Raw genomic sequence first — 57,671 nt, 5'->3', positions numbered from 1 at the left:
GCCGGAACGACGCCGCGCGGAGATAGGCGGCATCCGTTTCAGCCAGAAGCTGCGGGTTCGACATGTCGATGCCCCTGATCTGAGCCAGGCCGGTTATGCCTGGAAGTGCCGCCAAGACCCCCAGCCGCCTGCGACACTCGATCAACTCCGTTTGGGTCGGCAGGCAGGGACGCGGCCCGACCAGGCTCATTTCACCTTTCAGGACGTTCCAAAATTGCGGCAACTCATCGAGCTTGAACTTCCGCAAGACTTTTCCAACCGATGTCACGGAATCCGCCGGCGCCTCATGCGAGGGTAGTGACGGCGTCCCGACATACATCGTGCGCAACTTGTGGCAGCGGAAAAGCCGACCGTCACGGCCAACCCGCACCTGTGAAAAAATAGCCGGGCCCGGCGACGATGCCCGAACGGCAAGGACGGTGAGCGCCAAGACAGGAGATGTCGCCACCAACAGCAGAGCCGCACCGGCAAGATCGAAGATTTGCTTGGCTGCCTTCATGAACGGCCGATAGTGCTCCCTGCCGAAGTCCCGAGGCAATGCCGCAGGCCAATGCCGTCAATCCGATCGACGTAGCATGAGCCGATCTCCTGACCAAGCGCGCCACGCAGCCGTCGCAACGTTCAGATGCGCCCCAGAATGAAGGCGAGATAGAGCCCCAGGTTTCCGGAAACGGTCTGGCGATAGACGCCGCTTTGGCGCAAGCCCGCCAAGCGGCGGAAAAGACCGCCGTCGCGCCCGCGGGTGAAAAGGTCGAGGCACGTCATCGCGTCCTCGGTCAGGAGATCGCGATTGACGGCGAGACCGTCCAGGTTGAGGTCCGTCCAGCCGGCGAATTCCCCCTTGAACAGGCGGCCAAGCCGGGACACCCTTGCCTTCCAGGACACATTGGCGCCGACCAGGTTTGCCGCGTGCTGCCGGTAGCGCACCAGCGGCCGCGGATCGTAGCGGACGATGCCGCCGGCGGCGGTCACGATGAGATAGGCCCACCAGTCGTGGCTGACGAACCCGCTCCGCGTGGAGGCCCTGGCCAGCAGGTCGCGTGCCGCCGCGTTGAGCAGGATGGTGTTGCCGCCGGCGATGCTTTGCACAAGCGCGTTGCGAAAGGTTGGCGGCCGCGCAAACAGCGGCGAATGGCCGACAAGGCTTCCTGTTTCCGTCATGGTCGCGGTTCGCGAACAAAACATCAGCGGGGTTTTCGCATCCTGGGTCCGCATCCAGCTGATAGCGCTCTCCAGCCTGTCGGGCTCCCAGACATCGTCCTGGTCGCAGAAGGCATAGCAGTCCGCCTCGATGCGTCGATCGACGATCATGGAGCGGAAATTGGCGGCGAAGCCTTGCCGCGGCCCCTCTACGAGCGTCATTCGACCCTTGGGCCGCCAGCGGGATTTCCATGTCTCGACGATGGCGGTCGTGCCGTCGACGGAGCCATCGTCGGATATCCACAGGTCGACCAGAGGGTGCGACTGCGCGAGCAGGGACTGCAGCTGTTCATCGATGAAGGCCGCACCATCCTTCGTGCCCATCAGGACCGCGACGCGCAGATCTGCTTTGCTCACGACCAAGATCGCTTTCTGAATTCTGAACCGGGCCTAGCTCGCCTGCCCCGCCGTTTTCGGGATCGCGGCCTGATGAGGGCTTGTCCTGGCCTTCTTGGCGCGGTCGAGACCTGCCAATGCGGCGAGCGCGGCAGCCTTGTCCTGGTCTTTCGCCGACTGCTGCAACGCCGTGAGCGCCACCTGGACATCCGACCATTCCACGACGTCCGTGCTGAGGCCGAAAATCTTCGAGATGCCGAGTTCGACGAGTTCCTCGTCTTGGCCATGCAGCGTTTCGTGGAGTTTTTCGCCCGGCCTTATGCCGGTGAACCGGATCGCGACATCCTTGTATGGGCTCTTTCCGGACAAGCGGATCATCGTTTCGGCCACTTCAAGGATCGGCACCGGCTTGCCCATGTCGAGCATATAGACGGCATAATCGTCTCCGCTGTGCCGCGACGCGGCATCGGCCGCCGACATGATGACGAGATCGACGGCTTCGGCCACGGTCATGAAATAGCGCGTCATGCGCCGGTCGGTGATGGTGACAGGACCGCCGGCCTCGATCTGCGCCTGGAATATGGTCGCCACCGAACCATTGCTGCCGAAGACGTTGCCGAACCGCACTGCAATGAACTTGGTGGCCGGGCGACGCCCGCCCGTCTCGCCTGCCGGCGTGCCATGCAAGGCGCTGATGATCTGTTCGGCGGCCCGCTTCGTCATGCCAAGCACTGACGAGGGATCCACCGCCTTGTCGCTCGATATCAGGACAAATTGCGCAACCCCGCACTTGGCGGCAACCTCGGCACAGACGAGCGTTCCGAAGATATTGGTCTGGATGGCCGAATCCCAGTTTTCCTCGAGAAGCGGAACGTGCTTGAGCGCCGCGGCATGAAAGATTATGTCCGGCCGGAATTCCGTAACGACAAGCATTATCTGGCGCCGGTCCGCGACATCGACGATGCGGACCTTGAGGCGGTCGTGGTCCTTCTCGTCAACATACTGGCTCAACTGGAAAATGCCGAACTCGGAGTTGTCGGCGACCAGCACCGCCTCGGCTCCCAGTTCCAGCGACCGCTTGACCAGCGTCTGGCCGATCGAACCGGCACCGCCGGTCACCAGAACGCGTTTGCCCCCGACAAAGGCGCCGATGCGCTGGATGTCGGCCGCGACCGTCGGACGGCGCAGGATCGTTTCCATCTCGACGGTGTCGAGAACCAGCTTTCCGTGCTGTTCCAACTCCGAAAGGCCTGAGAACTGCACCACATTTATGTCGCCGTGCCGGGCAATGCGCACGAGTTCCGAATAGTCCTCGATCTCGTGCTCGGCGCCGCTGCCGAAAATCAGCAAGTCCAGGCTTTTGGTGCCGGTCGCATAGTCCTCCAGGACATCGATCAGGCGCGGCATGGTCGCCACCACGGGAACACCTTGAATCCGCGTGCCCAACGGTGCGCCGCGCTCGGTCGCCATGATGCCTGCGATGGAATAGTCCGCCGGTTGCGCCGTGCGCGTGAAGCGAATGATCAGGTCGGCTTCGTCGAGCCGGCCGACGAACAGAGCTCGCTTAGCCTGCCTGTTGTCGGTCTTGCGGCTCAGAATCCCCCAACTCGCGCCGTCACGCAGGAAGCGGTAGAACAGCCGGGGTGCCGATATGATGGTGAAGGAGACGAGGAAGAAGACGATGAACTGACGCTCGTTGAGCCCCGCCACCGGCCGGTAAAAACGCAGCAGCAGCGACGCCATGTAAAGAGTGAACGTCAAAATCGCGCAGCTCTTCAGGATGTTGAAAAAGTCCGGCGTCGAGGCGAAGCGCCAGACGGTGGTGTAGAGGCCACTGTAGCGGAACAGCAAATGGCTGATGACGACGATGCCCGCCCATGTCGCCAACCCCTCCTTGGAGAGCGCTTCGAACGAAAGATTCGACCGCGAAAGGATAAGGCTGAGTGCCACGGCGACCAGGACCATGACCACGTCCTGGATCATGATGAAGGCGCGCCGCATCTGTGGCCTGAGGCCGAACACAGCTTCTAGGTGGGGATTCATTGGACGGCACTAGACTCCAAGCTAAGGGCATCGACACCAGCGAGGTGCGAACACGAAGATACTTCGCGACCAATCACCTTACTCAAGTGCCATCCCCGGCCCCCGCCGTCCTGTATCGCATACTGCTAGGGCGAGGGCATAGCCAGAGGTTTTTTCGGACAAGAGGCGTCCAGTGGAGAACATAGATCTTGCTCAGGCGATTGCCGCAAAGTCAACATTACCAAATGCTAAAATAAGCCACACAGCATCAGCATGCGTTCAGTTTTGCCGCAGTTGACTCTGCTCCCCACAGCGTTAGGACGCAATGCGTTGCCATATGCCCATCGAAATGGCTATTAGAGACGGGCTTGGTGGTTCGCTATGGCCAGCGAAGAATAATGCGCCAGAACAACGGATTGCGATACTCCCAGCTATGATTGCGGCACTAAACGGCGCTTTTGACGACATCTCAAAGGCCATGAGATTACACCGGGTCTGGATCGCGCTTGCCCATGAGGACATTGGCGACCAGCATAGACGCACGACGCTCGGCCCGCTTTGGATGCTGGTCAATTATCTGGCATTCATCGGCACTTTCATCTTCGTTTTCAAGACCAAAGACACGGATTCGGCCGGATACACGGCCTATGCCTCGATCGGCCTGGTTGTCTGGTTCTACCTCATGGAGATGATCAGCCTGAGCGTGCCCCTGTTCTCCCGCGAAGCCAGTTTCATTCAAGGCACGAGGCTGCCACTCTTCGTGTATGTGATGCGACTGACGGTGCAATGTATCATCCGAGCGAGCTATTCGGTGGCGGGTTGCATCGTCATCCTGCTGCTGAGCGGCTTGGGAGTCAGCGCTGAGTGGCTTTTGTCTATCCCGGGGTTATTGCTGATTGTGCTCGCGACCCCTGCAATCGTAACGGTTTTCGCATTCCTGGGCGCATTCTTTCCCGATGCTCAGTTCATCGTCGGCAACATCATGCGCGTCGGCACGTTTCTTACGCCAGTCTTCTGGGCCTATCATGGGCAAGGCGGTATACAGAACTATGCCTATCATTGGAATCCGTTCACATATTTTCTGGAAGTGGTGCGCGCGCCAATCGCGAGCGGCGAATTCCCAATGCATGCCTTTGCTGTGACCGCCTACATCTCGTTGGCTTTCTGGGCGGTTGCGTTGCTGCTGCTGGGCGGATATCGCAAGCGCGTCGTTTTCCTGATCTGAGCTCAAAATGATTTCCATCAAGCTGGACAATGTCAGCCTCGCCTACCGCCTCTACGAAAAGTTGACGCTTACGGCGCCTGACCGGCGCCTGGGTGGTCTTGGAGGCAAAATCGGACGCTCCGGCGGCAAGCAGGTCGTGCAGGCGCTGGAAGATGTCAGCTTTGAACTCAAAGCAGGCGACCGGTTAGGCTTGATCGGCCCAAACGGGGCCGGCAAGACGACACTGCTCAAGGTGTTGTACGGCATCTATCAGCCATCGGCCGGCACAGTAGCCATTGACGGCAAAGTCGACGCTTTGTTCAACATCAACATAGGATTTCGCCCCGAAGCGACGGGGCGGCGAAACATTGTTCTGAGGGGTTTGATCAGCGGGTGGACCGAGGCCGAGATCCAAGAAAAAATGCCGGAGATCATTGCCTTCAGCGAACTTGGCGACTTTATCGATGTCCCCTTCAAAACCTATAGCCAGGGTATGGCCGCTCGTCTTGCTTTTTCAGCGGCTACAGCGCTTGACCCCGAAATTCTGCTGATGGACGAGTGGATCGGCGCCGGCGACGCCGCGTTTCAGGAAAAAGCCAAACGACGCATGGATGAACTGGCCGAGAAGGCGGGCATCATCGTCTTGGCGACCCACAACGAAAGCCTGCTCGAAAGCGTCTGCACCAAGAGGATGACGCTTAAGAACGGAAGGGTGGAAGCCTTCACGACGAAACCTGCAAAGAGGGCTGGAACGCGAGCTAAGTCTTAAAGGTACTGTTCCTGGATACTATATGCTCGCAGTTCAGATTCCCAATTCGTCGTACCTGCTGTAGTTGAGCATGCCAACGTTGCGCCCTGCGAACGTTCCTAAAATGAATTGCGCTCGAGCCGTTGAGTAACCGATGACGAGACAAGAATCTGTTCCGATGAATGATCTGAAGCGCCTGTATCAGCGCTACCACGTCGAAATCGAGCGTGAGGTAGTGAACACGCTACGTTCGGGATGGTGGCTCAATGGCGCGGTCGGCAAACGATTTGCGGCTAATTTTTCCGGATTCATAGGTGTTTCGGAATGCGTTCTCGTGGCCAATGGGACGGACGCGCTCGAACTTGCATTGGCCGCGGTGACCAAGCGCTACGGCGGGCGCGAGGTGATCGTCGCCGCCAATGCGGGGGGCTATGCCAGCTGTGCCTGCTGGCAGAATGATCTCGTTCCGCACTATGTCGATATCGAACCGGCCAGCCAACTCATAGCCCTTCAATCGGTGCTGAAAGCAGCCAGCGCAGACACCGCTGCGATCGTTGCCACCCACCTCTATGGTGGCGTCGTTGACGTCCGCGCCATCCGGGACGGACTTGAACAGGCTGGCCTCTCGCACATTCCAATCGTGGAAGATTGTGCGCAGGCGCACGGGGCGAGAATCGGAAGCGCCGTTGCAGGCTCGCTGGGGGATATCTCCACGTTCAGCTTTTACCCGACCAAAAATCTCGGAGCCATGGGGGACGGCGGCGCCGTTCTCACCTCCGACACGGCAATCGCCGGGCATGTGCGGCAACTGCAGCAATATGGCTGGAGTTCAAAATATCATGTCGGCGTGCCCAACGGCCGCAACTCTCGCATGGATGAAGTTCAAGCCGCGATATTGGACGTTTTGCTGGGCGATGTGGATAGACGCAACCAGCAGCGGCGTGGCATCCTGGACCAGTACAAGTCAGTTGCCGGGCGTCGATCGCAGTTCCTGGAAGGTGGCGACGGAGCTGTCGCGCACCTCGCGGTTTCGCTTTGCGACGACCGGGACGCCTTCAGGGCGTTCATGAAAGAGCGTGGCATCGACACCGACATTCACTACCCTGTGCTGGATTGCGACCAGGTCGGCTGGGCGGACTTACCAATGATGGGAAGCGAAAATCTCGCCGTTTCGAGGGCCAGCGTCAGCCGCCTCTGCTCGGTCCCCTGCTATCCCGACATGAGGGAAGACGAGGTAGAGCAGGTGTGTCTGGCTCTCCGCGATTGGGAGGCAATGTGACCACGCGTTCGATCGTTTTCCCGATCTACCGAAATCAGGCGAACATCCCTTCCCTTCTGCGGGCAGTCGCCGATTTCCACTCCAGATATCAAGGCGACATCGAGTTCGTCTTCGTCATCGACGGGTCGCCTGACGAATCCGGCCCGCTGCTGGTCAAGGAATTGAAAGGCTCGGGCTATGATTACAAGATCATCTTCCATAGCCGAAACTTTGGTTCGTTCACTGCTATTCGAACCGGGCTCGAACATGCTTCGGGTGACCAGGTCGCGGCAATGGCCGCCGACCTGCAGGAGCCGCCTGAACTGATCGTCGAATTTTTTTCCAAGTTGGAAAAGGACGAGGCCGACGTCGTGTTTGGGCAGCGAACCGGGCGTAGCGATCCGCCCTTGACCAAATTTCTGTCGAGGGCCTTCTGGTCGGCCTACCGCAGGGTCGTCCTGCCCAGCATGCCGAGTGGCGGAGTGGATATCTTCGCCTGCAACCGTCAGGTTCTGGAAGCGATCCTCTCGATCGAGGAGCCGAACAGCTCGCTTGTCATACAACTGTTCTGGGTCGGCTTCCGGCGGGAATTCGTGCCCTATCGGCGGCGCGAACGAGAGCACGGAACAAGCGCCTGGGGCATGGCACGGCGGTTCCGATACATGATGGACAGCATTTTCTCGTTCTCTGATTTTCCGATAATGCTCACCCTCTGGGTAGGATTTGCCGGTTGTGTGCTAAGTCTCCTATTTGCAGTCGTTACCGTGATTGCACGGCTGCTTGGCAATATAGACCCCGCTGGCTATACGACACTGGTCCTGCTGATAACGGGCTTCGGTTCGGCCAGCCTTCTGGTTCAGGGGATTCTTGGTTGCTATCTCTGGCGGGCAGTTGAAAACACCAAATCGCGCCCACTTCGGATCATCAGCCGCGTCGTTGACGGAACAGCCAAATGAACGCCAAGCCATTTTTCGTGCACGAACTGGGTATCTGCGAAAGCTCCCATGTCGGCGACGGAACGCGTATCTGGGCCTTCGCCCACGTGCTGCCTGGTGCCGTGCTCGGCTCGAACTGCAACATCTGCGATCACGTCTTCATCGAGAACGATGTGATCGTCGGCGATGACGTGACCATCAAGAGCGGCGTCCAGCTGTGGGACGGGGTGCGCCTGGGCAATCGTGTGTTTGTCGGCCCGAATGCGACCTTCACCAACGATCGCTTCCCACGCTCCAAGGAATATCCCGAGACGTTTCTGCTGACGACGGTCGAGGACGGCGCTTCCATCGGCGCAAATGCCACAATCCTGCCGGGCATTGTCGTCGGCCACCAGGCGATGGTCGGCGCCGGCGCCGTGGTGACCAAGAGCGTCCCTGCCAATGCCGTCGTGGTCGGAAATCCCGCCGTCATTATCGGCTACCAGACCGGCCCGAAGATCGTGCCAGCCTTGACGCAAACCTTCCCCGGCGCAGTGGGCGAGAAAATGTCGCTTGGGGTCGGTGGCAGCGAGCTATGGCGGCTGCCGCATTTTAGCGATCTGCGGGGCGAACTCGCCCCGCTCGAATTCGGTGCAAACCTACCGTTCAAGCCGGCCCGGTCCTTTCTGGTTTATGGCGTTCCCTCCGACAAGGTCAGGGGTGAGCATGCGCATCGCGAGTGTCATCAATTCCTGATCGCGGCCCATGGCAGCCTGTCCGTTGTCGTTGACGACGGCCATGAGAGAAAAGAGGTTTCGTTGACCGAACCCTCGATCGGTCTCTACATTCCGCCCGGCATTTGGGGAATTCAGTATAAATTCCAGCCCGATACAGCATTGCTGGTCATGGCTTCGCACAACTATGATGCTGGCGATTACATCAGGGACTATGCGGATTTCCTGGATACGGTCAGGCAGGATGACCGCTGATCGCATTGGCGGAGACGCCGTCCGGTTCCTTGTCGCCGGCGGCCTGAACACCGCTCTGACCAGCCTTGTCTATTTTGCCGGCCTTGTTGTCCTGCCCTCAAGTTTGTCTTACGCGCTCGCCTGGCTGGCAGGACTTGTGTTCGTGATGGTGTTCTACCCCGATCGCGTCTTTCCCGGAGGGCACACGGGCATCGCCGATCGACTGGCGATCGGCGCCTCAATTGCCGTCGTGTTCGTGCTCGGGCTGGCAACTCTTAAAATGCTCGAGAGCGTGTTGCAAAACACCGTAGTTGCCTTCTTCATCACCCTTGCCGTCACGACGGTCCTCAATTTCGTGATTTCTCGATGGATACTCCGCAGATCATGCTGACGCGACCGAGCACAATACGACCCGCCATCAATCTCTTTGCGATTTTCGTCGCGATGTATTTTTCTGAATTGGCTTCCTTTCCGCTGTCAGTGGATGAGGAAGTAACAGCCTTCAGAACGGACGCGTCAATCTGGATCATTCAAGGACGCTGGGGCGCATATTTGATCGAGAGATTCCTTATTCCTCATCCGGTCATGCCTTTCTTGGCTCCAGCTATCTTTGGCGCCGGTTGCGTGGCCGCCTACCTCCTCGTCATGGATGTCATCAACAAGCAAGAGCTCTCCATCGCCGAGTACGCATGTTTTGCGATTTTCTGTGCTTTCCCAACTTGGTTTTTTATCGTCGAATTTTATTCTAACATTGCCGCTATCGGCGTCGGCCTGTTCGCAACCGCTCTAGCGCTTTGGCTGATCCGCAAGGAGGAGGTTTCCCCACTCAGCCCTCGCTTTCTCGGAGCTGTAGCAGTCGGCGCTTTCGCCATCTCGATCTACCAGAGTTTCGCACCGGCAATTCTGGTCTTGGGCATCGCAATCTCAATTCTGCAAGCACGGGCTGGCAGGAGCGAATCGCTGCCAAAAGACCTGCTTGGGGCCGGTATTCTGCTGGCTGGTGCCATATTGTTCTATGTCATCGGCGATGCCATTTTCAGATCGTTCGCCCCCGCTAGAAACGAGTATTTCGACTCGCTTTCCCAGCCTGGCTTTTTGCTTCAACATCCGGCCACAGTTATTGAGCGAGTGCTTGGAGCGATAGGCGGGATCTATGGTCTAGACCGGCGCACATATGACGTCGCGTTGTGGGCAATTCCGCTCTTGTTGATCCTTGGCGGTTGGGCGCTATTGAAGGAATTGCCCCGCTTGAAATTGCTGCTGACGGCAATTGCCTTCGTTTCATTGCTTATTCCCTTCGGCTTTCACCTCCTCGCTGGGGGCAGCATGCCTGTCAGGAGCCTCGTCGGGGTTCCGATTGCAGTTTGGATGTTCGCCTATGTCGCGGTGACGAGCAGAGAATCGAGAACCCGTGTGGCCTCAACCATCTTGCTGGCCGTGGCGATTTTCCAGATTCTGGTGGCCCAGAACTATCGTCAGGCGTCTAACTATCTGGTCGACAAGCATGATACACTCATGGCGGGAGCCATCTTCAACAGACTGTCGGCCGCGCGCGGTTTTGATGTAAAGCGCAGCTATGCTCTAAGCGTGTTTGGCGCCCAGCCATTTGTGACCAACTATCCCAAGCAGCCCGGCTCGACGGTCGGCTACTCGTTTTTCGAATGGGACGGTGGCAACGCCTGGCGTATCGCTTATTACATGAAATTGCTCGGCTACTTCAACTTGAACGGTGCTAACCCAGATCAGGTCGATCAGACAATTGTTCGTCTTTCGACGATGCCGGTATGGCCAGCCCCCGGTAGTGTGGAAATCCAGGGCGACATTGTGCTGATAAGGCTCGGTGAGATGCCCAGCTACGCAAATCAGCAAGCCCTTGCAAAAGTCACCAATCGATAAGGGATTTAGCTAGTCGAAATCTTGGATTGGGTTCGTGGGAAGCAGGCGGCCAACGAAACTGTTTGGCCAGGGTGTAATCCCATGGCGGACCCGCTTCTGTAGAGGCAGCGTGCTTGGCAGATTCGCTCAGTCGGAAACGGATACCTTTTGATCCACCAGTTTGACGACCAGAATAACCGACTTCTTCGACCGCCATGTTCGAATACACGGTGGTTCAGCGTTTCGTCCAAGCGCCAACATCGTGGACGTTCGCCCATCCGGATTCGCTGTAGCCGACCAAGCGAGCATTGGCGTGCCGTTTGCCTAGCGCCACAACTCGCTCGATCGATGCAAGCGAAAGTCCCCAATCGCTCATGCCCACTTGGCCTGCGGCATTTGGGTATGGCCAATAGCCAATCCCTGTCTGCTCGTAGTCCTTGAGCATTTGTGCTTGGGTAGCAGCTTGGATCGGGTCGTTCTTTGTGATCTCGTACGTGTTGTGCCCCCGGAAGGTTGCGATCAGTATCCCCCCGCGCCCCAGTGCCGCAAAAAGCTTATCGAACAGGATTTGCATTCTCTCGTAATCGACATGGGTGAAGACAGAGCCTACCCAGATTAGATCCATGCCGCCTGGGATTTTGATGTCAGAGGGATGCTCAGACGAAAGCACCGCATCTCCCCCGAACTCGTGGGCGCAAAATTCGACGCAGCTCGGATCGATATCGCAGAAGGTTATCTTGGCGCCAGGGAACAGTGACCGGATGTAGCGAGCGCCACGCCCATGGCCGCATCCAAAATCCATAATATTGTAAATGGCTTCTTTCCGGGCAATTGCCAAGATCGATACAATCACCTTCAACACGCTTTCGCCAACAATGTCGTAGTCATCAAGAAAGGGATTGCCTTTGAACATCCCATCGTCAGGGTGGATCGTTGGGATGACGCCCCGCTGCCTGTAACCCTGCCACATCGCTGCCAATTTATCGATCTGCATACTGGGTTCGCTCCTGACAAAAGCCTTGGCCTGGTTAGCGGGCGTGCTTCAGTGCCAAATATACTTCTGTAAATTCGCCTATTATGCCGTGCCAGTGATCGTGAAAACGGCTCACCTCGACGTCCATTCCTGACCACCGGTGGATCAGTTCCGGAAGGTCATAGCCATAGTGGAATGTTACCAGCGAACCAGCGTCGCTCACCGGATTTCCATGATATTCCGGCTCGCCAGTGTGCTGGATCGTTCCGTCCGGTCTATAGAGCGCACGGCGTTCGCTGTCAGTCTTGCCCTTGTAGGTGGGAACGGTGAAAAGGTAAGCGCCGCCTGGTTTCAGAGTCCGGACAATCTCCTTTGTCACCCGCTCCGGCATATTCACATGCTCCATGACATCAAGTGTAACGACGACATCGAAAGTCGCATCGCCAAATGTCTGCGCCTCCAGGTTCTCGTTTCGGAAGCCCCTGACGGACGAGCCCAAACGCTCTCCGGGAAAGTACTGCGACTCAACATACCCGGCACATTCCCGCTTCAACTTCGGAGAAATTCCCCGAGGGGTGGGTGATGATTCGTGAATAGCAAGGTTGCGCCAACGAGGGATATGTCGCGTGAGCGTAAGAGCCAAGGCGCGCTCGCGCGGGATCGATCCACATCTGGAGCAGAGTAGATGATCACGATACCAATCATAGTTGGCGGAAAACTCGACATTGGCTTCACAGATTGGGCAGTACCCTGCCCGGCGGTAGACTGGATGAGAATCAGAATTCATGGAGCACCATCAGGATTTTCAAAAATGAAGCCGTAAACAGAATGCCGCTTCGGTACGAGCTCAGCTCCACGGTGCTACTATAGCCGGTGGGCAATCCCATTCTCCGAAAGGAATTGGGCAAAACGATCATATAGAACAGTGTACTTGCGCTGAAACTCATCATAGTTACCAGCCTGCACAAGCTCGTGGACGTCCAATTGTCCCACTTTATCGACCGGGATGTGCGGGATGCTCATAAGTTCCGCCATTTCCGTCGTCCTCGAATCGTGAGAAATTATGGTTGCAGGAACACCGTTGGTTAATGCGATCAGGTTTCCATGGAAGCGCGTTCCTATCGAATAGTCAAACTTTGAGATGTACGCATCCCACTCCGCCAAATCAAAGAACATTTTTGCGTTCTCTTTGATGTGCTTTACATAGAGCGACGGATCCATGTCCATGTTCATCTGTGCGAGCACTGCCTCGGCGACCTCAAAATCATCTTCTCTCCCATCCCTGGAAAGGAGTATTTTCATTTCCGGCTCTTCGTTCTGAAGAACATAGGGATATTGTTTGTGAGCGGACAATTTCAAAAGTTCAGCTTCAACGCGCCGAGCGGCCTCGGGATTGGCCGAATGTAGAAATACGTTGCGTGATCCGTTCACTGCAACTCTCAGCTCAGCGTCTCTTCCTGGTCTCTTTATCTTCAAGTCCGGGCGCAATTTGCGAAACAGACTTGGGCATCCTACCTCTGTGACGTTTTTTATCCCAAAATCATTCATGACCTCAGCCGTAAAATGGCCACGCACGCCCACAGTCTTGCTGCGTTCGGATATAATGCGAAGGAAGCGTTTACTGCCCTCGGGAATCTCTGTGACTTTGGCACCAATGATGGACGCTTGCGCGCCGAGGCCGGCGACCAGGCATGGCAGCTTGGTCGGCTCGATAAAGTCAGCCAGGTAGGACAAATCAAAATTTTTGAAAATGAAATTTGCTGCGGCGATAGCTATGACGTCGAAACGTTCGTTTACCTCGTGTGGGGAATAGCCCAATCCCTGCCCGAACTCTTCAAAGCGAAGTTCCTCGAACAGAGACTGCCCTATCAGAAGATTTCCGGTGTTATATCCAATGACCTCGAATTTCTTTTCAAAGGCAATTTGCGGATCAGGATGCGGAGCTATTGGCGCTCCGAGAAAAAGAACTCTCACTAAAGTCTCCTCGACGCTCTAAGCCCATGTAATATTTGACAGTGGCCAGCGTCGTCATTCGTGGATTGGGATGCCAAATCGTTCGCTGAGTTCACGCTCGTAGATGCCTGCCCGCCTAAGCGCGACAGGCCCAAGATCATGGCTGCGTATTGTCTCCGTGTGCACCTGTCTAATTTCCTGTAGATGCCTGAGATCGAAATTTCCAATGGTCACGCTCGACTGATGCCGGCGGTGAGAATTGAGCGAACGGGGCGAGAACGCGATCGAGCCATTTTCGAGCAGACGCAAATATGTCACCCAATCCCCGGCGTTGCGCAGAGACATGATCTCTTCGCTGTGCCTGGTCAACGCATTCCGCAGCGCCTCCCTTCGAAACAAGACGCCACTGACGTTTGGAATGGTGTTCTTGAGGTAAAGCGCCTCCGCGATTTCCTGGCGGCCGTCCACCACGTAGGGTTTCGTCCAGCGAGACCGGTCGATGTCCGACACATAGTCGAGATAGTGCTCGGACAGAATACGGCCGGCGCCGTCTATCTGGCGCGACTGGCAATAGCTCATCACCACTTCCTTGCGCTCGAAGGCGGGCAGAAGCTCGGCCAGAAAATCGGGATCGGCGAGATCGTCGGCCTCGGCGATCCAGACGTAATCACCGCGCGCCATTTCGACGCCACGCATCCATTGGCGGAATACCGAGCCCGAATTTTCGGCGTTCACGACCAACCTGCACGGGATGTCGCAACTGGCCAGAAACTGCTCAATGACTTCGACACTTTCGTCGGTCGAAGCGTCGTCAAGCACGATCAATTCATAGGGCTTTATCGTCTGATCGACGATCGAGCTTAGGCGCGCACCCAGATATCGGGCGTAGTTGTAGTTCGGCACGATGACCGACACCCGCGGCGATGGCTTTTCGGCGTAAATCAGCAGGTCATGCAGGTAATGGCTGAAGCTGAACTCCTGGCGGACAATATCGCGGCCAACGCCTGCCAGGCGCCGGGCTTGGCCCGCATTGTCGAGTAGATTGGTGATAGCCTTGGCCATCTCATCGGTATCGAAGGCTGGCACAAGGATCCCGCAATCACGATTCAGCAGGTCCTGGAAGCCGCCAGCGCCTTCGAAGGCAACGACCGGTATTGTGGCGTCAAGCGCCTCGAGCACCACCGAGGGGAACGGATCCTCACGCGAGGTCAAGGCGTAAATATCAGCGGCGAAATAGTATTCCTGCGGATTTTCCACCAATCCGACAAAGACGAAGCGGCCCTCCAGTCCCGCTTCTTTCACCCGTCGCATTTGCTTGGCGTGAAAGCCAGTATCGACATGACCGACCCAGACTGCAACCGCATCCGGCCTGGACGCCATAACGTTGAGGCAAGCATCAACGAAAAGATCGAGGCCCTTGCGATGGTCGGCATAGCCCGCGCACAGGATGATGCTTGCATTTGTCGCAAGCCCTAATCTTGCGCGGACCGCCTCGCGGACCTGCTGGCGATCATCGGCGAGGTAGGGCGTACGCAGATAGAGGCCTTGCGGTCTGACCACCGACTGGCTGACCGGTCGGCCAACAAACTCTTCGAATCCGGCTTTGACGATCTCGGCTGGAAAAACGATGGTGTCAGCGCTCTCGACAATGGCTGCGGCTGCGTCAGCAAGACCGTAGGAAGCCAATATACCAGGCAATTCGTGGACGAGGCAAACCGTGCGGAACCCCGCCTGCTTCAAAAGCGGGACAAGCTTGCCGGATACGGTGGTGTTCACGACGGCCACCTCGGCGCCGGCGTTCCTGATGGCGGACAGGCGTTTCAACACATCGGCATCGCCTTGCTCAGGCAAATTGATCCTGTGCACGGTCGCGGTGTGGGCGAAACGGCCGAGCAGCGGCCCGTCGCCCAGCACGATGAGATCGGGCTCAAACCCAAACTGCTTGAATCCCTTGGCCAGATTGAGAGCCAGCAATTGCGCCCCATGCGGGTGGGCGTCGTGGGAAACGATTGCAATCCTGGCTTTGGACTTCCCCTTCGCCGCCTCCAAGGCATCGCGAGTCGCTTGCAGATAGGCGTGGCCGTTAACGCTATCGGGCTCCAGGTGAGCGCCTTCCGCCCACTCGTTCCAGGCATTCACGAAAACCAGCCGCTCGGATGGCTCGCTAACATGGGCCAAGGTATCCTCAATGGCATTATCCAGCCATCTGCGATACAGCGCTGGGGTGTTGTTGATGAACACCGTGCCACCGCGCGTGCGGCGTGCGGTATTGTCCCAGCCCGGGCAAACCGAACGGAAGAGCTTGTATTTGCGGGATGAATAGGTTTCGCTGCGTTGCGGAAAAACCGACCAGTCATAGACGGTCGTGGCAAAATCCTCGTGCAGCGGCGTCACTGTATGCGTGACATTTGGCGGCGCGGAATTGTTTGGCGGAAATTCCACAGCGGCATCGAAGCCGTAGCGGTCGGGGGGGACAGATTCGAACGATTGGGTGTAGGCCAGGAAAATCTCGCCAATGCCGTTCTCCCGGCACCATGTCCGCCAGCGCCGCGCTGTTTGCGCCGCCGCCGGGAGCAGGCTGGGGCGATAGACGAGCAGCAGCGGCTTGCCGTCGATGCGGATGTAGCGAGGGTCGCGAAGATAGGGCGCGACCTCGGCGATGAACGCGAGATCATCCTGAGGGGAGTGGTCCTGAGCGATCAGTATCTCCTGGTCCATTCCGTCCCAGCGGCGCGACCAATTCTCGTTGGCCCAGCAGACGCAGAATGGCATGTCGAGGCTTTTATCCTCGAGCCAGTTTTCGAGCGGCCTTTCCAGGAGCCTCTTGCCGCCGAACCAATAAAAATAGAAGCAGAAGCCTTCCACTCCATAGAGCCTTGCCAGTTCGATCTGGCGATGCTGCACGGCGGTATCGCTCAAGTCGTAGTAGCCGAGTGTATCCGGCACGTGCGGCTGGTGGTGACCGATAAATTGCGGCTCAGCGGGCCGGACATTGACCCATTCGGTGAAGCCCTGTCCCCACCATTCATCGTTTTCGGGGATCGGGTGGAATTGCGGCAGATAGAACGCGATGACGCGCACCGGCTTCTGGAGCAGCGGCGGCGCATCGAGAAGCGGCACATAGACTGGTTCGGGCGAGAAGATCGGGCCGGAACTGACCAGCGCCCCGCGCAAGACCATCGCGTTGCTGCCCACAGGCGCTTGGGGTGCCTCCATGCTTCTCCAGGCACGGTAGGCATTGGTAACGCCAAACAGCGAAGGAAAGGTCGAAAACGCCGCTCTCTTCAATTTTCGCTTGAGGTCGATGGAGAGCGGCAGATTGTGCCAACAAGCGTAGGCACCGCGAATCGCCAAGCGGCGAACCCTTGTGCGAACATCGCCGATAGCGCGGACCCAGCTCCCAATCCCGCGTAGAGGCTTGGTCACTCGCCACGACGTGCTGGCATAAACGGCATCGAGAACCTCATGCAACCGGGTTTCCTCGGATCGCGCATCGTCGCGATCCGCAAGCAGCGCACTTGTCGCCTTGTGCGCCATAGACAAATTTTGTTGCAAGAGTTCGATCTCTTTGTCTCTCGCAATGATCTGTGTCCATCTTCGAGCGATCTCTTCGTCTCTCGCGCTGACTTGTGCCCTTGTGCTGGAGATCTCGTCTTTGTGGGCTCGGATTTGTTCGCGCATTTCAGCCATCTCGCTGGAGAAAGCCTCGTTGCGTGCCCTGTGATGCCCCAACAACTTCCTGTTGGTTTCGATCTCCTCTTCCATGGTGGTTGACTTCAACGACCATGGATTTCCGGTTTGATCGATCGCCCTGCTCTTCGTATCGTCGAGAGAAACCACGCTCCCATCGGCGAGTGCCACCTGGCCGTCCACGTTGCGCGCGCCAAGGACGTTTTCCGGAATAGGCAGCTTCGTTACAATACAAAGCGAGTTCAAGAACTCGACGGAATGAACCGATGCGAGAGAAACCTCATCGAAGGTGACTTTGTGCCTGTCGGCGAAAGTGGCCAAGACGTCAATACGATGGCGATCCAGTCCCCAATGCTCATGGTTGACCACGTCAAGCAGGCGCTTGAAAAACGACATCGAGGAAAGCGGATCGTAGAGACCGCCCTCGAATTCCTGCCAGTAACTGCAATGCAGATCTTCGGCGATGTACATGCCCCCTTCGGAAAGGTGGGGGAAATATCGTGCGAACGAGCGTATTATATCCGAGGACAGGTGCGATCCATCATCAATGATAATATCATATTTTTCCGACATCGAGATGATGTCGCGCTCTGTTTCATCAGTATTTGCGTCACCTACGGAGATCTTTATCTTCTGGCTGGCGAAAGCAAGATTTCCGCAAGCCAGATTGACATCACAGCCAACGATTACCTCAGCATTGGAGAAATATTTCTCCCATAGCTCCAGGGATCCGCCATTCTGAACTCCGATTTCCAGGATTCGAACCGGCGTGTCTCGATACTCTGAAAAAATATGGTCATAGGTGCTGAGATAGATCGACCATTTATCCGACACTTTGCCGCGATGCGCGTCGTACAGGTCGCGAAGTGAAACGTCCTGCTTTGCAGGCCGCGCCGTTTTCGCTTTGGCGCGTGCCTTGCCAGCAGGCATCGCATCGCGCAGGGTCTCGGGTGAAGGGTGCTTGTTCATGCCGTCAATGCCTGTTTCGTCCCGCCGAGGAGAAGCCGGTGCACCACCGCTTCCGTCGATTGACGCCAGTCCGGTGCGTTCCAGCCAAAGGCGGAGGCGAATTTCGCGTTCGATAGAAGGGAATTGGCGGGGCGGCGCGCCTTGGTCGGATAGTCCATCGTAGCAATGTCCCGTACCCGCGCCCAAGGACCACCAGACACGCGGCTTGTGTCCAGGATGTGACGGGCAAAGCCGCTCCAGTTGGCCTCGCCGGTTCCGGCCAGATGATAGATGCCGGATGTGGCGGCGCCCTCGTGCAGCTGTGCCGCCGCATGCAGGATTGCGTCGGCGATATCAAGTGCCGATGTTGGATTTCCCCACTGATCGGCCACCACCGCGATCTCGTCGCGGTCGGCGGCAAGTTTTAGCATGGTCTTGACGAAATTCTTGCCGAACGGGCTGTAGACCCATGCGGTGCGCAGGATCAGATGGCGCGGATTGGCCGATGCGACCGCCTGCTCGCCGGCAAGCTTGGAGGCGCCATAGACGCTGCGCGGTGCAGTGGCGTCGGTCTCGACATAGGCGCCAGCGGCGGTGCCGTCGAAGACATAGTCGGTCGAAAGATGGATGACGGGAACGCCCAGACGGGCCGCGGCTTGCGCCACCTTGCCGGCGCCGACGGCGTTCACCGCGAATGCCAGATCGGGCTCGTCCTCGGCCTGATCCACCGCCGTGTAGGCGGCAGCCGACACGACGATATCCGGCTTCGCGGCCGCGATGGCTTCGATCACGGTTTCGGGTCTTGCGAGGTCGAGTTGCGGACGGCCAATGGCGACGACCTCAGCGCCGGCGGCGGCCTGGCCGGCCTCCATAAGGCTTGCCGCGACCTGCCCGTCGCGTCCGGTGACAACCAGCCTCACGCCGCCCCCTTGCGCGCTTCGCCCAGCCGTTCACCGGCATAGCGCTGCTCGCGGATTGGTCCCCACCACCATTTGTTGGCGAGAAACCAGTCGACGGTCTTGGCGAGGCCGCTGTCGAAATTCTCGTTGGGCGCCCAGCCCAGGTCCCGGCCTATCTTCGAGGCGTCGATGGCATAGCGGCGATCGTGACCGGGGCGGTCGGTGACGAAGGAAATCAGGTCGCGATAGCTCTTGCCCCCTGCCCGCGGCCGCCTGCTGTCGAGGAGATCGCAAATCGTCTCGACGACGCCAAGGTTCGTCCGCTCGGAATTGCCGCCGACATTGTAGCTTTCGCCCGGCAGTCCCCTGGTCGCGACAAGTTCCAGCGCGCGTGCGTGATCCTCGACGAACAGCCAGTCGCGCACATTGGCGCCGGCGCCATAGACCGGCAGCGGCTTTTCATCGAGCGCATTGAGGATGACCAGCGGGATCAGCTTTTCGGGAAAGTGATAGGGTCCGTAATTGTTCGAGCAATTGGAAAGCACGACCGGCAGGCCATAGGTTTCGTGCCAGGCCCGCACCAGATGGTCCGAGGCCGCTTTCGAGGCGGAATAGGGCGAGGATGGCGCGTAGGGCGTTTCCTCGACGAACATGCCGCCGTCGAAGGGAAGATCGCCGAACACCTCATCGGTCGAGACATGATGGAAGCGGAAATGGCTCTTCCTGTCTTCGGGCAGGCCGCGCCAGTATTCCAGCGCGGCATTGAGCATCTTGTAGGTGCCGACGATGTTGGTCTCGATAAAGGTGCCCGGCCCATCGATCGAGCGGTCGACATGGCTCTCGGCGGCAAGGTTCATGACGATGTCGATATCGTCGCGCCGGAGAATGTCGAGCACGGCCCTTTCGTCGCAGATATCGGCCTGCGCGAAGCGATAATTGTGTGCGTTCTCGATCGGCCGCAGCGAGGCCAGGTTTCCCGCATAGGTAAGCTTGTCGAGATTGGTCACCCGATAGGCCGGGTTGGCGCACAGATGCCGGCACACCGCCGAACCGATAAAGCCAGCACCGCCCGTCACCAGAAAATTCATGCCGCTGTCCTCACATAACCCATCAGGCGAACACCTCGGCGGCGGCCAGCAGCGGCGCCTTGAGGTCCTTGTCCGAGAGCTGGAACCCGCCGCTCAATGACGGCCACTCGATGCCGATGTCGGGATCGTCGAAACGGATCGACCGGTCATGCGCCTGCGAATAGGTGTCGGTCACCTTATACAGGACCTCGGTGTCGGGCACGAGCGTCACGAAACCGTGCGCGAAGCCTTTCGGCACCAGAATCTGGTTGCCCTTTTCGGCCGACACTTCGAGAGCGACCCATTTTCCGAAGGTTTTCGAACCGCGGCGAATGTCGACGGCGACATCGAGAATGCTGCCCCGGATGACGCGCAGCAGCTTGTCCTGCGCGCGCGGCGCAAGTTGGTAATGAAGCCCTCGCAAGACGCCCGCCGCGGCGGAATAGGAATGATTGTCCTGCACGAAACCCAAGTCTATGCCGGCCTGCGAAAAGCGCTCGGCATTGTAGGTTTCCACGAAGAAGCCGCGCGCGTCGCCATGTCGCTTCGGAACGATTTCCAGCACGCCATCGATGCCAAGGGGCCTGACCTCCAACACCTAGCCCTCCGACAGGTCGACGACACGCCGGCGCAGATAGGCGGCATACTCATTCTTGCCCAGGCGGTCGGCGCGACGCAGAACCTGATCCACTGTCAGCCAACCCTGTTCAAAGGCGATCTCTTCGGGACAGGCGACCTTGATGCCCTGGCGGTGCTCGATGGTGCGCACGAAGGAGGAGGCCTCATGCAGGCTGTCATGCGTGCCCGTGTCGAGCCAGGCAAAGCCGCGCCCCAACCGATGCACATGCAACTGGCCGCGCTCGAGGTAGACGTTGTTGACCGCCGTGATCTCGAGCTCGCCGCGCGCCGAGGGACGGATGGCAGGGGCGATGTCGACGACGTCGTTGTCATAGAAGTAGAGACCGGTGACCGCCCAGTTGGATTTCGGCACCTGCGGCTTTTCCTCGATCGTCAGCGCCGTTCCCGTGGCCTTGTCGAAGGAAACCACGCCATAACGCTGGGGATCCTCGACATGATAGGCGAACACCGAAGCGCCCTTTTCGCGCGAGGCAGCATCGCGGCAAAGCTGCGACAGTCCATCGCCGAAATAGATGTTGTCGCCGAGGATCATCGACACGTTGTCCTTGCCGATGAAATTGCGGCCGATGATGAAGGCTTCCGCCAGCCCGTTGGGCTGCGGTTGCTCGGCATAGGACAGGTCGAGGCCGAACTCCGATCCATCGCCAAGCAGATCGCGAAAAACCGGCAGGTCACGCGGCGTCGAAATGATCAGAATTTCCCGGATACCCGCGAGCATCAGAACGCTCAGCGGATAATAAATCATCGGCTTGTCGTATATCGGCAGAATCTGCTTAGAGATTGCTAATGTTAGCGGATAAAGACGCGTTCCACTGCCTCCAGCAAGGATAATTCCTTTCAAGAAGCTCTCCTTGACATGCCTAAGCCCCCCGGCCCGAGCTGTCCGTGCTTAGGTTCCATGCAATGGCTTGTCAATCTCGGCGTTCGGCAAACGACCGGGCCAGATTCGGCGCCAAATCCATGGCCACTTCCAGGCGACGCATTGCTATCGTCCTGCCAAGGCCGGCCTGACGGCAACAAGCAGATTGTCATCATGGGCGGCGGTCGACTCGCCTCTCTGGCTCAACCGCTCAGCAAGTCCCTTGTGAAAGATAACGCCATTCATATAGGCGAAGGTCATCGCCAGCGCCGCCGTTCGCAAGGGATAGTCGACCAGGGAATGAACGAGAAGAAACGATACTGAGAGAAACGCCATTTTCTGCAGCGGATCTCGCCGTGCCGTAACGGAAAACGCAAAAAGCAATATCGAGTAAGCTGCGACCAGAAAGACAACAGGAGCGCCACCTTCAAGTGCCAATTCCAGATAATCATTGTGGGCGTGATTGACGTAGGGCTTGAAGATCATCTCTCCCTTTTCGTAAATCTGGTAGACTTTCGGAAAACTGCCAAAGCCCACGCCCGTCGCCCAGTTCTCTTCAATTCCCGCGATCGTCGTGCGGGCAAATTCGGCCCGTCCAAAGGCCGGGTCAACCACCTCCGCATCGATCTTCGTCCATGCCCCGATCGTGTAGAGCGAAAGCCCGATGAAGACAGCGGGTATTCCATACCCGCCCAGCCTCGAGCGCGCGGACAGAAAGACGACTGATACTATGGTGATCGCCAGCCCTATCAGAATACCGGCGCGCGAACCGGCGGCCAGAAGCAACAGCAGCAGCGTTATCAAGCCGAGCGACCCGGACAGAAGGTGCCCGCGAAACAGGCCGTAGTAGACAACGAAGGGGATGGAGACGAAGAGCAAAGCTGAAAAATGGTTCTGGTTGGCAAACAGTCCCGCATTGATCGTGAACGGCAACAAACCCTGTATGGCAACCGTATCGGAGAGCGAATACTGGATCGCCGCAGCCAGTCCGTTACAGATGACACCCATGAAAAAGAAGGGCAGAAGGCCGTAGACCTGATCTGGGCGCAGGCGGGTGACGCTCAGAAAGAATGCAGCCATCGCCACGAAATACAACAGACACTCGATCGTACGTCCCACGCCGACACTGACGAAACGCAGCCCGGTTTCACCGCTCAGCCTCGGATTTGCAAGTAGAACCTCAGGCCGCAATCCGCTCAACAGGGCGGCGGGCAGCGGCACGATTTGAAAACAGAACACCGCAAGGCCCAGAGCGAGCAACCACAGGGCCGAACGAGGGATGCCGTGCCCCGACGGCCTTGAAAAGACGGCCGCGGCCGAGACGATCGCCGCCACCTCGATCAGCGCTTCGGTGTAGAGACCGCTCGCGGTGCCGCCGCCAATCAGCACCGACAGGAAAAGAACCGACCCAAGCAGATATTTTTCCCATTCCGTGGACCGGGTCGACCGCTCTCTCAAGATGAAACTCTTTCGATGCTCAATTTGTGCATGACCAGCGTGCCAACGTACCGAAATCGCCAGCTCTCAGAGATGGCAGCTGTTTCCAGCCGCAACAATTGCATGGGACACGCGCTTGGTCCGATCGCGAAATCCAGGCTCAACTGCCGCCGATTGAATGTGCCTTCCGGAATGTTGAACCGAGCTATTTCGCCCGCCGGATCCGCGCATCTGATGGACCAGAACAACTGCTTGGGCAGCTTCAGGTTTCTCGCGGAGGCGATCAGGGAAATCCTGTAGGAGCCGGGAGGCAGTTCAACATATTGCTGGAGCGCGGCGTTCTTCACCGGCGTATTCAGAAATCGGACAGTCGCTCCGCTGTCGCTTTCGCCGGCATCGCGCGACCCCGCAAAGGTAATTTCCAGACCGGATCGATCGTGAAGCTGCCAATCGAATGGCTTGCCACTGCGGACCGGCTCGAAGCCGCCATTGAAAATGTAACCGCCCAGCGTCCGCTCCTGATCGGACAGGCTGAACAGGAACAGCCGATAGGCCGCCTCGTATTCCTTCTGCCGGATGTACCCGTTGATTACGGCAGACAATTCCTTCGACGTCGGTTGTGAGCTCGATCCGGCAAGGTCAAGCAACAGTTGATTTGCGACGCGCAGGCCCCGCGGATCCTTCCCAAGGGCGGAGAAAAGATTGGATCTCCACGGCGCCTCGATCCTTAAGGCCGCCAGGACAGCCTGATATCCGTCCGGGTTTGAAAGAATAGCCGGCAAGCCCGCCGCAATGACTGGAAATCTGTCGGGCCACCGGCGCAGCAACGTGTCGATCTCGGCAACGGCCTTTGACAGATCGCCCACCTCGATCGAACGATCGATCGATCTCTGAAGCGAATGGATTTCAGTCTTGGACAGCTTGCGAGCCTGGTCGAAGAGTTCAAAAGCCGCGTCTTTCTCGCCTTGTCGATACTCAATCTCGCCTATCAGGCTGTAGAGCCGGGCATCCGCGACATTGAAACGAAGCGCGCGCTTCGCCTTTGTCGCCAAGAGGTCGAGATCAACACCGTCGCCTGTTTCGCTCAACCGACCGGCAATTTCACCTATCAAGGCATCTATGTTCAACGGATCGAGCGCAAGCGAGACCGCCGGCGTTTCCGACTCAAGAAGCCGACTTAGCCCTAGTGACGAAACCGCCAACACCAGAACGGAGGCGACGAACCAAACGCCTGAACGCCGGAGATTTCGCGTGAGCGGGCTGGCCTGCTCCGTCATCGACTTTGCCCTCAATTTTCGGGGTACTCGCGCCATAGTCGTAGTACTGATAGTTCATGTATTTATAGGCGTAATTGTAATCGAATTTATTGACCGTAAATTTCGACATCGCGGCTCCGATCACGTTCGCACCGGCTGAGCGCAGACGCTTGAGTGCCGTTTTGGCTGACTTGCGTGTGACCTGATTGGTCGAAACGACCATCAATGTGCCTTCGGCAAGCCGGCTGAGGATTGGTGCGTCGGAAAGACCGACGACCGGCGGGGCATCGATGATGACCAGATCGAAGCGTTTGCCTAGATTGGTCAAGATCGACGCCATCTTCGGCGACGAGAGCAGGTCGGCCGGATTCGGCGGAATCGTTCCGGACGTCAGCACGGTGACATTGGGGTATTTCGTCGGTCTGAAAATGCCCGGCAGATCGTCCCTGCGAACAGTATTCGTCAGCAGGTTGCTCAACCCGATCGCATTGTCGAGGCCGAACAGCCGATGCAGGTTGGGTTTGCGGAGATCGCCGTCGACAAGCAGAACCCTTGCGCCGAGTGCCGCGAAATCCTGGCCAAGCTTGAACGACGTGGTCGACTTGCCTTCCGACGGTTCCGAACTGGTCACCAGCAGCGATCGCGGCGCGCCCTCCGCACCGGAGAACTGCAGCGATGTTCGCAGCGAACGATAGGCCTCGGAGAGCCCGGATTTTTGATCGGCGATGCTGGCTATGAGTTCGCGGTCACCGACAAGCGGCAGGATGCCGAGCATCGCCAGCCCCAACTCTTTCTCGATCTGCTCCGGATTGGTGAAAGTGTTGTTCAGCAGCTCGATAATGTAGATGATCGATGCAGCCAGGGCCATGAAAAGTGCGAGAGCGACTGCCAGATTGATGCTCAGACGTGGAGAATAGGGGGCTGTGGGCAGCGAAGCGAAATCGACTACCGCAGCGCTTTGCGTTTTGAGTTCCGAGCTAACGCCGACTTCATTCAGCTTGGCGATAAGGCTGTCATACTGCGACCGATTGGAGTCGACTTCGCGCTTCAGGATCGTGTATTTGATATTCTTGTCATTGAAGACGACCTGCTGCCTCTCCATCTCCGCGAGCTTGGATTTGAGGTCGGCTTCCTTGTTCTGCGCTTCCTGATATTTCAGCCGCAACGAATCGGTTATCGCCAGCACGCCGTTGTTGTGGAGTCGCTGCAGTTCCTTGATCTGCGATTGCAATTGCTGCATTTCCGGAAAGCCGGGTTTCAGGATGCCCAATTTCTGCTGATACTGGCTGGTCAGGTCCGCCAGTTTATCGCTAAGCTTCTGCAGACCTTCGCTTTCCAGAACCGGACCGAGGCTCGACCCGCGGCCCTTTTCTATCTGATCGACCACCCGCCCCGCATCAAGACGCTCCTGGATTGCCGTGGCCAGGGCGGTGTTCAGGGCTTCGATGTTCGAGCCGATCAGCGATTTGTCGTCGCCGGTAACCGTGATGCCGGCATCTTTTGCATAGGTGACCAGTTCCTCTTCGGAGGTCTGCAGCTTTTGCTTCACCTGCAAAACCTGTTCCTGGATGAACTGCCGTGCCAGATCGGAGGTCTCGCTGGTCTGATCGAGACGTTGATCGATAAAACTCTGCGCGACCTGATTGGCAACGTCGCTTGCATATTTCGGCTTTTGATCGACGAAGGTGATCGATAGCAGGCTTGTATTGGTAACCAGATTGACCGTCAGGTCTTCCTGGATGCGCTTGATGGCAATTGCCTCGCGCTCTTCGGGCGTTTTCTCCTCAATGGAAGGTGATTTGGACATCCCGAACGCACGGTAAACAATATTGCTCGGGGAAAAGCTCGGCGTCGGAAATAGAAAGTCCGGCTTTTCGCCAAGCCCAAGCTGAAACACCACCCGCTGAGCCAATGCCCGGCTCTTCAGCTTCTCCCGCGCGGTCAGGAAGGCCCGGACGTCGCTGTTTTCGGAAACAACCTCAATGTCCTGAAACACTTTTGCCGAAGGCACCAGAACTTCGAGCTGTGTCGTCGCCTGATACTTTGGTGTCTGCATCATCGTCACGATAACGCCGGCAACGAGCCCGGCCGCCGCCATCATGACGATCAGCCAGCGATACTGGACGATGTATAAAAGCAGCTTGAGCGGGTTGAACCCCTCATCCTGGCCCGCATAGTCGCGACCATACGGACCGTAGTTTTGCGGCACGTCGTAATAGAAGTCCGCGGACAGGGCCTGGCCATGTCCGGGTCCGGCAAGTTGAGGCTGCCTGTTGCGATCGAGCATAGGCGAGGTGATCCTGGGGTTGTCCGTGTCTACGGAATGACCGCAATGCGGGCAGCGCTGGAGGCGAGGCCCAGGGCATCCTTCAAATTGTTCATCGCAATTTTCGACTTCGAAGCGAAAACGACCACCACGTCGCCGCCATAGATGCGCGGGTTGCGGTTCTTGCCGGCGCGGATTTCCTCGACATTGTAGTTCGCGACCAGCTTGTTTTGGCCGACATTGCGATAGACGAAGACCTTGCCGGCATCACCGACCGGATTGAACCCTCCGGCAAGGGCGATCGCATCAAGCAAGGAAGCGCTGCTGGACACCGGATAAATGCCGGCCTTGTTGACTTCACCGTCGATCGTGATGCGCTGGCCAACCGATTCCTTGACGAAGATGGTCACGTCAGGCGATTGCAGGTACTTTTCACCATAGGCGGTCTCGACTTCCCTCTCGAGCTGACGAACGGTCTTGCCGGCCGCGGTCATCGTTCCAATCAGCGGGAGCGAAATCTGCCCGCCTGCATCGACCTGAACGGTTCTGTTCAAATTGTCGACCTGGAACACGCTGATCTCGAGCACATCGTTGGCAGACAAAGGCTGCTCGCTGCCGTTCTGCGTGTTCTGCGGCGCTGGCAGATCCTTAACCACCTGCAGCGTGCCGCCGCCAGAGAGGGCCGTTGAAGACGCCGCCGGTCGCAGCGCATCGACAGAACTCGTGGATGACGTCGATGTCGACGCAGTGCTGGCGCAAGCAGATATCGCCAGCGATGCGAGGAAAGCAGTGATGGTGCCCGCATGACGCCTTGCAAGATCGAAAATGCCCATCACAGGGACCCGCTCTTGAACAACCGGCCAAATCCGCCGAAACGGCCTACGCTGCTGACACTCGACTTTTTCGCACGCCGCTTTCCGATGGGTACGAGCGGGCGATCCTGCAATATCGCTTCCGGGCGGGTCACCGCCATATTGTAAGCCTCATCGTCCCCACATCGGTTCGCGATGGCGACGACCGCCTGCGAAAGCCCGGGGCGTCGCCGGCTGGCGCCATGCGTATCCGAGGCGATAATGTCCACCCTGCCCTCATCGAGGAGCTTTTCCGAGAAGTAGAGCGCCGTACGTCCGAACGCGCCTATCACCGAATCAGCCGTCAACTGGATAAGGCAACCTAGTGCATTCAGCCTCTCGATGACGTCGTAATTCCCCTTGATCCAGGTCAACCGTTCCGGATGGGTGAGGATCGGGACGAAGCCGGCGCTGATGAGGCGAGTAGCGAGGTCTTCGAGCCGTGGCGGCAGGATGTGATGCGGCGGCTCGAACAGGAAATAGCGGGATCCGTTCAAGGTCGGCACGGTGCCAAGCGTCAGTCGATCGGGAAGATCAGGCGCGACATGAACATCGGCGCCGACGTACAGGGAAAGCGGTATCGCAGCGCGACGGAGTTCCAGCTCCAGCGCCTGAACTGCCTCGGCGATGTTCGGCGTGGCGTTCCTATAGACGCCCGGCATCACATGCGGCGTGCATGCCATATGCGTCGTGCCGTCGGCCACTGCCAGCCGCGCCATCTCCAACGACTCTGCGAGGTCAGGAGAACCATCGTCGAGGCCGGGGAGGATGTGTGAATGCAGGTCGATCATTGGCGCTTCTGGCTGCGGGGAGGCAAAGCCTCGTCTCGACAAAACACAGATGCGTCACCCGCATGATGGCGAATGACGCATTTAACAAATTTACACACAACAGAGGGTGTCGGATCTCGGCTACCGGCTGACGGCGTCATCGTCGTCCTGCAGACCGATAATAAGAGCGGCGGCGCCACCAACCGCGGCCCCGCCCAGGAGAACCGGCAGCATGCCAGGTTCCGAGGTGCCAGGTATAACCGTCGCAACTGGCGTATCGAGCGAAACGCACATGCCGCCTTCGATAGGGTCGACCTTGACGGTGGCATTGGCTGGAATATCGAGCGCGCAATTGGCTCCGATAGCCAGCGAAGCAGACGCCTGCGCCCCGGTCATGATGCGCGCGCCCGCATACACCGGCGCCTCGGCATCCACCCCTGCATAGCCGCCGGCCTGGGACATCTGGACATCACCCCGGACCTGCGTAAGACGACCTATCGCGTCTGCGGACGCCGGCACGGTCACAAGACAGGAACAGGTTTGCTGAGCGAAAGCGCCGGGCGTTGCGAACAGAATGCCCTCTGCGGCGAGTGCAACAAAAACGAAAACAGCCCCGAATCGATGACGACCCGTCATTTTTTACCCCACCCAAACTGCAACTCACCCTCTTGGGACGAATCACACCCGCTCCACCCCAAGAAATAGAGCGATATGGTTAACGAACTCATCAAACCTGGCCCGGTACCGGTCAGTCCAGCCCAAGGCAAGCCCCACCGTTATAGCGTCAAACGCCGCTGCCCTCCGTCAGCGGCTGACGCCGTTGTCGTCATCCTGCGTCGCCGCGAGCACGCCAGTCGTCAGAAGCGCGCCGGCAAAAATCGCTTCCGGCGGGCCGAACCCACCGCCACCACCGGACGGCTGGATGGCCGCCGTCTGCTCGAAGCCAACAAGCTTGAGGCAAATGTTGTTGCCGAAGCGGGAAACATCGAGACTCGAATTGGCCGGCACATCCAGGTTGCAGCCGCCGATCAGGACAGAAGCCGTCCCCTTGGCGCCAACCACCACACGGCTGCCGAAATCGAGCGCATTTCCAGCCTTGGCCGGGCTATAGCCAGCCGCTTGCGACACCATCACGTCGCCATTTGCGGAACGGATTGATCCGATCGGATTTGCTGGGCCTTGATAAGCGGTCGCGCAGCTGCACGAGGCGTCCTGGGCGAACGATGAAACCGGACCGAACCCGAGTGACGCAACAAATACGGCAAGCGCAGTTTTAATCACAAGGTTCATCTGTCTTTGATCCCCTCTTGCTGCGCCCTTCAGACGCACCAGTTCAAAGATAGTAAATTAGCGCGTATCAGTTCTTGGCCACAATTCCAACCCCATTTCGCGCGCGTGACGCAATTTAACCTGATACGTGACTGTCCGGACACAGTGATCTAGCAAAACTGCATGAACAGTTTCGACCGCCTATCACAGGTTTCTTATTGTCGAGCGATAAATTGAAATTTCCTTTCCGCGTTGACTTACTCGATGTGGTTTGATCAAGCCGAGCGCGCGATACCATTCTGCAAAACTGCCTAATATATTGAATTATCAATACATTTTTCCGCTTTAGATCTTTCCCCATGACAGCCATACGATTTCAACCATTGGTCATGCCGACTGCATGCAATTCGAGATCGCCTCGATACTGATCGCGACCAATGAGTAGACCGGTCGGGCTCGGCTAGCCAATTCCTGCCCTCCCGCATTGAGGTCTGGCCCCATGACACCACCTCGATCCAGCTCACCAAATCGGTGTGCCGCAGACTTAGAGCCTCTATCGCTTATTTGGGCCGTACCACGTTCCCTTGCCGGTTCCATGTTGGGCCAGATGGTTCGCTTCCACCAGAACGGCTAGGTGTTTTTTGACGGTGTTTCGGTTTGCGCCTGTCAGGTTGACGACCTCGCTAATGGTTATGCGCCCGCGTTCCTTGATGGCTTCAACGATTTGAAAAGAGAGTTCGGGCAACGCGCCGAGCACAAGACGTTCCCGCTCGATTTTTTTCTCAAGCCGCCGCTTTTGCTGCTGAAGAGCGCGCAGGAAATACACAGCCCAAGGTTGCCAATTTGGCTTCGGGCTGCGGATCGTTTTCTGGGTCTGACGTAGTGCTAGATAATAGCCTTCCTTGCTGTTCTCAATCACGCTTTCGAGTGAAGAGTAGGGCACATACACGTATCCGTTGCGCATCAGCAGGAGCGTCGTCAGAACGCGCGACAACCTTCCATTGCCGTCCTGGAATGGGTGTATCTCCAGAAACACAACTGTGAAGATTGCGACGACGAGCAGAGGGTGCAGGCTTTGCTCGCTAAGTGTGTTGCGAGTCCACTCGATAAGCTCCTTCATCCGCTTTGGTGTATCAAAGGGTGTCGCCGTTTCGAAAATGACGCCAATCTCTTTCCCGTCGGCATCGAACGCACTGACATTGTTGGCGAGTGTCTTGTATGCGCCACGATGGCGCTCGTCCTTGTTGCTGAACGCCAGCAGGTCACGGTGTAGCTGTGTCAGGTGGTTTTCGGTCAGATCAATCGCATCGAAATGCGCGAAGATCATTTCCATGACCTGTGCATATCCAGCGACTTCCTGCTCGTCTCGGGATTCAAAGAATTTGATGTCGAGGTTGGCGAGCAGCCGCTCTACTTCGCCGTCAGTGAGCCTGCTTCCTTCGATGCGGGTAGAAGAGCCAATGCTCTCGATGGTCGCAACGCGGCGCAGAGCCGATAGGCGCTCTGGCGCGAGCGCTCCCAGCGCTCGCCAAGCCCCTTTGAATTCGTCGATCTCCGAGACCAAGGCCAGGATTTCGGGGGTAATTTGTAAGGAAGCGACCTTCAGAGCCATACCCAAAAATATACCCAAAAATACCCAAAAACTCAAGAACCGACGTTACCCAATAAAAGACCCATAAATACCCGATGCAGGAACGGTCGGCCGGGGTCAGGACATATCCATTCATTTCGGCGCAAGAGCACCCAGTCCGTACCCTTCAGCAAGGTTTGTACGTTGCGCCGGCCTGAACCGGCTGGCCGCAGAGAATTCCGCCCTGCGTGAGTATGGTGGCCAAATCTTCCCCCTCAGCCGTCAAGCACTGCACAACAAGGGTATCGCCAACCCTGGAAGGGATCTTGCCGTCGCAAGGTGTTCCGGCACCGACAGGTTTGCAGGCCAAGACGAGCCCCTGGTAGTCTGGCGCGCCGCTTCCGTCACCAGGAGACGCATAGCCTGAGGCCTGGAAAACGCCGCCCCGCACAGCAGGATCTTGCGACCGCCGACACGCAGATCATCGACCGATGGAATGGCGAGCTTGCCGTCAAACGGCTTGAGCGCGGCTACCGGCTTCGCGGGGGAAGGGCCGTCCTTCTGCATCACGATGATGCCCAGAAGCCAACACCAAACAAAACAGCCACGACGGCAAGCAACGCTATGCTCCTGACTGACAAAACCATCCTCCATCCGACCCTGTGCGGCTGGTCCGCTCATTTCGTCGCAAGGGCGTTCAGTCTTTCTATCTGCCGCATGTACTTCTCGATGACGATCGTTTCCGAAAACTGCCGCTCGACCTTGTTTCTGCTCTGGGCCCCCATCCTGTCCCTGGACGAGCCGTCCAGCCGCGCAAACTCGACCATCTTGCTCGCAAGGTCATCAGGGTCCCTCACCTTGCATAGGAAGCCATTGACGGCGTGGTCCACCACTTCCCGGCATCCTGGCACATCAGTTGCGATCAGCGGCTTGCCCATCGCAGCCGCCTCAAGCAGCGAGCGCGGCGTTCCCTCCCTGTAGGAGGGCAACACGACACAATCGGCGGCACGCATGAAAGGCCGCACATCGTCGGTGGAACCCAGATACTCGACCAACCCCTCACCGACCCATTTTTCAACCTGCTCACGGCTGACGGCGGTTCGGTTCTCGACATCAAGAAAGCCGAGCAGATGGAAACGCACCCCGGGCACCTCCTGGCGAACCAGACGGGCTGCCTCGATGAACTCGCCGACGCCTTTGTCCCAGAGAAGCCGGGCCACGAGAAGAAACACAATTGCACCGGACCGGATACGCGCTTCGGACGCCGGGGCAAAACGCTCGAGGTCGATCCCGGAGCCAGGCAAAAGCGCGGTTCGATCCTTGCGAACCAGGCGTTCGTCGACGAACAGCATCCGGTCATCGTCATTCTGGAAGAAAACCATTTTGGAACGGGCCAACGCCACCCGGTACAAGGCCTTGGCAATCCTGAGCAGCAGACCACCGCGGACGAACGCCGTGCCCAATCCCGAAATGTTGTTGATGACGGGAATGCCGTTCAGATTGGCCGCGATGGAGCCGAACACGTTGGGCTTGATCGTGAAGCCGACAAACGCCAGCGGTCTCTCGCGCCGCAAGAGACGCCAGTAGCGCCACAGAAGGACCAAATCCCGCAACGGTGACGTGCCGGAATTGTCCATGTCGAGTTCGACATAGCGGCAGCCCATGGCCGCAATCAGGGAAGAATACTCGTCTCTCGGCGCGATGACGACCACGTCATAGCCACGGCTCCGCAGCGCCTCGATCAGTCCCTTGCGGAAATTGACGACATTCCAGGATGTGTTTATCGAGACGACTATCTTGTTGCGAGCAACGGGGGTCATCTCTGCCCACCCGGATATGACGACGGCGCTCTCAACAGCATATCCGCAAACCGATCCGGCGATCTTTCCGACAAGGTCTTTCGGTACAAGGCCGACCGATCGCCGCCTTGAATGACCTTCACCAGTGCTTCCGCAATTTCCGACGCGCCAAAGCCGGCTGAAATCTCCAGGCCCGACAGCATGTCCAGATCTCCCGCACAGGGGGTGGTGACGATGCCGGGAATCCGGCAAGCCATCATCTCCAGAAGGACGTTGGGAAATCCTTCCATCGCCGACGTGAGGATGCCGGCACGCGCTGCGCGAAACAGCGGAAACGGGTTGTCTCTCTGACCGAGCAGATTTAGTCGCGAGGCCAGATCAAGCTTGCCGGCGCGGGCTCTCAACTCCGCTTCCATGGGTCCAGAGCCAACCATGGTCAGCTCATAATCCTCGCCGGTCCTTCGTCTGACCTCGGCCAGCACATCAACCGCGATCGTCGGACGCTTCACATCAATCAGCCGGCCGCACCAGACTATCTGCGGAAGGCGGGAAAGTATCTCGGCATCGTGCCCGGACAATGCTTCCATGGACATTTTGACGATGAGATCTTCGTCGACCGGGTTGGGCAAAGTACACAGCTTGGCGATTGCTCGCCGAGGCAATACGTCACGCAGGCGTTCATTCATATAGCTCGTTTGCGCGACTATCATGTCCTGGCTGCCATAGGCAGCGTAGAGCGCCTTGTAAGCGAGCGCGCGATGACCCTTGAAGCGGTCCAGAAGCACCGTGGACTCGCGGGCGACCAGCCTATCGCTGCGGAGAAGTCCAACGCTTCGGGCGGCAGCCAGAAACGAGTTTACCCGTGCGTGGCTCGAGAACACCAAATCGTACCGATGCCGGATCAGCCGCGGGGCGAGCAAAAACTCGCTCATGGCCTTACCGCCGCCAAAGCCGTAGCTGCACCGAATTCCGTCCTGGTGTGATCCAGCGGCCTCGCCCGCCCCCTGGCCACCCAAGAAGCCGATTTCGACGTCCCAGTCGGGTCGCTTTGCGAGTGCGCGCGCAACAAGTTTCAGGATGGTTTCGGCACCACCTCTTCTGTCGAGCGGAATGGCGATCAGCGCGAGCTTCCTTTTCATGAGCCGCGGGAACTCACTGTTTTCGCCGAAAGACATAGGCGTAGGTTTCAGCGGCATCCTTGCGGAGAAACAGGGCCGAAACGCCTAACCAGATGCGCCAAGCAAGAAAGGCCGGCACGAAAAAATAGAAGTAGGAGCTTTTCCAGAACAGACGGCGCTCGACAAGTTCCAAGTCGTTCCGTTTTGCGATTGTTTCGACGTCACTGGGCAAGCACTGGTCGTAGAAGGCCGGAAACCCGTCATGACCCATGCCCTTTTCAGGATAGATCGCAAACAGCAGCCGTCGTTTCATCCCCTCCGGCAGGACCCGATTCAATCTGGCAAAAACGGCGTTGCGCGAGGGCGAGAAAATGGCAACCACGCCTCCCGGCCTCACGCAACTGGCAATGCCGCGCAAGGCACCCTCGCCATCACGGACGTGTTCGAGCGTGGCCTGGCAAATGACGACGTCAGCATCGCCCCTCCCCCTGAACGAGGTAAGGTCCGCTTCAATCTCCTCGTCGTATATTCCGCGTGGTGCTTTCGACAACTCTTCCGCGTCGAGGTCGAGCCCAACGACAAAAAGCCCCAGGCGCCGCTTCTCCGAAAGGCTGACGAACGGCCTGGCACCACCGCCAAGATCGTAAACCCGTGCGTTTGAGGTAAGTAAGGGAGGTGCTATCTCCGTCGCAAAGGTCCGATTGCCGTCGATGCGAAGGCGCCGCGGCAGAGCTCTGTCCAGGAATTCGGAAATGACCACGTTCGCGCGAACAAACTTTCGCATTATCGACACAGCTTCACCACCGGTTCCGTTTGGCGATCTGCGCCCACTCGGATTTGACATCCGCGCTATATCCTGTGGAAGACGTAGAGCCGTGTATGATGCGAAAATGGGCCGAGCAACCGGTCCGCGGCAGCACGCAAACCTCTCAGGATTCCATTCTTGCTGTCGTACCAGGCCTGCATCGGCTTGGAGAAAAATGTCTCGTCCTTCAGCCCCTTGAAGCCTCCCCTTGGCTGTGATCCCAGAAGTTTGAAGCCGTGCTGTTCGAAACTGGAAACAATCGAAGACGGCCCAAGAACGAACTGGTAAAATCCGGCCTGTTCACCTGAAAACCTGGGGTAGAGACCCATTCTGATCTTCAAGCGTCGGAGAGGAGAAATGCTCGGCACTGTCACGAAGGCAACTCCTCCAGACCGGATGATGCGCCTCATCTCCAATGCGATCTCATCGTAACCGTCGAAGAAGTGCTCGATCACCCCCAAAGACCACACCCCATCGAAGAATTCGTCCGCGAAGCCCGTTGCTCGAACATCCCCCACGGTCACTTGCAAATGGGGCGCGGCACGGTTCACCATCCCCACGGTCTTCTGCGCGAAGTCGATCCCGTAGGCGGAAAAGCCTGCCTGGTGGAGGCCATGGACCGTATTGGCCAAGCCACATCCAGCGTCCAAGACCTTGGCTGATCCGGTCAGATATCGCTTGGTGGTTTCAACGACAAAGCGATCCGGCTTCAAGACAATCCCTTCGGCCCAGTGAGAATCCCAATAGTCGTCATCAGCCACCGTGCCGACATGGACGATGCGCCTGTTTTTCTCGTCGTAAAATGCTTTCTTCTCATTCATTTCTGGCATCCGGCCCGACCATCAAAACGGTACCCTGTTTCGCACCAGGCCCTTGGTCTGCAATCACATTCCTCAATGCGAAAAAGGAACAGGCAGCGGCAACGACATATCCGAACAAAAATGCCATTTCGCTGCCAAGCGGCACCCGCCACCAAAGGCCCAATGCCGCCAGACAACAGCAAGCCAACGCCCCTATCGCGTAGGAGTAGGTCAACGTCATCGCTTTGCTCGACCGAAGCGCAAACGGATCGATGATCACTTTTTTCGTCCTGTTGACCAGAACAGCACAAGAAACGATCCCGAACACCTCAGGGTCAAAAGACTTCCCCAGCCATCCGGAGGCATGGCCCGAGAAAAACAGACCAACTATGCCGGCCGCAGCCGCGGTCGCAAAAATGAGTGCGATGGCGGCTCCCTCGAACAGTCCGCGCCGAAACTCCCTGACGTTTCCATTTGCGGCACTGAGAAACGCCCTGGGCACGAAAACGAAGCTGGCCGCATTCATGAAGAAGCCGACGGACCGTTGTGAAAGATCGACACAAAATGAGAAGACACCGAGATGGGTCTCGGAGCCAAGCAACAAAACAATGTATCGAATGCCGACAAACAAGCCGCTCTCGGCCAGATTGCTCAACACAAATCCCCAGCCAGTGACTAGAGACCCGGCGAGATAGGAAAAGCCAGGCCGTCTCAGATTCATAGGTCCCAGGAAGGCAAATGAAATCAGCGCTCCAACGAAATAACTGAGCGAAAAGGCTGCAAGAGCCGAGCCAACTTTCGCATCTCCGACAAGCAGGATTATGGCTCCTGCCTGGTATGCGACCGCCTGGCCAATGGCCGACCAACCGTATGCCCACAAACGCAGTTGTGACCTCAAAATCTCTTGAAGTGCGGTGTGCAAGCCGAAAGAAACAATGATGGTCGCGGCGACAATATTGCCAAATCCCAGCCACGTCAGCGCCAGCCCAGCCAGGACGACAAACAACGCCACAACTGCCAGCATGGTCAAAATGGACGATACGTACTCTCTACCCATTCCCGCAGCATGCATTTTTGCGGAAACCGGCATTATCGAATAAGTCACGAAACCAAAAACAAGTGTCGAAATAAATGAAACTGTCGCAATCGTCGTGCTGAAAATACCGTACTGTCCAGTCTCCAGATGGCTCCCTATGTACAGCAACGTCGCTATGTTCAAAAGACCAGGAACAATTCGTATTACGATGGCTTCCACCAACTTCCACAAGCTGGCTTGTTTCATGAAGTCACCCGCATGAATGACCTCTTGAGCAAGAACGGGAAGCTCAAGACACCAAAGCTCAAACAGGCAAGAACCGCCTTGCCCAGGAACCGAACCGACTGATATCGTCCAAGCCAGAATGCCCTGATGTAGTTCAAGTTCAGCAACAACATCGGGTATGCATTTTGCCGCTGAAGAAGCCGAATCCTTGCCGTCATTCCCTCCGGCAAATATCGTTTTCGCCCAATCTCGACATTGACACAGATAACGTCGTATTCGATCGCCAATCTGGACCAGAGAAGAGATGTTGGAACACGGCGGAACCGCCCCGCTGGGGGCACGGCAACCCGTTTAAGCAAAGGAGTTCTGATCACCTCCTTCTTGTCGCCGACCACCCGTTCGTCGGCTCGCATCTTTATCAGGTTTGTCCGTTCCGACGGAAACGGCTCTGCTGCCGTCTCTGGGTGGCCAAGAGCCATCGAGAACACAAAACCGGCAATCTTCTCATCGACACCTCTCCGCGAGAGGTGTTCACAGACTTCCGGCAAGCGATCGGTGAAGAGATCGTCGTCATCGTCGAAGACCATGCAATAGTCGCCAGTGGCGGAAGCAATCGCCGAAAACATCGCGCGGCCTCTGCCGTCATTTGGGCCAGTGGTGACCACCAAACTGGCATCGCGAGACGCGATTTCGGCAAGCACTTCGTTCGTTCCGTCGGTCGAACCGTCGACATGGACGCATATCTGCAGTGGGCAGTCCGCACGCAACAGTTGCTGAACCAGCGCCGCAACGCGATCTCGCCGATTGAACGTGGGGATGCAGACGCTCAATAGCGCCTGGGACTGCAATGGATTGCTGACTGCCTGTTTGCGAGCCGTACCGATACCATCTGCTCCTGGCTACGTGATCATGGGACAGCGCGGATCAGCCGGGAAACGCCGAGCTTTATCTCCGCGCAAAATACGCCTTGTACCACTCGACAAACCGTCCGACGCCCTCGGTCACCGTCGTCGTCGGGCGGTAGCCGACCGCCTGCTCCAGCGCCGAGGTGTCGGCAAAGGTATCGGGCACATCGCCGGGCTGCAGCGGCAGCAGTTCGACGATGGCTTTCCTGCCAAGCGCGTTTTCCAGCGCCTCGACATAGGCGGTCAGCTTCACCGGGTTGTTGTTGCCGATGTTGAAGATGCGCCAGGGGGCGCTGCTTGTGGCCGGATCGGGACGGTTGGAGTCCCAGGCGGCATTGCCCGTGGCCGGGCTGTCGCTGGCGCGGATCACGCCTTCGGCGATGTCGTCGACATAGGTGAAGTCGCGCGTGTGGTTGCCGTTGTTGAACAGCTTGATCGGCTCGCCGGCAAGGATGTTCCTGGTGAACAGGAACAGCGCCATGTCCGGGCGCCCCCAGGGGCCATAGACGGTGAAGAAGCGAAGCCCGGTCGTCGGCAGCCCGAACAGGTGGCTGTAGCTGTGCGCCATCAGCTCGTTGGCGCGCTTGGTCGCGGCGTAGAACTGCAGCGGGTGGTCGGCCGGCCTGTGCTCGGAAAACGGCATGTCGGTGTTGGCGCCGTAGACACTGGACGTGCTGGCATAGGTCAAATGCGCAACGGCGCTGTTGCGGCAGGCCTCCAGCATGTTGGTGTAGGCAATGATATTGCTTTCGACATAGGCATGCGGGTTTTCCAGGCTGTAGCGAACCCCGGCCTGGGCGGCTAGATGGATCACCCGGTCGAATGCGTGGTCGGCAAAGCAGGCGTCGACCACGCTTTTGTCGGCGAGATTGCCGCGGATGAAATGATAGCCGGCGTTGGTCTTGCGGCTCGCCTCGTCCAGGAGCCGCAGCCTCGCGTCCTTGATCCGCGGATCGTAGTAGTCGTTGACATTGTCAATGCCGACGACCTCGTCGCCGCGCTCCAGCAGCCGCTTCGCTACGTGATACCCTATGAAGCCGGCCGCGCCGGTGACCAGAACCCTCATCAGAAGCGCCCATCCGTGACATGCCTGGGGAACAGACCCTTGATGTCGTAGATGACGCCCGGGGTCTTGCAAAGCGCCAGCAGGCCGTCGACGCCCAACGCGCGGAACTGCCTGTGGCCGACGGCCACGATTACGCCGTCATAGCGCTGGTCGGGAACGTCCTTCATGCTGGCTACGCCGAAGGCAAGCGCGCATTCCTGCGCGTTGACCCAGGGGTCCCATATGTCGATGCCGGCATTGTATTCCTTCAGTTGGGCAACGATATCGGCGACCCTGGAGTTCCTCAGGTCCGGACAATTTTCCTTGAAAGCCGCGCCCATCACCAGAATCCGGCTGCCTACGACAGGTATTCCCTTGCGCATCATCAGGCGGGCGGTCTGATCCGCCGCGTGCTGACCCATGCCGTCATTGATACGGCGGCCGGCAAGAATCACCTCCGGATGATAGCCGAGTTCCTGGGCCTTGTGGGTGAGATAGTAGGGATCGACGCCGATGCAGTGGCCGCCGACGAGACCAGGCGTGAAGCGCAGGAAATTCCATTTGGTGCCGGCGGCTTCCAGCACTTCGGACGTGTCGATGCCCAGCTTGCCGAAAATAAGCGACAGTTCGTTCATCAGCGCGATGTTGAGGTCGCGCTGAGTGTTCTCGATGACCTTGGCCGCTTCGGCGACTGCAATGCTCGATGTACGGTGCGTGCCTGCCGGCACGATCGAGGCATAGAGCGCATCGATACCTTCGGCCGCTTCCGGCGTCGAGCCGCTGGTGACCTTGACGATCGTTTGCAACCGATGCTCGCGGTCGCCCGGGTTGATGCGCTCGGGACTGTAGCCGAGGTAGAACTCCTCATTGTAACGCAGGCCTGAATGTTTCTCGATCAGCGGCGCGCACACCTCTTCCGTGCAGCCGGGATAGACGGTCGATTCGAAGATCACCACCGCGCCTGGCGAGATGACCTCACCGACCAAAGTCGATGCCATGATCAACGATTTCAGATCCGGGCGGTTGGCCCTGTCGATCGGCGTTGGAACCGTGACGATGAAAATCCCGCAATCGCGCAGATCGGCCTTGTCTGTGGTGAATGTCAGCCGCCACGCAGCACTGATCTCATCACTGCTGGCTTCCAGCGTATGGTCGTCACCACGCTTCAGCGCGTCCACCCTCGACTGGTTGATGTCGAACCCGACGACATCCCTGGTGGCGCCAAAAGCGACCGCCAGCGGCAGGCCGACATAGCCAAGCCCGATGATCGCTATTTTCCTGGACGCGAGATCCATCTGCTTCCTGTGCTTGCTATTCCAGAGCCATGCTTCGCGTTGGTTATCGCGCACCAAAGCCGGTAATGATCGTTTTCATTGTCTTGAGGGTTATCAAAACGTCTAACCAAGGCGAAAAGTTCTTTATGTAATAGAAATCATAGTGCAATTTTTCCATAACGTCATCGACGGCAGCCACATGGCCCTGATTGACTTGTGCCCACCCACTTATGCCTGGCCTGACGATATGCCTGTAGCGATAGAATGGCAGCTCAGCCTCGTACCACTGTGACAGCACGACAGCTTCCGGTCGCGGTCCGATCCAACTCATTTCGCCACGCAGGATGTTGATGACCTGCGGCAGTTCGTCGATCCTGGATTTTCGCAGGAAACGGCCGACTCGGGTGATGCGATCATCGTCGTGCCTGGTGATCGCCCTCTCCTTGTCGCTGCCGGCGCCAGAGTGCTGGCGCATCGAGCGAAACTTGTAGACCGTGCAGATCTTGCCCCGGTAGCCCACGCGTTGCTGGCGAAACAGCGCGGGACCATCGGAATCCAGCCGGATCAGCAGCGCTATCAACGCCAGAACAGGGGAAAGAACGATAATCAAGACAAAAGCCGAGACCCAGTCGACCGCCTGCTTGATCTTGAGATAGGCCTGGTTCGGATTGAGCGAACCCAGCGTGTTTTCCGACAGATGCTCGATCTCGACCCGACCGGTCAGCGACTCGCTGACCTGCTTGACGTGGTATACGGGCGTTCCCGAAAGGGCTCGATCCGCGATGTATCGTTCCCATTCCGCGCCAAGATCGGCACGCAGATCAACGACCACGCCGCTGGCTCTTTCGATTATCGTACTGGTCGTCTTGATCCAAAACCAATGCACACCCGGTAACGTCTTGAGGCGCTCGACATCTCCGCCGGGAACCACGACGAGCCGGTACGGATCGAGACGCCGCGTCAACAGGCTCAGGCCGAAATACCAGAGCGTGGACTGGGTGAAGCTGGCGGCGGCTTGAAACCGGCTGTATTCAAACCGAAAAAAGAAGATGGTCAGGAAAACAGCCCCGTAGGACAGGGCAAATGTCGGCAAGATGTAACTTGCCGCGGCCACGCCCGGGAAATTTCCGATGCGGCGATAGGATAAGAAACCCACAAGGTGCGCGATGACCGCAGCGGCTACTGTTACCTGGAGATTGGCCGAATAGATAAACTCAGGATTGAAGACAATCCGGATGATCGCCGGCGCAAAAATCGCGAATGTCAGTCCGCCAAGCAGTTGAAACCGAATCCTGAACAGGAAGTGCCGGCTTCCGACAATAGTCGACGCTGCGACATTCAATGTCTTCCCCCCCTCCCCGAGGCTGCTGTGTCGGCGACAGACCAGCGCGATAGTGCATCTGACCTGCTCGCGCACAAAAACGAATCGGACGTCTCGCCCCCCGGCGATTCGATACAGTCGGAGACCAAGAGCTACGACAGCGCGGCTGCGCCATCAAGCATCTATTTCTCAGATCAACAGTGCGGGAAATTTTTGATCAACAGAATTGCTTGATTCAATTGAAAAGCTACCGCCTGCAACGCGCCAACGCCGGAAGATAGGGCGAATAATGCGATGTAATTTCCAGCACCGCTTCGGCGATCAATCTGTTGGCAAGTCGCTTGGGAGCTGGCCGATCGGCTTCGAAGCCGCCGCATCTTGGGGCCCGGCTTTGCTTAATCGATTGTAGTGGCCGGACGGCCTTACCGACGCCTTGCCTTTCGCACTGCAGCATCATATCGCTCCAAGGACGGACCGGCGGAACTTTCCCTTTCGCCAATCTTTCCAATCTCCTGCAACCGGAGAGCAATGCATGACCAAATGGGTTTTCACCTTTGGCGATGGTGCGGCGGAAGGCCGTGCCAGCGACAAGAATCTCCTGGGCGGCAAGGGCGCCAACCTGGCCGAGATGTGCAGCCTGGGGCTGCCGGTGCCGCCGGGCTTCACCATCACCACGGAGGTCTGCAACGCCTATTACGCCAATGGCCGCACCTATCCGGCCGGGTTGGAAGCCGATGTCGCGGTCGCGCTCGATCACATCGGCCGGCTCACCGGCCGTCGGTTTGGCGACCCGTCGAAACTGCTGCTGGTGTCGGTGCGTTCGGGGGCTCGCGCCTCGATGCCCGGCATGATGGACACCGTGCTCAATCTCGGCCTGAACGACGAGACGGTCGAGGCGCTGGCCGCCGATTCCGGCGATGCGCGCTTTGCCTATGACAGCTACCGCCGCTTCATCCAGATGTATTCCGATGTCGTCATGGGCCTCGACCATGAGGTTTTCGAGGAAATCCTGGAGGACCAGAAAGGCGGGCTCGGGCATGAGCTCGACACCGAACTGACGGCGCTCGAATGGCAGGGCGTTATCGCGCTCTACAAGGCCAAGGTCGAGGAAGAACTCGGCAGGCCGTTTCCGCAGGATCCGCACGAGCAGCTGTGGGGCGCGATATCAGCCGTGTTCTCGAGCTGGATGAACAACCGCGCCATCACCTACCGGCGCCTGCACGACATTCCCGAAAGCTGGGGCACGGCGGTCAATGTCCAGGCCATGGTGTTCGGCAATATGGGCGAAACCTCGGCCACCGGCGTTGCCTTCACCCGCAACCCGTCGACCGGCGAAAAGATGCTCTATGGCGAGTTCCTGGTGAACGCGCAGGGCGAGGACGTCGTCGCCGGCATCCGTACGCCGCAGAACATCACCGAGGCGGCGCGCATCGCAGCGGGCTCGGACAAGCCGTCCCTGCAGAAGCTGATGCCGGACGCATTCCAGTCGTTCGTCACCATCTCCGACAGCCTGGAAAAGCACTATCGCGACATGCAAGATCTCGAATTCACCATCGAGCGCGGCAAATTGTGGATGCTGCAGACCCGTTCCGGCAAGCGCACCGCCAAGGCGGCGCTGAAAATTGCCGTCGAGATGGCGCGGGACAGACTGATCACGAAAGAGGAGGCGGTCGCCCGTATCGACCCGGCCTCGCTCGACCAGCTGCTGCATCCGACCATCGACCCCAAAGCTGCACGCGATGTCATTGGCATTGGCCTGCCGGCGTCGCCCGGTGCCGCCACCGGCGAGATCGTCTTTTCCTCCGGTGACGCCGAGGAATTGAAGACGCAAGGCCGCAAGGCGATCCTGGTGCGCATCGAAACCAGCCCTGAGGATATCCACGGCATGCATGCGGCTGAAGGCATCCTGACCACGCGCGGCGGCATGACCAGCCACGCCGCGGTGGTGGCGCGCGGCATGGGCAAGCCTTGCGTGTCGGGCGCCGGCTCGCTGCGCGTCGACTACAAGGCCGGCACGCTGATGGCGATGGGCTCGACCTTCCGCAAGGGCGACATCGTCACCATCGACGGCGGCAATGGCCAGGTGCTGAAGGGCGCCGTGCCAATGCTGCAGCCCGAACTTTCCGGCGATTTCGCCGCCATCATGGAGTGGGCGGACGCGGTGCGTCGCATGAAGGTGCGCACCAATGCCGAAACGCCGCTCGACGCGCGCATGGCGCGCTCCTTCGGCGCCGAAGGCATCGGCCTTTGCCGCACCGAGCATATGTTCTTCGATGGCGACCGCATCGTCGCCATGCGCGAGATGATCCTGGCGGACACTGAAAAGGACCGGCGCGCCGCACTCGCCAAGCTTCTGCCCATGCAACGCTCGGACTTCCTCGAACTGTTCGAAATCATGGCCGGCCTGCCGGTGACGATTCGCCTCCTGGATCCCCCGCTGCACGAATTCCTGCCCAAGACCGAGGAGGAGGTGGCCGAGGTCGCCGCCGCCATGAAGGTGTCGCCGGACAAGCTCAGGCAGCGCACCGAGGCGCTGCACGAGTTCAACCCGATGCTCGGCCATCGCGGCTGCCGCCTGGCCGTCTCCTACCCCGAGATCGCCGAGATGCAGGCGCGGGCCATTTTCGAGGCGGCCGTGGAGGCCGGCAGGAAGGCCGGCGCCCTGGTGGTCCCCGAGATCATGGTGCCGCTCGTCGGCCTGGTGAAGGAGCTCGACTACGTCAAGGCGCGCATCGATGCGGTTGCCAAGAGCGTCATGGAGGAAACCGGCGTCAAGATCGACTACCTCACGGGAACCATGATTGAGCTCCCCCGCGCCGCGATCCGTGCCCATGTCATTGCAGAGTCGGCCGAATTCTTCTCCTTCGGCACCAACGACCTGACCCAGACGACCTTCGGCATCTCGCGCGACGATGCGGCCTCGTTCCTGGAAACCTACCGCCAGAAGGGCATTATCGATCAGGACCCGTTCGTCTCGCTCGACATCGACGGCGTCGGCGAACTGGTGCGCATGGCCGCGCAGAAGGGCAAGGCTACGCGGCCCGACATCAAGCTCGGCATCTGCGGCGAACATGGCGGCGATCCGGCCTCGATCCGCTTTTGCGAAGAGGTTGGCCTCGATTACGTGTCCTGTTCGCCCTATCGCGTGCCGATCGCCAGGCTGGCGGCCGCGCAGGCAGCGGTGCAGGTGGCGAAAACAGGCCGCGGATAGGACCCATCCAGCTTACCGTTTTGTAAGGCAATTCACGCGAACGTGCTGGCGGCGTCGCGTAATCTCGACATTGTTCCTGCCCAATTTGCGGCCATCCGCAAATTGCTTACGGAAACAGATGCTGCAGATTTCTCCCGCGCGGTTCCACTCGATCCTGGTCATTCAAACCAAGTTCATAGGAGATCTCGTCCTCGCCTCGGCGCTCGCCAAAAACCTGCGGCTCGAATTCCCCGGCGCCAGCATCGTCTTTCTATGCGAGGCCCGCTTCGAGAGCTTCGTCATGGCCCATGGTATCGCTTCCGAGGTGGTCGCATTCAGGCGCGACCGCATGCGCGGAACGCCCTTGGAGCGCGGGAAGGAGCTCTACGCCATGGTGCGGGCGTTGCGCCGCTTCCACTTCGACCTGACCATTGACCTGACCGATTCGAAGACGTCGCGCATCGTCACCGGGCTCGTCAAGGCAAAGACCCGTGTCGGTTATAGTCCTTCCGAAAGACCCTTGCGTATGCTGGAGCGGCAGCCCGCCAACGTCTTTGCCAAGCCCTACGGCTTTGATGGCCAGCATTTCCTGTACCGCTACCTCTCGCCGCTCGAAGCGCTCGGCATCGAACTTCGTACGGTGATTCCGAACCTTCAGCCGCTGCCACTGGAGACAGCGAAGGCATTGGCGCTGCTGGGTAAGCACCATCTGCGCCCAAACGCCTTCATCGCTGTGCATGCGGGTGCAAGCTTCGAGGGGCGACGTTGGCAGCCGGAGCGGTTTGCCGCAGCGATCGTCGAGATCGCCGGTGAGACTGGCCTGGACGTTGTCCTGGTGGGTGGCCCGGACGAGCGCGAGATCGCCGAACGCATCGTCGCCAGGACCGCGCCGTCGGTCGTCAATCTCGTCGGCGACTTGTCGCTTGAAAGCCTGCTGGCGGTGTTGAAACAGGCCCGGCTGTTTCTCGGCAATGAGAGCGGCCCGATGCACATGGCCGCAGCCGCCGGGACCCCGGTTGTCGGGCTGTTCGGTCTGACGGAGCCGTCGCGCTGGGGTCCCGTCGGCGTGCCCAGCATCTCGCTCCAGCCGCCGATGCCTTGCGCCTGCATGGCCGAGGACCTCTGCCGCGCGCCGGATCCCAGCAAGGCATGCTGCGTCTGGGGCCTGGAGGTCAAGCCTGTGGTCGACGCGGTGCGCGAGGTTCTCTTGCGCACCGAAATGAAGCTGGAATGCGCCATCTGAGATCATGCGTCGCATGCACGACTCTCGACGCGGTGGAATGACCCCTTCGCCACAGGAACGGTCACATTGTCGCGTGGAGCGCTTTTCTGCTATGCATCATCCCGATTTCCGCCTTCATGCGAGTCTTTGGGATGCCTGCTTGAAATGACGGGTCAGGAAATCGGTTTGATGCACCTGCTGCAAAAAAATCTCTGCATGATCGCCATATCGTTGGCGATGGTATCCGTCGGTCATGCCGCGCCGCTCGTCGAGCCGACGCTGCACATCAAGCCGCAGGCGAGCGGCGCCGGCCGTGTGGCACTCACGCTCGACGCGTGCGGTGGACAGACCGACAACCGGATCCTTTTGGCGCTGGTGGACAACAAGATCCCCGCCACCATTTTCGTGACCGGCATCTGGCTGAAGCGAAATGCCGCCGCCGTCGAGATCATGCGGGCGCATCCCGATTTGTTCGAACTGGAAAATCACGGCGGCCACCACATCCCGGCGGTAGACACGCCGCGGAAAATCTACGGCATCCGCAGCGCCGGCAGCCCGGATGCGGTGCTGGCCGAGGTCGAATCGGGAGCCGCCGCTCTTGCCGGGACCGGCGAGCCGGCGCCGAAATGGTTTCGTGGCGCAACCGCCGAATACAGCCCGTCGGCAATCGCCATGATCCGCAAGCTTGGCTTCAAGGTCGCGGGATTCTCGATAAACGGCGACGGTGGCTCTTTGCTCGGCGCCAAGGAAACCGCGCGGCGCATCGCGGCGGCCAAGGACGGCGACGTCATTATCTCGCATATCAACCAGCCGACCCATGCGGCCGGCGAAGGCGTGGTGCAGGGGCTGCTGGCGCTCAAGGCCAAGGGCTTGACCTTTGTGCGGCTCGACGATGCCGACGGCATCGGCAATAACGGCACGACGGAGTGAGTGGCCAGCCGAGCGTATCTCAATGCCTTCGGTGTTGGCTCAGTCCGGTTTGGCTTCGATCGTGACCTTGCTGGCGTAGAATGCGCCGTGGTTGCCGATTTCAGCCATCTCGTCGAAAGGCCGCTCGTACGCCCACATGGCGTTGAGACCGGTCTCGCCGGCAGGCAGCACGCTCCAATAGCTTGCGTCGCCCTTGTAGGGGCAATGGGTCGAGTGGTCGGTGCGGCCAAGCTTGCCGAAATCGATGTCGGCGAACGGAATGTAGAAGGCCGCCGGATAGGGAGCCTCGGTCAGCACCTTGGCCTTCGCTGTTGAAGCGATGACCACGTCTCCGGCACGTACGGTAACGGTGCCGGCATAGGGCTCGATGGTGATGACTTTGTCCGGGTTGCGTTGGAAACCGGGTGCGGGGTTGGCGATCTGATCCATGCGGGGGCTCTCCTTGCGTCGACTTTAAGTGTGTCGCGCAAGCGCATTGCGCAAGCCGCTATCGCCATCCAGCACGCAAAACTCGCCGGGCCGACGCCGATGGATCGCGCCTTGGAATCCTCGGGATACCTGTCGTCAGCTGTCAGGCGGCGGCCTTGAACACGTCCATGAGACCGGCATAGGCGGCGGCGATCCCGGCGACCGGGTTGCTGCTTCTCGATACGGTCTCGACCTTCAGGGAACCACCACCGGTCGGCAAGGTAAGCAGCAGGAACTGGCGGTTTCCGCCATCGCCGACCGAAGCGGCCGCGACGTGCTGGTCCTCGCCCTGGTTCTGGACACACATCTTGAACAGCAGCGTGCCGCCGACCGCTTCGAGCGCGCCGCCGACAACTTCAACAAATTCATCTTCGGAAACAGTCTTTGTGTCCGGCACCAGATCGGCCAGACTTTCGGCAAGCGTACTCTCGAGAGCCTTGTCGTCGAGCTGCGCGTCCATGCGAACCTCTTTCAGTCGCCAATCGCTCCCCTTTGCCCGTTAACGAAACTTAACGCCGACGATGGCCGGATTGTGGCGGTTTTCCACCAATGCGGCCCTCGGTGGCGCTGGCGGCTGGACAATCCGCCGGTTCGCTCCACAATAGCCCGAAAAGCACAATGCAAAGCGTGAGGGAGGACCGAATGCTGGGACTGATGCAGGAATGGCCGCTGCTTTGCCATAAGCTTATCGACAATGCCGAGCGGCAGCATGGCGTGCGCGAGATCGTGTCACGCTCGATCGAGGGGCCGATTGTGCGCACCACGTACGCCGACATCCATCGTCGCGCCCTGAAGGTCGCCCAGCGGCTGGAGCGCGACGGCTATGGGTTGGGCGACCGCATCGCGACGCTGGCCTGGAACACCGCCCGCCATATCGAGGCCTGGTATGGCATCATGGGCATCGGCGGCATCTACCACACGCTCAATCCGCGGCTGTTTCCCGAGCAGATCGTCTGGATCATGAACCATGCCGAGGACAAGGCCGTCTTCGTCGACCTGACCTTCGTGCCGCTGCTCGAGAAAATCGCCGGCGCCGTAAAATCGCTGAAACAGGTGATCGTGCTGACCGACAAGGCGCATATGCCGCGCACGACATTGCCCAACGCGGTTGCCTATGAAGACTGGCTTGACGAGGCAGATGGCGACTTCGCCTGGAAGACCTTCGACGAAAGCACCGCCGCCGGCATGTGTTACACGTCCGGGACCACGGGCGATCCCAAGGGCGTCGTCTACAGCCACCGTTCGAACGTGCTGCATGCCATGATCGCTGCCATGCCCGACGCCATGGGGCTGTCGTCGCGCGATACGATCCTGCCTGTCGTGCCGATGTTTCACGCCAACGCCTGGGGCCTTGGCCAGAGCGGGCCGATGATCGGTGCCAAGCTGGTCATGCCCGGCTGCAAGATGGACGGCGCCTCGATCTACGAACTGCTCGACACCGAGAAGGTGACCTTCAGTGCCGCCGTGCCGACCGTCTGGATGATGCTGCTGCAGCATCTGGAGGAGACCGGCAAGAAGCTTCCCTATCTCAACAAGGTCGTCATCGGTGGCTCGTCCTGCCCGCGCGCGATCATGACGAAGTTTCAGCAGAACTACGACGTCCAGGTCATCCATGCCTGGGGCATGACCGAAATGTCGCCGCTCGGCACGCTGTGTACCCTGAAGCCGGACTATGCCGGTCTTGAAGGCGAAGCCCGGCTCGATGTCCAGCAGAAACAGGGCTATCCGCCGTTCGGCGTCGAGATGAAGGTGACCGACGACGCCAACAATGCGCAACCCTGGGACGGCAAGACATTTGGGCGCTTGAAAGTGCGTGGGCCGGCCGTTGCCCGCGCCTATTATGGCGGCGCCGGCGTGGAGCAGTTCGACGAGGATGGCTGGTTCGACACCGGCGACGTCGCCCACATCGACGCCGGCGGCTATATGCAGATCACCGATCGCGCCAAGGACGTCATTAAGTCCGGCGGCGAATGGATTTCGACCATCGACCTCGAAAACCTGGCTGTCGGCCACCCCGATGTCGCCGAGGCGGCAGCCATCGGCGTTCAGCATTCGAAATGGGGCGAACGGCCGCTGCTGGTCGTCGTCCGCAAACCGGGCAAGGAACCGAGCAAGGCTGATATTCTCGACTTCATGGACGGCAAGGTGGCGAAATGGTGGATGCCGGACGATGTCGCCTTCGTCGGCGAAATTCCGCACACCGCCACCGGCAAGATCCAGAAGATCACCTTGCGCCAGCAGTTCAAGGATTATCGCCTGCCGACGGATTGACGGGAATGTTGTGTCTTTCGGCTTCAAGCCGCTGCCAAAAGGTTCTAAGTTTCCGTTCGGGTTGGGGTGGTGCGGCGATCGATGGCAAGTATTCCTGAACGGCAAACGTCGAGGGCGGCCGGATGGTCGCGGCGCACGGCCGCTTTTTCGTTGGTGCTGCTGCTGACGGTCTTTGTCGGCCATCGCTTCGATCTCGTCGAAACACCGGTCTTTCTGTGGGTGCTCGGCATTGTCGCGCTGCTGGCGGCGATGGCGCTGTTGTTTGCCGGGTTTGCCTTTTCGCGGCTCTGGAATTTCGGCGACCGCGGCGGTCGCGACCTGACGGTCGGCGCGCTGCTGGCGCTGCTGGTGCTCGCACCCTATGGCGTCGCCGCCTACTGGGCGACAATCTATCCGCCGCTCAGGGACATCTCGACGGATTTCGACGAACCGCCGGCGCTCGACGTGAGCGACCGCACGAAGGATATGAACGTGCTTGCGCCGCCGACGCCTGGGGAACAGCGGCTGCAGACCGATAGCTATCCGCTGGTCAGCGCACGCAGCTACGACCTGCCATTCGAGACTGTCGTCAATGCCGTCGAAACCGTGCTCGACCGGCGCGATTGGGATCTATCGGAGCCCTATCCAGATCTCGCCGGGCAAAACGAGGTGACCATCACCGCCGTCGCCAAAGGCTTCGTGATCGGCCTTCCCGCCGATGTGGGGATCCGCGTGACGGACGATGGCGACACGGTCGTCGTCGACATGCGGTCGGCATCCCGCTACGGCCGCTACGACCTTGGCGACAATGCCTCGCGCATCACCGAATTCCTGGCGGAACTCGACCAGGAAGTCGCCGGTCAGGTTGGCGCCGCGCCGGCCGAATAAGGCGTCGGCACTTGGCAGCGGTCCGGGTTGCCTATCCGGCCGGCGCGAAAATGCCGTCGATGGCCGGTGCGGCATCGGTCATAACCAGGCCGCGCGCCATAAGATCCTCGAGGTGGGCAAGCACCGACAATCCGGCGGCGCCATGCAGCCGCGGATCGGTGTCCCTGTAGATCGCCCTGACCATGTCCGCGATCATCCGATCGCCAGCCCTGACCCGCTCCAGAATGGCGCGCTCGCGCATCTTGCGATGCGTCTTCAGCCCGCGCATGAAAGCGCGCGGTGCCGTCACCGGTCCGCCATGTCCTGGCAGCAGCAAGCGGTCCCCGCGTTCGATCAGCCGGTCCAGCGAGGCCATGTAATCGGCCATTGCCCCGTCCGGCGGGGCAACGATGGAGGTTGCCCAGGCCATGACATGATCGGCGGAAAACAGGATGCCGGTTCCCTCCAGCGCGAATGCCGCATGATTTGCGGTGTGGCCCGGGGTCAGAATCGTCCTGATGGACCAGCCGTCGCCATCGACCGCCTCGCTGTCGGAAAGGGTGATGTCGGGAACGAAAGCCATGTCGGCACTGGCGTCGAGCGCATTGGTTTCGCCGATATGCAGGGCTCTTGCCGGCCGGTGCGGCCCCTCGGCCAGCACGATGGCGCCGGTGCGCTCTTTCAGCCGGGCCGCCAGCGGGGAGTGGTCGCGATGCGTATGGCTGACGAAGATATGACTGACCGGCCGGCCTGCGATCACTTCGAGCAGGGTCCGTAGATGCACCTCGTCATCCGGCCCGGGATCGATCACCGCCAGCGTATCGCGGCCAATTATGTAGCTGTTGGTGCCGTGGAAGGTGAAAGGGCTTGGATTGCGGGCCGTGATGCGCTGGACATCGGGGGCGACGCTCACCCCCCGGCCATAGGAGGGGTCGAAGCCGGTATCGAATTTCAGTGCCATGGCGGATGCATCGGTGCCTTGTTTCGGGAAACGGCAAAACCGATTGCCGCATAACACGCAAGCCAATATAGGAGGATGTGAGGCCGCGAACATCGGAGTGCGGCAATCGGATTGGGGAAATACCATGGCAATTGCAACTACGATGCGTCCGCTTGTTTCTCTGGCTCTGCCGCAAAATGCCGCGGCACGGCTGGCAACGCAGCTTTTCCTGGCCATCGCCGGAACGCTTGTGCTGACCTTGTCGGCCAAGACCAAGGTGATGCTCGGGCCGGTCGACATTTCGATGCAGACGCTGGCCGTGCTGCTGATCGCCGCCGCTTTCGGCATGCGTCTCGGCGTCGCCACCCTGCTGCTCTACATGGCGGAGGGCGCCATGGGCTTCCCCGTCTTCCAGAGCACGCCTGAAAAGGGTCTCGGCATTGCCTACATGCTCGGCTCGACCGGCGGCTATCTCGCCGGCTTCGTGGTCATGGCGGCAATTGTCGGCTGGGCCGCGGATCGCGGCTGGGACCGCCATCCGATCAAGCTTTTCAATGCCATGCTGGTTGCCGAGGTCGTCATGATGGCGATGGGTTTCGCCTGGCTGGCAGCGCTGATCGGCCCGGAAAAGTCGTGGCAGTTCGGCGTCGTGCCGTTCATCGTAGGCGATCTGATCAAGGTGGCTCTCGCGGCAAGCCTGGTGCCGGCCGTCTGGACGCTGCTCAAGCGCGGCTGAAGCGCGCAATCGAGGAAACGGCCGGGGGCAATCAACCCCTGGCCGGGCGGTGTGACTGGCGGATTTCCGGTCTGATGCCGCCAGTAGTATCACTTAGGTTTCCGGAAGCGGCTTTGGAAACAGCACGTCCATCGTGGACGAGGTGCTGCTTTGAAGCAGCGAACAACCCGCGCGTAATGCCTGCGATGCGTTGAACGCGAAGGAACCGAACGTTGCCGCCGTGTCGCAACTTACAGCGCCAGGATGCGGCAAAAAGACTTGCTATGTCGGGGAATCTGGAGTAGAACATAGAGTGAACAACGAGGTGGCTATGAAATTGTCCGGAAAACTCGACTACCTGGAAATGCCGGCTACGGGCGGGACGCTGGACCGGCTGAAGGCCTTCTACAGTGCCGCCTTTGCCTGGTCGTTCACTGACTATGGGCCGACCTATTCGGCCTTTGCCGAAGGCCTGGACGGGGGGTTTCAGGCCGACGCCGCCGAAGCGCCATCAAAGCCGCTGCCGGTACTCTACAGCAGGGATCTGGAGGCGACCCTCGACGCTGTCGAAAACGCCGGCGGCACGGTCGTCAAACCGATCTTCGCTTTCCCTGGCGGCCGCCGTTTCCACTTTGCCGATCCGGCCGGCAACGAGATGGCGGTGTGGTCCGAATAGCCAGCTCGTGCTGTCTGGCGGCGTTGCTTTTGCTGCCCAAACAGGCGTTCTCACCACCATTCATGGGCATTGTGCTTTTCGGCTGCTCTGCTAATAACGCGCCGCACAAGCGACTCTGACGGTAATTGGGGCGTCGCCAAGTGGTAAGGCATCGGTTTTTGGTACCGACATTCCCAGGTTCGAATCCTGGCGCCCCAGCCATCCCGCTCAGGTCCGTTCCGGACACATAGGACCCGAGAGTACCTTTGCGATCTTCCAACGAGTCCAGCGGCTAGCAATTTTACTGCGTCATAAGTTCAGGAGAACCCACGCGATCACGGCGAATTGGGACACCACTTGCACATGGTCTGAACAGTATCGCCTTGAACATCTCCTTCTTTCCATACATAGGTCGGCCGGGTGGGTGGCGGCTCAACATGGAACTTCAATGAACCTTCCTATCTTCGCCATCAACCTCGATCGCGAGACCCAGCGCTGGAGCGAATTGCTCGCCAGCGCCGAAGCGGCAGGCCTGACCTTGCAGCGCATTGCGGCCGTCGACGGTCGGGCGCTTGCTGAAAAAGACTGGACGGAGATCGATCTGCCAGCCGCGCGCAAGCTGAGCGGGCGCGACATCCTTTCCGGCGAATATGCCTGTTACCGCAGCCATATCCAGGCGCTGGAAACATTCCTGGCCGGCGGCAGCGCCCATGGCCTGATCGTCGAGGACGACGTCCTCTTCAGCGAAAACACGATGCGGCGCATCGAGGCCATCATCGCGGCGGTGCCGGATTTCGACGTCATCAAGCTGACCAACCATCGCATCAGCTTCTTCATGCGCGCCGTCGAGACGGCGGAAGGCGACGAGATCGGTCGTGCGCTGCATGGCCCGCAAGGCTCGGCCGCCGCCTATCTGGTGACGCGGGAGGGCGCGCAGGGTCTGTTGTCGGCGCTCGCCGTCATGAAAATGCCATGGGACGTCGCACTCGAACGCTTTTGGGATACCGGCCTGAAAGTCTATTCGGTCCGCCAAAACGTGCTCGGCTTCGCCGCCAGCAGTGAGATCTCCGGCATAGCCGGTCCCTCAGGAAGCTACAAATCCGCAAGGTTGGGCGGACCGAGCCGGCTACGTGCCGGGGTGTTGCGGGCCAGCGACGAGCTGCGCCGCCTGCATCACGTCCTGCTGCGGCCCCCTTTGCCGCGAGATACGCTGGACTATGCCAAGGACAACGCGCCGCGCCACACCTTGCTTCTGTTGCTTGTGGCACTCGCCATTCTCGCCTTGGTTTCCGCGGTGTGGCGCGAGGCCGATACCTACCGCTACGCCGGCCTGGCGCTGGCCCTGGTCGCGCTCATCCGCTGGTTCAGGGTGGATTTGTGGACCTACAGCAAACCGCTGATCGGTTGGGTCGGCTTCCTGTGTCTGGGCTGGTCGCTCTACGTCTTCATCCGACTGGCGATCGTCTATTTCGGCACCCACCAGTTGGGCGGCGCCGAAGGCATTTACATGTTTCCGCTGTTCTATGCGACGACCGGCTTCGCGTTTCTGCTGTTTGTCAGGCAGCCCGCACGGCTCGTGCTCTGGTTCATGATCCTCAGCCTTGTCTTCCTGGCGGCGGACACCTTCTATTCGAACATGTTTCAAGGCATCCAACCGGCCCCGTGGCTTTTCAACAATCCCATCCACGCGTCGGTGGCGGCCGGTTTCATCTTCCTTTGCACGCTGCAATTCATGGCTTACTCGGCCCAGAGAACGGACCTCAGGAGAGCAACCAAGAACCTGTATTGGGCGCTGTCGGCAGCCGTCCTGCTGCTTGCCCTCGTCAATATCATCGAGATGCGGTCAAAGGGCGTGTGGCTTGCGCTTGCCCTCGCTCTGCTCTTGTTATTGGTCATGACCCTGGCGAAAGGTCATCGCCGCGAACTGTTGGTTTCGGGTGGCGTGCTGGTGATCGTGGCGGCAGGCATTGTCGCGGCACACAACATCTTCTCGTCCACCGCCGACGATACCATGGCGTTCGTCAAAACATTGGTTCCGGATGTATTCCGGCATGGCGTCCTCCCCGCCTTCGACCGCGCCATCGCGAGCGATGCGGTGCCGCTTGCAGCCAAGGAAAGGCTGATGCTGTGGGCGGATGCGATCGATATCTGGAAACGCCACCCGATCTTCGGAGCCAGTTCCAGCTGGCTGACCGAATGGGAGAACAGAACCTATCATCCCATGATCTTCAACGTCTTCCACAATGGTTATCTGGAGATTGCCGTGCGCTATGGTGTGGTCGGACTGGCGTTCTTTGCCTTTCTCTACACCTGGTCGGCCAGGCAGGTTCTGCTGGCCATGCGAGCCAAGCTTGTCGCTCCGGCCGCATGGTTCTGTTACATCTCCACACTGGTCTTCTTCGCCCTAAGCATCCTTACCAATTCCAACAACCGGCTGGCCATGGGTGAGGCCTTCATGTGGTTTGCAGCGGCGTTCGGCTTCTATTGTTTTTATGTTCGCCAGCAGAAGAACCTTGTCGCGCCGCGAACCTATTTTTAGGGCCTGCCGGCACAGCACGTATCTGACCAGCCGGTTGCGACCGATGCACCTTTGACGCCCCGCTCAATTTCCCGATAATCGGGAAAGTCGATGCCAAAATCCATGGCTTATCGCCGGCAACCCCTTCGTTACTATCGACACTGATCACAGAGGGGTTGTCACGAACATGCTGACGGACAGGCAGGCACGCGAAGCGGTTGAGCAGTACCGCGAGGAAGGATACGCAGTCGTTCGACAATTCGTCGACGGCGACGAGATGATCCGGCTGAAGAAGGAAACCGATGCGGTCTATGCCGAAGGCCTCAAGCATCACGCCACCTTCCGGCACGGCAACCTTAATTTCCAGATCCTGCCTGAAACCGACTTTGGCCAACGCTATGTGCTGCAGGCTTACTGGTTTTCCTGGATCAATTCTTATTTCGAGCAGTTCCGCCGCAATCCCGACTATCTGAAGCTGCTCGAGGGCCTGATCGGCCGCGACATAAGGCAGATCGCCCAGCAACTGCACTGGAAGCCGCCCGGCGCCAATGTCACGGGTTATCGCTTCCACCAGGATCTGCGCTTCCGTAACCAGGCCGCCTTCGACAATGTCGCCGACGCCACCGTGACAACAGGTCTCGCGGTCGATCGGGCGACGCTGGACAATGGCTGCCTTCAGGTCGTGCCTGGCAGCCACAAGCTCGGCTATCTCGGCCTGTCGGACGAGGGGACCGGCGAACTGATGAAGGGCCTGACCGCCGAGGAGGAGTTGCGCAAGGTCGGCATCGACCCGGCGACCATCGTTCCGCTGGTGCTGGAGCCGGGCGACCTTGCTTTGTGGGGGCTGCTTACCGTGCACGGCTCCTCGCCCAACAAGTCGCAGCACGACCGGGCCTTTGCACTGTCCAGCTATGTGCGGGCCGATACGACGCAACGTGGTGAATGGGCGTTCAGGGACGGTGTTTCGGTGCCGCTCGGCAAGGCGCCGGCACTGTGCAAATACGAAAAGCTCTTCGAGGAGCCGGGACCGATGTACGACACCACCGCCTGGTGGAAATGACGCTGCCGCGTCGGGCGACGGGGGCAGAGGGGGCTTGGCGTTCGCGCCAGGCCCCTGACGGCGTTGGCCGGCAATCGGGCAGCATTTCAGGCGGTGAAGTCGGCCGACAGTTCGCGGATCAGGAAATCGACGAACGCGCGCACCTTGGCCGCAATATAGGTGCGGTGCGGATAGAGTGCGTAGATTGGGCTGGAGCCGGGGCGAAACTCATCCAGCTGCACTTCCAGCCGGCCGTCCCTGATCGCAGCGTCGACCAGCAGGCTGGGCAGGTTGCCGATGCCGAAACCGGCGGTGGTCATCTGGTAGGCGGCCTCGACGCTGTTGGTCGAGATGCGCCCGCCGACAGCCGCATCGAAAGGGCCGTCTGGTCCGATGAAAGGCCATGTGCCAAGGCGCTTGGCGAAATTGCTCAGCACGCAGGAATGGCTTGCCAACTCATCCGGGTGGACCGGGCGGCCGTTTGCGTCCCAATAATCGGGCGTGGCGCAGACATAGTTGCGGACCTCACCAAGCCGGCGGGCAATCAAGGCGGAATCCGACTGACCGCCGAAGCGGATGGCGACATCGTAGCCTTCCTCGACAATGCCGACGACATAACGCGCGGTGAGGTCGAACTCGATCGTGGTGAGCGGGTTCTCTTCGAGGAATTTCGGCACCAGCTTGGTTATGCGGGTGTGGCCCAGAACGTTGGAGCAGGAAACCCGGATCAGACCGCGCGTCTCCTTGTGCAGGCCGCGCGTCGAATCCTGCAGTTCGGAAATGTCGTCGAGCAGGCTGCGGGCACGCGGAGCATAGTCGCGGCCCGCCTCGGTGAGGCTGAGGCGCCTTGTGGTGCGATTGATGAGCCGGACGCCGAGGTCGTCTTCCAGTTCCTTGATGGTGCGGCTGACGGCCGTCGTCGACATGTTGAGATCGCGCGACGCCGCCGACAGGCTGCCCAGCAGGCAGACCCGATCGAACACCCGCATCGCCGTCAGAAGATTCATCTTGCCTTCCTCTCGCCGTCGCGGCCCCGCCGCCATCGGCTGCGTCCTGTAGAAAACAGCGCCCAGCAACGACGCGGCAAGGGCATTCCACCGAATTTGGGCGTAAAATCAACAATGGGAGAACCGATATGACATCCAAACCTCTTCATCCGGCGATCGGCACATTTGCGGAAGGCGCGAAGAGCGGCGCACTTGGCCGCCGCGAGTTCCTGGCGCTGGCCAGCGCCTTCGGCGCCAGCACGGCGATTGCCTATGGGCTCATCGGTCAGCCGGTCCCGGCGCGGGCCGAGGAAGCCGCCCAACCCAGGAAGGGCGGCGTGCTGCGTGTTGCCATGCAGGTGATGGAGCTGGATGACCCACGCAAGTTCAAGGTATCGCAAATGGGCAACATCGCGATGCAGTTTCTCGAACCGCTGGTGCGCTGGAAGCCGGATTTCACCTTCGAGCCGGTGCTGCTGCAGAGCTGGGAGATCAATGCGAACGCCACGGAATATGTGCTCAAGGTGCGCCCGGGGGTGAAATGGTCGAACGGCGACGATTTCACCGCCACGGATGTCGCCTTCAACATCA

50 protein-coding genes and 1 tRNA gene (2 of these 51 cut by a window edge) are annotated in these 57,671 nt (G+C 59.2%); 18 read left to right on the top strand and 33 right to left on the bottom strand.

What is annotated here, in order from left to right:
- From EOA16_RS08800 to EOA16_RS08790, 3 genes are all read right to left on the bottom strand, one after another.
- Positions 1-499, bottom strand: partial view of a sugar transferase gene (locus EOA16_RS08800; RefSeq protein WP_127257201.1) — the 5' portion only. It extends 41 nt beyond the left edge of the window; only the first 499 of its 540 coding nucleotides appear in the window; the start codon lies at positions 497-499; its stop codon lies beyond the left edge, outside the window.
- A 122-nt stretch (positions 500-621) separates the two neighbouring features.
- Complete coding sequence (locus tag EOA16_RS08795; RefSeq protein ID WP_127257200.1) at positions 622-1,557, bottom strand: glycosyltransferase family 2 protein; 936 nt, start codon at positions 1,555-1,557, stop codon at positions 622-624.
- A 33-nt stretch (positions 1,558-1,590) separates the two neighbouring features.
- Positions 1,591-3,579: a nucleoside-diphosphate sugar epimerase/dehydratase gene (locus tag EOA16_RS08790; protein WP_164754177.1), complete on the bottom strand. Its 1,989-nt coding sequence runs from the start codon at positions 3,577-3,579 to the stop codon at positions 1,591-1,593.
- Positions 3,580-3,895: 316 nt separating this feature from the next.
- Here EOA16_RS08790 and EOA16_RS08785 point away from each other — a divergent pair, with 316 nt between their 5' ends.
- From EOA16_RS08785 to EOA16_RS08755, 7 genes are all read left to right on the top strand, one after another.
- On the top strand, positions 3,896-4,783 hold the full coding sequence (locus EOA16_RS08785) for an ABC transporter permease (protein WP_245455888.1): 888 nt from the start codon (positions 3,896-3,898) through the stop codon (positions 4,781-4,783).
- A 7-nt stretch (positions 4,784-4,790) separates the two neighbouring features.
- Entirely contained in the window at positions 4,791-5,531 is a 741-nt protein-coding gene (locus tag EOA16_RS08780) for an ABC transporter ATP-binding protein (RefSeq protein ID WP_127257198.1), read from the top strand.
- 157 nt (positions 5,532-5,688) lie between these two features.
- Positions 5,689-6,789 (top strand): DegT/DnrJ/EryC1/StrS family aminotransferase, encoded by a 1,101-nt coding sequence (locus tag EOA16_RS08775; RefSeq protein WP_164754176.1) that lies wholly within the window; start codon positions 5,689-5,691, stop codon positions 6,787-6,789.
- A complete protein-coding gene (locus EOA16_RS08770) occupies positions 6,786-7,724 on the top strand; it encodes a glycosyltransferase family 2 protein (protein WP_127257195.1) in 939 nt (312 codons plus the stop codon). The genes EOA16_RS08775 and EOA16_RS08770 overlap by 4 nt, the downstream gene beginning before the upstream one ends.
- Positions 7,721-8,671, top strand: coding sequence for a WxcM-like domain-containing protein (locus EOA16_RS08765; RefSeq protein ID WP_127257193.1), 951 nt, complete (start codon positions 7,721-7,723; stop codon positions 8,669-8,671). Before EOA16_RS08770 ends, EOA16_RS08765 begins: the two co-directional genes overlap by 4 nt.
- The gene (locus EOA16_RS08760) at positions 8,661-9,041 is read left to right on the top strand and encodes a GtrA family protein (protein ID WP_164754175.1); all 381 of its coding nucleotides are present in this window, start codon (positions 8,661-8,663) and stop codon (positions 9,039-9,041) included. The genes EOA16_RS08765 and EOA16_RS08760 overlap by 11 nt, the downstream gene beginning before the upstream one ends.
- Positions 9,035-10,546, top strand: coding sequence for a glucosyltransferase domain-containing protein (locus tag EOA16_RS08755; protein WP_206517322.1), 1,512 nt, complete (start codon positions 9,035-9,037; stop codon positions 10,544-10,546). The genes EOA16_RS08760 and EOA16_RS08755 overlap by 7 nt, the downstream gene beginning before the upstream one ends.
- A 214-nt stretch (positions 10,547-10,760) precedes the next feature.
- Here the strand turns inward: EOA16_RS08755 and EOA16_RS08750 are convergent, their stop codons facing one another.
- The 26 genes from EOA16_RS08750 to EOA16_RS08625 all read right to left on the bottom strand — a co-directional run bounded on the left by EOA16_RS08750 (position 10,761) and on the right by EOA16_RS08625 (position 41,321).
- On the bottom strand, positions 10,761-11,519 hold the full coding sequence (locus EOA16_RS08750) for a class I SAM-dependent methyltransferase (protein WP_127257188.1): 759 nt from the start codon (positions 11,517-11,519) through the stop codon (positions 10,761-10,763).
- Positions 11,520-11,553: 34 nt separating this feature from the next.
- Positions 11,554-11,997: a methyltransferase domain-containing protein gene (locus tag EOA16_RS33070; protein WP_245455887.1), complete on the bottom strand. Its 444-nt coding sequence runs from the start codon at positions 11,995-11,997 to the stop codon at positions 11,554-11,556.
- 365 nt (positions 11,998-12,362) lie between these two features.
- Positions 12,363-13,472 (bottom strand): polysaccharide pyruvyl transferase family protein, encoded by a 1,110-nt coding sequence (locus EOA16_RS08740; protein ID WP_127257185.1) that lies wholly within the window; start codon positions 13,470-13,472, stop codon positions 12,363-12,365.
- A 54-nt stretch (positions 13,473-13,526) separates the two neighbouring features.
- A complete protein-coding gene (locus EOA16_RS08735) occupies positions 13,527-18,110 on the bottom strand; it encodes a glycoside hydrolase family 99-like domain-containing protein (protein WP_127257183.1) in 4,584 nt (1,527 codons plus the stop codon).
- Positions 18,107-19,009, bottom strand: coding sequence for a dTDP-4-dehydrorhamnose reductase (gene rfbD / locus EOA16_RS08730; protein WP_127257182.1), 903 nt, complete (start codon positions 19,007-19,009; stop codon positions 18,107-18,109). Before rfbD ends, EOA16_RS08735 begins: the two co-directional genes overlap by 4 nt.
- Positions 19,006-20,076, bottom strand: a complete 1,071-nt coding sequence (gene rfbB, locus EOA16_RS08725) for a dTDP-glucose 4,6-dehydratase (protein WP_127257180.1) — start codon at positions 20,074-20,076, stop codon at positions 19,006-19,008. Before rfbB ends, rfbD begins: the two co-directional genes overlap by 4 nt.
- A gap of 22 nt (positions 20,077-20,098) precedes the next feature.
- A complete protein-coding gene (gene rfbC / locus EOA16_RS08720) occupies positions 20,099-20,653 on the bottom strand; it encodes a dTDP-4-dehydrorhamnose 3,5-epimerase (protein ID WP_127257179.1) in 555 nt (184 codons plus the stop codon).
- Entirely contained in the window at positions 20,654-21,535 is an 882-nt protein-coding gene (gene rfbA / locus EOA16_RS08715; protein ID WP_127257177.1) for a glucose-1-phosphate thymidylyltransferase RfbA, read from the bottom strand.
- A 144-nt stretch (positions 21,536-21,679) separates the two neighbouring features.
- On the bottom strand, positions 21,680-23,011 hold the full coding sequence (locus EOA16_RS08710) for an O-antigen ligase family protein (protein ID WP_127257176.1): 1,332 nt from the start codon (positions 23,009-23,011) through the stop codon (positions 21,680-21,682).
- A complete protein-coding gene (locus tag EOA16_RS08705; protein ID WP_127257174.1) occupies positions 23,008-24,267 on the bottom strand; it encodes a hypothetical protein in 1,260 nt (419 codons plus the stop codon). The genes EOA16_RS08710 and EOA16_RS08705 overlap by 4 nt, the downstream gene beginning before the upstream one ends.
- A complete protein-coding gene (locus EOA16_RS08700) occupies positions 24,155-26,533 on the bottom strand; it encodes a polysaccharide biosynthesis tyrosine autokinase (protein ID WP_127257172.1) in 2,379 nt (792 codons plus the stop codon). The genes EOA16_RS08705 and EOA16_RS08700 overlap by 113 nt, the downstream gene beginning before the upstream one ends.
- A gap of 29 nt (positions 26,534-26,562) precedes the next feature.
- Complete coding sequence (locus EOA16_RS08695; RefSeq protein ID WP_127257171.1) at positions 26,563-27,345, bottom strand: polysaccharide biosynthesis/export family protein; 783 nt, start codon at positions 27,343-27,345, stop codon at positions 26,563-26,565.
- Positions 27,345-28,154, bottom strand: coding sequence for a CpsB/CapC family capsule biosynthesis tyrosine phosphatase (locus EOA16_RS08690; protein WP_127257169.1), 810 nt, complete (start codon positions 28,152-28,154; stop codon positions 27,345-27,347). The genes EOA16_RS08695 and EOA16_RS08690 overlap by 1 nt, the downstream gene beginning before the upstream one ends.
- Positions 28,155-28,274: 120 nt before the next feature.
- Positions 28,275-28,769, bottom strand: coding sequence for a hypothetical protein (locus tag EOA16_RS08685; protein WP_127257168.1), 495 nt, complete (start codon positions 28,767-28,769; stop codon positions 28,275-28,277).
- 168 nt (positions 28,770-28,937) lie between these two features.
- Entirely contained in the window at positions 28,938-29,423 is a 486-nt protein-coding gene (locus EOA16_RS08680) for a hypothetical protein (protein WP_127257166.1), read from the bottom strand.
- 532 nt (positions 29,424-29,955) lie between these two features.
- Positions 29,956-31,014 (bottom strand): DUF977 family protein, encoded by a 1,059-nt coding sequence (locus tag EOA16_RS08675; protein WP_127257164.1) that lies wholly within the window; start codon positions 31,012-31,014, stop codon positions 29,956-29,958.
- Positions 31,015-31,254: 240 nt separating this feature from the next.
- Positions 31,255-31,653 (bottom strand): hypothetical protein, encoded by a 399-nt coding sequence (locus EOA16_RS32850; RefSeq protein ID WP_127257163.1) that lies wholly within the window; start codon positions 31,651-31,653, stop codon positions 31,255-31,257.
- Positions 31,650-32,792: a glycosyltransferase family 4 protein gene (locus tag EOA16_RS08665; RefSeq protein WP_127257161.1), complete on the bottom strand. Its 1,143-nt coding sequence runs from the start codon at positions 32,790-32,792 to the stop codon at positions 31,650-31,652. The genes EOA16_RS32850 and EOA16_RS08665 overlap by 4 nt, the downstream gene beginning before the upstream one ends.
- Positions 32,789-33,946: a glycosyltransferase gene (locus tag EOA16_RS08660; RefSeq protein WP_164754174.1), complete on the bottom strand. Its 1,158-nt coding sequence runs from the start codon at positions 33,944-33,946 to the stop codon at positions 32,789-32,791. Before EOA16_RS08660 ends, EOA16_RS08665 begins: the two co-directional genes overlap by 4 nt.
- Positions 33,924-34,673: a methyltransferase domain-containing protein gene (locus EOA16_RS08655; protein ID WP_164754173.1), complete on the bottom strand. Its 750-nt coding sequence runs from the start codon at positions 34,671-34,673 to the stop codon at positions 33,924-33,926. The genes EOA16_RS08660 and EOA16_RS08655 overlap by 23 nt, the downstream gene beginning before the upstream one ends.
- Positions 34,674-34,738: 65 nt before the next feature.
- The gene (locus tag EOA16_RS08650) at positions 34,739-35,515 is read right to left on the bottom strand and encodes a class I SAM-dependent methyltransferase (protein ID WP_164754172.1); all 777 of its coding nucleotides are present in this window, start codon (positions 35,513-35,515) and stop codon (positions 34,739-34,741) included.
- Entirely contained in the window at positions 35,508-36,776 is a 1,269-nt protein-coding gene (locus tag EOA16_RS08645; RefSeq protein WP_127257154.1) for a hypothetical protein, read from the bottom strand. Before EOA16_RS08645 ends, EOA16_RS08650 begins: the two co-directional genes overlap by 8 nt.
- On the bottom strand, positions 36,773-37,603 hold the full coding sequence (locus tag EOA16_RS08640; RefSeq protein WP_164754171.1) for a glycosyltransferase: 831 nt from the start codon (positions 37,601-37,603) through the stop codon (positions 36,773-36,775). The genes EOA16_RS08645 and EOA16_RS08640 overlap by 4 nt, the downstream gene beginning before the upstream one ends.
- A 97-nt stretch (positions 37,604-37,700) precedes the next feature.
- Positions 37,701-38,726, bottom strand: coding sequence for an NAD-dependent epimerase (locus EOA16_RS08635; protein ID WP_127257151.1), 1,026 nt, complete (start codon positions 38,724-38,726; stop codon positions 37,701-37,703).
- The gene (locus EOA16_RS08630; protein ID WP_127257149.1) at positions 38,726-40,000 is read right to left on the bottom strand and encodes a nucleotide sugar dehydrogenase; all 1,275 of its coding nucleotides are present in this window, start codon (positions 39,998-40,000) and stop codon (positions 38,726-38,728) included. The genes EOA16_RS08635 and EOA16_RS08630 overlap by 1 nt, the downstream gene beginning before the upstream one ends.
- A 43-nt stretch (positions 40,001-40,043) precedes the next feature.
- Positions 40,044-41,321: a sugar transferase gene (locus EOA16_RS08625; RefSeq protein WP_245455886.1), complete on the bottom strand. Its 1,278-nt coding sequence runs from the start codon at positions 41,319-41,321 to the stop codon at positions 40,044-40,046.
- A gap of 511 nt (positions 41,322-41,832) precedes the next feature.
- Here EOA16_RS08625 and ppdK point away from each other — a divergent pair.
- The 3 genes from ppdK to EOA16_RS08610 all read left to right on the top strand — a co-directional run bounded on the left by ppdK (position 41,833) and on the right by EOA16_RS08610 (position 46,642).
- Entirely contained in the window at positions 41,833-44,511 is a 2,679-nt protein-coding gene (gene ppdK / locus EOA16_RS08620; protein WP_127257147.1) for a pyruvate, phosphate dikinase, read from the top strand.
- Between the two features lie 118 nt (positions 44,512-44,629).
- On the top strand, positions 44,630-45,733 hold the full coding sequence (locus EOA16_RS08615; RefSeq protein ID WP_127257146.1) for a glycosyltransferase family 9 protein: 1,104 nt from the start codon (positions 44,630-44,632) through the stop codon (positions 45,731-45,733).
- Between the two features lie 168 nt (positions 45,734-45,901).
- The gene (locus EOA16_RS08610) at positions 45,902-46,642 is read left to right on the top strand and encodes a polysaccharide deacetylase family protein (RefSeq protein ID WP_127257144.1); all 741 of its coding nucleotides are present in this window, start codon (positions 45,902-45,904) and stop codon (positions 46,640-46,642) included.
- 39 nt (positions 46,643-46,681) lie between these two features.
- Here EOA16_RS08610 and EOA16_RS08605 read toward each other — a convergent pair whose 3' ends face one another.
- Both EOA16_RS08605 and EOA16_RS08600 read right to left on the bottom strand, forming a co-directional pair.
- On the bottom strand, positions 46,682-47,071 hold the full coding sequence (locus EOA16_RS08605; RefSeq protein WP_127257142.1) for a DUF427 domain-containing protein: 390 nt from the start codon (positions 47,069-47,071) through the stop codon (positions 46,682-46,684).
- Between the two features lie 142 nt (positions 47,072-47,213).
- Positions 47,214-47,570 (bottom strand): hypothetical protein, encoded by a 357-nt coding sequence (locus tag EOA16_RS08600; protein WP_013532740.1) that lies wholly within the window; start codon positions 47,568-47,570, stop codon positions 47,214-47,216.
- Between the two features lie 182 nt (positions 47,571-47,752).
- On the opposite strand from EOA16_RS08600, the gene EOA16_RS08595 reads away from it, so the two are divergent.
- Together EOA16_RS08595 and EOA16_RS08590 are read left to right on the top strand one after the other, a co-directional pair.
- Positions 47,753-49,381, top strand: coding sequence for a fatty-acid--CoA ligase (locus tag EOA16_RS08595; RefSeq protein ID WP_127257141.1), 1,629 nt, complete (start codon positions 47,753-47,755; stop codon positions 49,379-49,381).
- A gap of 81 nt (positions 49,382-49,462) precedes the next feature.
- Positions 49,463-50,248 carry a DUF1499 domain-containing protein gene (locus EOA16_RS08590; RefSeq protein ID WP_127257139.1) on the top strand — a complete coding sequence of 262 codons (786 nt, stop codon included), beginning with the start codon at positions 49,463-49,465 and terminating at the stop codon, positions 50,246-50,248.
- A gap of 31 nt (positions 50,249-50,279) precedes the next feature.
- Here the strand turns inward: EOA16_RS08590 and EOA16_RS08585 are convergent, their stop codons facing one another.
- Positions 50,280-51,188, bottom strand: a complete 909-nt coding sequence (locus EOA16_RS08585) for an MBL fold metallo-hydrolase (RefSeq protein WP_127257138.1) — start codon at positions 51,186-51,188, stop codon at positions 50,280-50,282.
- A gap of 124 nt (positions 51,189-51,312) precedes the next feature.
- Here EOA16_RS08585 and EOA16_RS08580 point away from each other — a divergent pair, with 124 nt between their 5' ends.
- The 5 genes from EOA16_RS08580 to EOA16_RS08560 all read left to right on the top strand — a co-directional run bounded on the left by EOA16_RS08580 (position 51,313) and on the right by EOA16_RS08560 (position 56,115).
- Positions 51,313-51,903, top strand: coding sequence for a biotin transporter BioY (locus tag EOA16_RS08580; protein ID WP_127257136.1), 591 nt, complete (start codon positions 51,313-51,315; stop codon positions 51,901-51,903).
- Between the two features lie 310 nt (positions 51,904-52,213).
- The gene (locus tag EOA16_RS08575) at positions 52,214-52,558 is read left to right on the top strand and encodes a VOC family protein (protein ID WP_024503642.1); all 345 of its coding nucleotides are present in this window, start codon (positions 52,214-52,216) and stop codon (positions 52,556-52,558) included.
- A gap of 126 nt (positions 52,559-52,684) precedes the next feature.
- Positions 52,685-52,759: transfer RNA gene (locus EOA16_RS08570), tRNA-Gln, on the top strand.
- 226 nt (positions 52,760-52,985) lie between these two features.
- Positions 52,986-55,076 carry an O-antigen ligase family protein gene (locus EOA16_RS08565; protein ID WP_127257135.1) on the top strand — a complete coding sequence of 697 codons (2,091 nt, stop codon included), beginning with the start codon at positions 52,986-52,988 and terminating at the stop codon, positions 55,074-55,076.
- Between the two features lie 166 nt (positions 55,077-55,242).
- Positions 55,243-56,115 carry a phytanoyl-CoA dioxygenase family protein gene (locus tag EOA16_RS08560; protein WP_164754170.1) on the top strand — a complete coding sequence of 291 codons (873 nt, stop codon included), beginning with the start codon at positions 55,243-55,245 and terminating at the stop codon, positions 56,113-56,115.
- Positions 56,116-56,201: 86 nt separating this feature from the next.
- Here the strand turns inward: EOA16_RS08560 and EOA16_RS08555 are convergent, their stop codons facing one another.
- Complete coding sequence (locus tag EOA16_RS08555; protein WP_127257133.1) at positions 56,202-57,101, bottom strand: LysR family transcriptional regulator; 900 nt, start codon at positions 57,099-57,101, stop codon at positions 56,202-56,204.
- 128 nt (positions 57,102-57,229) lie between these two features.
- On the opposite strand from EOA16_RS08555, the gene EOA16_RS08550 reads away from it, so the two are divergent.
- Positions 57,230-57,671: the beginning of an ABC transporter substrate-binding protein gene (locus EOA16_RS08550; protein WP_127257131.1), read on the top strand. Its footprint extends 1,196 nt past the window's final position; the window shows 442 of its 1,638 coding nt (coding positions 1-442); its start codon is at positions 57,230-57,232; the stop codon falls past the right edge of the window.

This window comes from Mesorhizobium sp. M7A.F.Ca.US.008.03.1.1 (assembly GCF_003997495.1).
GTDB lineage: Bacteria > Pseudomonadota > Alphaproteobacteria > Rhizobiales > Rhizobiaceae > Mesorhizobium.
The sequence above is the reverse complement of the archived record's forward strand: the minus strand, read 5'-3'. Positions and strand labels throughout refer to the sequence as shown.

Bases quoted from the DNA above. Each gene is read 5' to 3' on its own strand.
- EOA16_RS08790 (WP_164754177.1), bottom strand. From the start codon at position 3,579: ATGAATCCCCACCTAGAAGCTGTGTTCGGCCTCAGGCCACAGATGCGG.
- EOA16_RS08785 (WP_245455888.1), top strand. From the start codon at position 3,896: ATGCCCATCGAAATGGCTATTAGAGACGGGCTTGGTGGTTCGCTATGG.
- EOA16_RS08780 (WP_127257198.1), top strand. From the start codon at position 4,791: ATGATTTCCATCAAGCTGGACAATGTCAGCCTCGCCTACCGCCTCTAC.
- EOA16_RS08775 (WP_164754176.1), top strand. From the start codon at position 5,689: ATGAATGATCTGAAGCGCCTGTATCAGCGCTACCACGTCGAAATCGAG.
- EOA16_RS08765 (WP_127257193.1), top strand. From the start codon at position 7,721: ATGAACGCCAAGCCATTTTTCGTGCACGAACTGGGTATCTGCGAAAGC.
- EOA16_RS08760 (WP_164754175.1), top strand. From the start codon at position 8,661: ATGACCGCTGATCGCATTGGCGGAGACGCCGTCCGGTTCCTTGTCGCC.
- EOA16_RS08755 (WP_206517322.1), top strand. From the start codon at position 9,035: ATGCTGACGCGACCGAGCACAATACGACCCGCCATCAATCTCTTTGCG.
- EOA16_RS08750 (WP_127257188.1), bottom strand. From the start codon at position 11,519: ATGCAGATCGATAAATTGGCAGCGATGTGGCAGGGTTACAGGCAGCGG.
- EOA16_RS08735 (WP_127257183.1), bottom strand. From the start codon at position 18,110: ATGAACAAGCACCCTTCACCCGAGACCCTGCGCGATGCGATGCCTGCT.
- rfbB (WP_127257180.1), bottom strand. From the start codon at position 20,076: ATGAATTTTCTGGTGACGGGCGGTGCTGGCTTTATCGGTTCGGCGGTG.
- EOA16_RS08705 (WP_127257174.1), bottom strand. From the start codon at position 24,267: ATGACGGAGCAGGCCAGCCCGCTCACGCGAAATCTCCGGCGTTCAGGC.
- EOA16_RS08700 (WP_127257172.1), bottom strand. From the start codon at position 26,533: ATGCTCGATCGCAACAGGCAGCCTCAACTTGCCGGACCCGGACATGGC.
- EOA16_RS08695 (WP_127257171.1), bottom strand. From the start codon at position 27,345: ATGGGCATTTTCGATCTTGCAAGGCGTCATGCGGGCACCATCACTGCT.
- EOA16_RS08690 (WP_127257169.1), bottom strand. From the start codon at position 28,154: ATGATCGACCTGCATTCACACATCCTCCCCGGCCTCGACGATGGTTCT.
- EOA16_RS08685 (WP_127257168.1), bottom strand. From the start codon at position 28,769: ATGACGGGTCGTCATCGATTCGGGGCTGTTTTCGTTTTTGTTGCACTC.
- EOA16_RS08680 (WP_127257166.1), bottom strand. From the start codon at position 29,423: ATGAACCTTGTGATTAAAACTGCGCTTGCCGTATTTGTTGCGTCACTC.
- EOA16_RS08675 (WP_127257164.1), bottom strand. From the start codon at position 31,014: ATGGCTCTGAAGGTCGCTTCCTTACAAATTACCCCCGAAATCCTGGCC.
- EOA16_RS32850 (WP_127257163.1), bottom strand. From the start codon at position 31,653: ATGAGCGGACCAGCCGCACAGGGTCGGATGGAGGATGGTTTTGTCAGT.
- EOA16_RS08665 (WP_127257161.1), bottom strand. From the start codon at position 32,792: ATGACCCCCGTTGCTCGCAACAAGATAGTCGTCTCGATAAACACATCC.
- EOA16_RS08660 (WP_164754174.1), bottom strand. From the start codon at position 33,946: ATGTCTTTCGGCGAAAACAGTGAGTTCCCGCGGCTCATGAAAAGGAAG.
- EOA16_RS08655 (WP_164754173.1), bottom strand. From the start codon at position 34,673: ATGCGAAAGTTTGTTCGCGCGAACGTGGTCATTTCCGAATTCCTGGAC.
- EOA16_RS08650 (WP_164754172.1), bottom strand. From the start codon at position 35,515: ATGAATGAGAAGAAAGCATTTTACGACGAGAAAAACAGGCGCATCGTC.
- EOA16_RS08645 (WP_127257154.1), bottom strand. From the start codon at position 36,776: ATGAAACAAGCCAGCTTGTGGAAGTTGGTGGAAGCCATCGTAATACGA.
- EOA16_RS08635 (WP_127257151.1), bottom strand. From the start codon at position 38,726: ATGAGGGTTCTGGTCACCGGCGCGGCCGGCTTCATAGGGTATCACGTA.
- EOA16_RS08630 (WP_127257149.1), bottom strand. From the start codon at position 40,000: ATGGATCTCGCGTCCAGGAAAATAGCGATCATCGGGCTTGGCTATGTC.
- ppdK (WP_127257147.1), top strand. From the start codon at position 41,833: ATGACCAAATGGGTTTTCACCTTTGGCGATGGTGCGGCGGAAGGCCGT.
- EOA16_RS08615 (WP_127257146.1), top strand. From the start codon at position 44,630: ATGCTGCAGATTTCTCCCGCGCGGTTCCACTCGATCCTGGTCATTCAA.
- EOA16_RS08610 (WP_127257144.1), top strand. From the start codon at position 45,902: ATGCACCTGCTGCAAAAAAATCTCTGCATGATCGCCATATCGTTGGCG.
- EOA16_RS08605 (WP_127257142.1), bottom strand. From the start codon at position 47,071: ATGGATCAGATCGCCAACCCCGCACCCGGTTTCCAACGCAACCCGGAC.
- EOA16_RS08600 (WP_013532740.1), bottom strand. From the start codon at position 47,570: ATGGACGCGCAGCTCGACGACAAGGCTCTCGAGAGTACGCTTGCCGAA.
- EOA16_RS08595 (WP_127257141.1), top strand. From the start codon at position 47,753: ATGCTGGGACTGATGCAGGAATGGCCGCTGCTTTGCCATAAGCTTATC.
- EOA16_RS08590 (WP_127257139.1), top strand. From the start codon at position 49,463: ATGGCAAGTATTCCTGAACGGCAAACGTCGAGGGCGGCCGGATGGTCG.
- EOA16_RS08585 (WP_127257138.1), bottom strand. From the start codon at position 51,188: ATGGCACTGAAATTCGATACCGGCTTCGACCCCTCCTATGGCCGGGGG.
- EOA16_RS08580 (WP_127257136.1), top strand. From the start codon at position 51,313: ATGGCAATTGCAACTACGATGCGTCCGCTTGTTTCTCTGGCTCTGCCG.
- EOA16_RS08575 (WP_024503642.1), top strand. From the start codon at position 52,214: ATGAAATTGTCCGGAAAACTCGACTACCTGGAAATGCCGGCTACGGGC.
- EOA16_RS08565 (WP_127257135.1), top strand. From the start codon at position 52,986: ATGAACCTTCCTATCTTCGCCATCAACCTCGATCGCGAGACCCAGCGC.
- EOA16_RS08560 (WP_164754170.1), top strand. From the start codon at position 55,243: ATGCTGACGGACAGGCAGGCACGCGAAGCGGTTGAGCAGTACCGCGAG.
- EOA16_RS08555 (WP_127257133.1), bottom strand. From the start codon at position 57,101: ATGAATCTTCTGACGGCGATGCGGGTGTTCGATCGGGTCTGCCTGCTG.